Source organism: uncultured Psychromonas sp. (assembly GCF_947489755.1).
Taxonomy (GTDB): domain Bacteria; phylum Pseudomonadota; class Gammaproteobacteria; order Enterobacterales; family Psychromonadaceae; genus Psychromonas.
The window spans coordinates 1-57671 of record NZ_CANLFB010000011.1 but is presented as its reverse complement, the minus strand read 5'-3'; the positions used below and the strand labels follow the sequence as shown (position 1 = coordinate 57671).

Here is a 57671-nt window from a genome sequence, read left to right as displayed (position 1 = left end):
CTTATCATTACGGCTGAGGCCAATCAGCATTGGTTTTAATAAATACATAGTTGCTCAATAAATATATTAGTGCCTCACACATGTTTAGTGCATAAATGATCCGGTTAAAAAACTAACTCATTTATGTACTAATAGTTCAAATACTCTTATCCAATATGTTTCTGTTTAAACTTCCTTCATTATTTATTGTCTTTCAGTGACTCTTCTATTAAACGATTTTATGAATAGCTTAAAACCACAATAAAAGTTAAAAATATAACAATAATTTACGTCATTAGTACCTTAATAAGTTATATTAACGACGATAGAATTTTTCTTTTTTAAGTTTGATTAATGAACTTAAAAAGCACAAAGGTTAACTTTAGTGACTAGTTAGTACAGAAAAATGTCTGTGAATAATGAGAACAATGATGGAAGTTTATAAATGTTAGATTCGTTTGCATTAAAATTTATTAACTGTGTCTTATTAATAAAGCTTAATCAATATATCTTCACCAACGGAATGCATTTATAGTCGAAAAGTGGCGCTAATGAACGATAGGTTATTAGGCTCTTTTTAAAAGAACTTTTTAGAAGAATCCTTTCAAGGAATTATTTACAAGAATAAAATATTCGTCACTGGCATAAAGCAGCTGGTGGATAGTTATACCCAAGGTATTAATCTCAATTATGTAAGTAGGTATTATGAATTTATCATTAATTAAAGATGAGTTATTAGAAGCACAAACGGTCTTAACTGCATTCTTATCAGATCAACAAAATTTACAGCATATCGAAGATGCGGCTTCGTTATTAGCTGAGTCTTTCAAAAATGAAGGCAAAGTATTAGCGTGTGGTAATGGCGGTTCTCATTGTGATGCAATGCATTTCGCTGAAGAGTTAACGGGTCGTTATCGTGAACATCGTCCTTCGTACCCAGCGATTGCTATTTCAGATGCTAGCCATATCTCTTGTGTCGGTAATGATTATGGTTTTGAGTACATCTTTGCTCGTTACCTTGAAGGTGTTGGCCGTAGTGGTGATGTATTGTTTTGCTTATCAACCAGTGGTAACTCAGGCAATATTTTAAAAGCGATTGATGTTGCAAAAGCTAAAGGTATCAAAGTCATTGCGTTGACCGGTAAAGATGGCGGCAAAATGGCAGGGTTAGCGGATGTTGAAATTCGTGTACCACATTTCGGTTTTGCCGATCGCATCCAAGAAGTACATATTAAGATCATTCATATATTGATCTATTTAATTGAAAAAAAGATGGCTTAGGTTTAAACAATGTGTGAATTATTAGGCATGAGTGCCAATGTCCCAACTGATATCTGTTTTAGTTTCAGTGGATTAGTAAAACGCGGTGGTGGTACTGGCCCTCATAAAGATGGTTGGGGGATTACTTTTTACGAAGGTAAAGGCTGCCGTAGTTTTAAAGATCCTAGCCCAAGCTGTGATTCTAAAATTGCGGAGTTAGTGAAAAGTTACCCGATTAAAAGTAAATCCGTTATTAGCCATATTCGACAAGCTAATCGTGGTGGCGTTAATTTAGAGAACACGCACCCTTTTATCAGAGAGTTGTGGGGACGCAATTGGACTTATGCTCATAATGGCCAGCTAACAGGTTATGAAGATCTAGAAATGGGTTACGCTAATCCAGTGGGACAAACTGATAGCGAACGCGCATTTTGTTGGATCATTGATAAGTTACACAAAGAGTTTAAACAGCAACCAGAAGATATGTTAGACATGTTTAAGCTGGTTGCTCGCTATGCCGACCAATTAAAAGCACTAGGTGTATTTAACATGCTATTAAGCGATGGTGAATATGTGATGTGCTACTGCACGAACAATTTACACTGGATAACCCGTCGAGCACCTTTTGGTAAAGCCCAGTTAATCGATGAAGATATGACGGTTGATTTCCAAGAAGAAACCTCAACGACTGATGTAGTGACTGTGATTGCCACTCGTCCCTTAACCAAAGATGAAGCGTGGACAAAAATGGAAGAAGGGCAGTTTTGTGTTTTCCATTTTGGTGAACGAGTATTGTAATTAGTTAATTAGTTAATTAGTTAATTAGTTAATTTGTTATTGGCCGTTTCTATTGCTCGTTTTTATACACTATTGAACGGCTTGGTTAATGCTTTATTCAACAAGCGGTTCAATAGCGATGCTAAATATAAAGAAGGTAGTGCCTAGATGGCTGATTTATTAAAAGATGTATATAACCATGACTACCTTACTGATGTCGCAAACGCGGTCGCTGAGTGTTACCCAAGCTTTCATAAAAACGAGTTCATTACCACAGTTTTTAATGATGATTGGAAAAATAAAGAGCTAAAAGCGCGGACAGAACATATCGCAGATCAGCTAAATACGTTTATTGAACTCGATTACTTACCAACACTCGCCGTGATTAAACAAGTTTCATTGCATTTTACTAGCTACAAAGGCATGTTTATCCCTGCTTTTGTTGAGTTATTTGGCTTAGATGAGTTAACCGCTTCGATTGACGCTCTGGCTTATATTACACAGTTTGCTAGTGCAGAGTTTGCTGTTAGACCTTTTATCGAAAAATATCCTGAACAGATGCATTGTATATTGTTAGCTTGGACAGAAAGTGATAATCATCATATACGTCGTTTAGCTTCAGAAGGGGCGCGTCCTCGATTACCGTGGGCGATGGCATTGCCTGCATTCAAAAAAGATCCAACTTACTTACTGCCTATTCTAGAATCCTTAAAAAATGACGAGAGTGAATACGTTCGTCGTAGCGTTGCAAATAACCTCAATGATATTGCCAAGGATCATCCTGATGTTGTGATTGATATGACTCGACGTTGGTTAACAGAAAGTAATTCTATACACACTAAACGTCTTGTTAAACATGCTTGCCGAAGCTTATTAAAACAAGCCCATCCTGATGCGCTAAGTTTATTTGGATTTTTACCGCCAAAAGATATAAATGTGATTGATTTAATGGCCGATTCAAGCGTACAACTTGGTGAGGTTTTACATTTTTCTTGTCTACTACAAAATCAAAAAGGTTTACCTCTTAATCAATGTCGCATTGAATTCGCCATTGATTTTATGAAAAAAAATGGCAAACAAGCACGCAAAATATTCCAACTTTCTGAAGCTATTATCCCTCAACATAATAAAATAATTTCAAAATCATTTAGCTTCAAAAAAATATCCACAAGACAATATTATTGTGGCCAACATACTGTTGCGATCCTTGTTAATGGCGTGCAATTAGCCTCTGCCGACTTTTTTTTGATAAATTAATATTTTCTTCTCTGTCTATTATTATGCTATAGATACTGCCGTTTTAAGCACCAGCCCCTTTATTTTTATAAATATGCCGCACTAATTCAGATATTAGCATTAAGAAAACACGAGAAATTCGACTTGTTTGTAATGGATTACGAGAAAGGTTTAATACTCATATTCCTAGTGCGTTATCGTCGTATTTTTAAAAATTTAAAGGGTAATTTTATGAAATATAAGGAATTATTATGACAACAGTAAAAAATGAAATGTCATTAACCAAGAAAGTCTTAATTGGCATGGGGATTGGTATATTCACAGGTTTCTTAATTAGAACAATGTTTGCCGATGTTGCGTTTGTTCAAGATTACATCGTTAACGGATTATTTTATGTTGGCGGTAAAATCTTTATTGCTACACTTAAAATGTTAGTGGTCCCACTTATTTTTGTTTCTTTAGTGTGTGGTACAAGCAGTTTAAAAGATATGTCGACATTAGGGCGTTTAGGCGGGAAAACCCTGTCTTTTTATATGGTAACAACGGCAATCGCTATTTCACTTGCTATCTTAATGGCTAATATTTTTGAACCTGGTGTTGGTGTTGATTTAGCACAAGCCACTACTTTTTCGGCTAAAGAAGCACCATCGTTAGGTGATGTTATTATTAACATGTTCCCAACAAATCCAATTAGCTCAATGGCTGAAGGTAATACCTTACAAATTATTGTGTTTGCAATATTGTTTGGTGTCGCTATTAGTTCGTCTGGTAGTGCGGGTGAGCGTGTTGCGGCAATGTTCTTTGACTTTAACAAAGTGATCATGAAATTAGTGGTTATGTTAATGAATATTGCGCCTTACGGTGTGTTCTTCTTAATGGCTAAGCTTTTTAGTGAAATTGGTTTAGAGGCGATTATTAATCTGATCAATTACTTCTTAGTATTAAGCGCGACTTTGATTTTACATGCATTAATTACGTACAGTACCTTCTTGAAAGTGTTTACAGGATTAAGTCCTATTAAATTCTTCAAAAAGATGGAAACAGCCATCTCTTTTGCTTTTTCAACTGCTTCGTCAAATGCAACGATTCCAGTGACATTAGAAACAGCGACTAAATACCTGGGTGTTAATAATAAAGTGGCTTCATTTACTGTGCCATTAGGTGCAACCATCAACATGGATGGTACTGCCATCATGCAGGGCGTTGCGACGGTGTTCATTGCACAAGCGTTTAATATTGACTTAACCTTATCTGATTATGCTGCTGTGATAATGACGGCGACATTAGCTTCTGTCGGGACTGCTGGTGTACCGGGTGTTGGTTTAATCATGTTAGCGATGGTATTGAACCAAGTTGGGTTACCGGTTGAAGGTATCGCGATGATCATTGGTGTTGATAGATTGCTTGATATGATCCGTACTGCCGTTAATATTACTGGAGATAGTGTGGTGACTTGTATCGTGGCTAAATCTGAAGGTGAGATGGATGTTGATGTATTTAATGACCCTAATGCGGGCAGAAACGAAGAACGTGTTTCATTAAAAGGCACGAAAAGTTAAATTTGTTTGATTCTATTCAATCGACGTTTATTTAATCAAATAACTTGGACTCAAATAATAAGTACATCTTTAGTATAATAAAAACCCAGTCGATGACTGGGTTTTTTATGTGTCAGCTTTTTGGTTATCAACTGCTAATGCTGAATAGTTTGTTGCTTAAGTGCGACTAAAGGCATCAATAATACTACATTGTGACTGCTCATCGCCCGGACATCGTTGAGTGATTTTAGTTAATTGGTCTACTATTGCTTGTTGTTGCTTAATACGTTCTTCAATTTCTTTAATTTTCTCTAACGCTATCTTTTTAACATCGGCGCTGTTTCTATCTTCATTTTCACATAACAATAATAACGCTTTACACTCTTTTAACGTAAAACCTGCTTGTTTGGTTTTATAAATGAAATGTAACTGCTGAATAATTTCTGTTGTGTAAAATCGGTAATCATTCTCTTCTCTTGGTGGAGGGCTAATCAAACCGATAGATTCATAATGTCGAATCGATTTTACTGATAACCCTGTTTCTTGAGCTACTTGGCTGATTGATAACATGTGAATTCTCCAATATTAAAATAAGTTCGTTAATCAATTCATTAACGAACTTTGATTTGTTTATTTAAGACGCGTGCGCTTCAATAATAATGAGTTACTTAATACCGTTAAACTCGATATGGTCATTGCTATCGCCGCAATCGTTGGATTGAGATACCCAAATGCTGCTGCTGGAATCGCTAATGTATTAAATATAAATGCCCAAAATAAGTTCTGACGAATCGTTGACCAAGTTGCTCTTGAAAGCTTAATAGCGACCGCTATCAATCGCGGGTCATCGCGCATTAAGGTCATCGCAGCCGTTTGTTTTGCAACATCACTGCCGCCACCCATGGCAATACTCACATCGGCTTTCGCTAACGCGGGCGCATCATTTACCCCATCGCCGACCATTGCAACTAATGAATCCTGCTGTAAGTCTGATAACTGTTGCAGTTTTTGTTCTGGTGTTTGCTCTGCATAAAAGGTGCTAATACCTAATTGTTTGCTCATTGCTTGCACAACACTTTGTTTATCGCCACTGAGTAAAATAGTCGATAGCCCTAGTTTGTGTAGATCTTCTATTGCTTCTTTACTCTCTGGGCGTAATTGATCTGCAATCACAAAGTAACCAATTAAAGTCTGTTGATAACAAACGTAAATAATATTTTGTGCTTGATCAACATTCACCGCATGTATGGCAAGTTGCTCGGTTAAGTTAATATCAAAACGTGCTAATAATTTACTATTACCGGCAATAAGGTCTGCATCATTAAAGCGGCCGTGGATACCTTCGCCATGAATACTTTGTATATCAGTGACCTCTGATGCTTTAGTATCAAGTGACTGAGCGTGTTCAATGACAGCCTTAGCAATAGGGTGCTTACTCGCTTGCTGTAAACCTAATAATAAAGAGAAGAAGTCATGATGAAACGACGTGATATTGTCTAAACTGACTTGACCTTTGGTTAACGTACCTGTTTTATCAAATGCAATATGGTCGAGTTTATGAGCCAGTTGTAGGGTGTTAATATCTTTTATTAAGATACCTTTTTGTGCTGCTAAACCAGTACCGACGACCATTGCAGTGGGTGTTGCTAAACCTAATGCACATGGGCAAGCAATCACTAATACAGCCACACTGTGCATTAAGGCTTGTTCAAAGTCGCCACCTGTAAACCACCAAGCTCCAAATGTAATAACCGCAATCCCTAAAACGATCGGTACAAATATAGAACTTATTTTATCGACCAACTGTAAAATGGGCGCTTTACTCATTTGAGCTGACTCAACGAGTTGTATTATTTGATGTAATTTAGTTTGTTCATTAACCGCCGTACTTTTTATTAACAGTACACCGTCACCATTGAGTGTGCCGGCAAATACATTATCATCAATATCTTTTAAAATAGGGCGGCTTTCACCGGTTAATAATGCTTCATCTAAATAACTGCTACCTTCTACAATCACACCATCAACAGGCACTTTATCACCCGCTGCAATTTGTATTAAGTCATTCACTTGCACGTGTTCAATCAATACACGTTTAAACTCTTTACCTTTTTTAACTAATGCGTCAATGGCTTGTAATTGGCTTAAAGCGCTGACCGCTTTACTACTTGCTTGTTTAGCACGAAACTCTAAATACTTACCTAAGCGAATTAATACAATCACTAATGCACTGGTTTCAAAATAAAGATGAGCAGTACTGCCTTCCAACAACATATAAAGACTGAAGAAGTAAGCTGCTGATGTGCCCAAAATAACTAATACATCCATATTAGCTGAGAAGTTTTTAATGCTATTCCAAGCTCCTTTATAAAAGCGAGCACCAACAATAAATTGCAGTGGGGTGGCTAACGCTAACTCTAACCATGGGGCTAACAGTGGGGTGTCGCTAAATGCCATGTTTATCATTGCTACCCAAAATGGCAAGCTTAATGCGATAGCGAAGCCCAAGCTCAGTTTTTCTTGGCGTTGTTTCTTTTGTTCTTGTTGTTGTTTTTTCTGCAATTGTTGTTGAGAGGTAATCGCCACTTTGTGTGTCAATTTATAAGGACTCAACGCGACCAATTGTTCAATAAATTGGTCATTGATAAAACTTTCTAGTGTTTCAATATGCACCATTTGTGTTGCAAAATTGCCTTTGACATCTAACACTAACGGATGTTTTTTTAATGCATTCAGAGTGGTTTCAACACAACTTGAGCATGACCAATCAGCCTCAAAACTGATTTGTTGATAATCAGTTTGATACCCTTTTTTTTGTAGTACCGATACAACTTCAGTTGCTATCGGCGTGTTTAATGCTTTTTCATCGATAGAGAGTGTTGCTTTTTCTAAAGTGATATTTACGTTGGCTTCAATACCGTCAATCTCATTAAATGCAGTAGTGAGTTTGCTCGCACATGATGCGCAGTTCATTCCATAAACGGGAAATGTTACTTGTTGTAGTGCTGTCATAGAAGTTACCTCCGGCTTAATGTCTACTCAGTAATCACTGAATAGTTATTTGATGGTTAAAGCCTAACCCTTCCCCTAAGGGTAATGTCAAACGTATCATATAATTTTTATTGGTACTTGTAATTTGTTGTTATTCAAAATAATATCGACTGGATATAAAGACAGTTCTTTATTGCTAAGTACTACTAAGCACTATTAAGCAATATTAAACAGTCTAAAACTAAATAAAAGTTGAATGAACTCTATTAACCTATTCTTTATTGAATTGAATAGCCATGTACTTTGTGTATTGAGGCTATCTCAATATGTGTGAGATATGCTCTATTCAGAAGTAAAGCCAGCATTAAAAAGTGATGTTCAACGTAAGATTATTCATGTAGATATGGATTCTTTTTTTGCCTCGGTAGAAATGCGCGATGAACCCAGTTACAGAGGGATCCCGTTGGCAGTAGGTGGTAGCACACTTCAACGTGGTGTTATTAGTACCTGTAACTATGATGCTCGTAAATATGGCGTACATTCTGCAATGCCCACCTCTCAAGCATTAAAGTTATGCCCTCACTTAACCGTAGTGCCAGGGCGTATGCAGGTTTATAAAGATATTTCTAAGCAGATTCGTGCCATTTTCCTACGGTATACACAGATTATCGAACCTTTATCGTTAGATGAAGCTTTTTTAGACGTAACAGATTGCAAGCAATTACATGGTTCAGCGACATTGATTGCAGAAGCCATTAGGAATGATATTCGTCATGAATTAAACCTAACAGCGTCAGCAGGTGTTGCCCCTATTAAGTTCTTGGCAAAAGTCGCATCAGATATGAATAAACCTGATGGGCAATTTGTGATCCCACCTAATGAAGTTCAGGGTGTCATTGATATGCTGCCATTAGAGAAAATTCCAGGGGTGGGTAAAGTGAGTTTAAAGAAGCTTCATCAAGGTAATTTCTATCTTTGTGAAGATATTAAAAATACCGATTATCGTGAATTATTGAGAAAGTACGGTCGAATGGGCTTGTCATTGTGGAACTACAGCCATGGCATTGATAACCGAGCAGTGATCACTGAACGTGAACGTAAATCAGTGGGTGTTGAGCGTACTTTTTCCACGAATATCTCTACTTTCGAACAGTGCTGGGAATTCATTGAACAAAAGCTTTATTATGAATTAGAGAAACGATTAGAACGCGCCTCATTGACTAAAGAGATCACCAAGCAGGGTATCAAAGTAAAGTTTGCTGATTTTCAACTAACGACTATCGAGCATGGACAAACACAGTTAGATCTCGCACATTTTCGTGAACTTTTACATGAAATCCTTCTAAGGCAAAAAGGCAGAGAAATTCGATTGCTTGGGCTCAGTGTCATGCTAAAACCCGACATAAAAGAACAACAATTAAATTTAGACTTTTAATGCTTAATAAAAATAACGATCGAACTTATAGCGTTGTTGATTATGCTAGAGGGCATTTTCAAATAAAAGAGAAAAGTTAAAACAGGCCAGGTTGCTTTTTATAATCAAAATAAAAGCTAACCTAGCCGCATTCATTCAGCATTAACTAATTTAATCTGATCACTAGGGTTGATGCTGGAGATTTTCGTACAATGCGAGATGCATTAGGGCCAATCAATCGATCGATTACGTTAGGTTTATGTGCGCCTAGTACCACTAAATCAATTTTCAATTTTTTAATGTTATTTAATACTTGTTCATATACAACCCCGATTTCAACAATACACTTAACATGCTCTTGATCAGGCAACGTCGCTTTGACTAGTTCACGAAGTTGTTCACTGGCTGCTAATGCAGCTTTTCGCAGTGTCCCTTCTTTAAAAAATGAGCCCACCCAAGACGATCTATAATCAGGAATAACGGTAATGACGGTGAGCTTTGCATTATCTAGACTCGCTTGTTTTTCTGCTTCAACTAATATCGCTGCCGCTTCTTTTATATAAGCTAAATCGATAGAGCAAAGAATGTGTTTTTTCATGTGAAAATCCTTCTAATGTTGAGTCTTATTGTCGGTTTATGTTGCATTGGTAACTGAATTTATTATTTAACTGTTTATGTTTGAAATTGGTTTTAGGTCATGCACTTATGATCTGAGTCCCAGTCTTTTAAACTGAATTTTTAAAGGAAATTTGATAGATCTATTTTGAAGTATCTCACTTACTTTCTTATTGATATTAAGCAATAATTTAGTGTTGAATGATTTATTATTTAAACAGTATATAGAGTATGCATGGTTTAATTCTTTTTACTTTTAAGTTGCTAGAAAAGTTGTAATAAATTCTATGGAAGTGTTGAGATGGAAGACGCATTATATTACGTGTATTTAACCTTTGTTCTGGATAAGCAAAGCAATACAACACTGCTATTTTCGGGGGCTATGTATTAAATTATCTCTCAATACACTGTTATTGCTTTAAAAATTCGCTTTGAACAACGCAAAACTAACTGCACTGACTAGTCAAAAAATATAACCATATGATGTTAAATATAATGCCGCTTTCATTAACCAGAATTGAGGCTATTCAGCAACGCAGCTTATTAACAAACGCAGCTTATTAACAAATAATAAACAACAAAAACGACTGTTAATAAACCGTGTTGTTTCTACTAAAAAAGAACCCCAATAAACAAGCTGTTTATTGGGGTTAAAATCAATGTTCATCCCTCGTTTATTGTCGCTATAAAAGCGATCGACTACATTGAAATATTACGAATACCTTCGTAAATAAACTGAATCGCTAATGCTGCAAGAATAACACCTAAGAAGCGACGTAATATTTCATCGCCCGTTTTACCAATAATTTTCTTTAGATATTTCGAGGCAACCATAGCGACTAAGGTGATCATTAATACACTGACAATTGCAGCACTGACAGAAAGAATTGAATCATGTCCTTCGGTATTTTGTGAGAATAAAAGAATCGCTAACGTTAATGTGCCAGGACCTGCTAATAAAGGTATCGACATAGGGAACACTGAAATATCTGAATTCTTTTCAGTGTTAGCAAACTTCAACTCTTGCGTGATCATAATAAACGCAGTGTAAAATAGTAGCAACCCACCTGAGATACGTAGTGAGTTAATATTAATGCCTAGTTGTGAAAATAGAGCCTCACCGTAATTACCAAACAAAATCAGAGTAATGCCACTGATAATAACCGATTTTATCGCCATTAAATTACGGTGTTTTTGGTCACTACTGGCGGTTAATGAGTTAAAGATTAATGCAGAACCGATAGGGTCGATGATAACTAATAACCCCGTCATTGCGTGAAGATATAATGCAATATCCATGTTACTTCCCTTTGCTTGTGAATCTAAAAATAAGCTCGTTTAACATGATGAATGTTGAGCGATTGAACGTTTACACTCTCGTGTTTAGCGCATCCATTTTATAATAAAAAAGCGAATGATAACTGGCCTGTTATCATTCGCTTTTATCTTTTACTATCAATCTGTTTGAACTGTTTTTACTTTACTGCATATTACGCTAGATAGCAGGAATTTTACGTTCTTATCTTCGCAATTATTTAAAATATAAGATGTGCAATTGCAGTAATAACAGGCAAAGTGACTAGGGTACGTAAAATAAATATAATAAACAGCTCACTAATACTTACTGGAATTTTACTGCCTAATAACAATGCACCCACTTCACTCATATAAATTAACTGTGTTACCGACATCGCAGCAATAATAAAACGTGTCATATCAGATTCGATAGATGCTGCTAAAATTGATGGAAGGAACATATCTGCAAACCCAACCACAATAGTGGTTGATGCTTGTTCTGCTTCCGGTATTTGTAATAATTCAAGTAACGGAATAAAAGGCATACCCAGATAATTAAAGATTGGCGTGTATTCAGCAACGATTAACGCAACAGTACCTATCGCCATGATCACAGGAATAATACCAAATACCATATCAATCACATTTTTTAAGCCATCTTTTAATGTTGATTTTATACCATTAGATTGCTCTGCACGGGTTAATGCTTGATGGAATCCCCATGATAAAACATGATGCCCTTCAGGTGTTTTCTCATCGTTTTCTTGACGAGCTGAACCATCAATATAAAGGTCTTTTTTATTGCGCAGTGGCGGTAGTTTGGGTACGACAATCGCCGCGACAATACCTGCTGCACATACCGCTAAATAGAAGGGTAAAAATAAATACTCTAATTTAACTTGTGAAATGACCACCAGTGAAAAGGTAATTGATACCGCTGAGAAAGTCGTGCCAATAACAGCCGCTTCACGTTGAGTATAAAAGCGTGACTCATATTGTTTGCTAGTCATTAAAATACCGACACTACCGTCACCTAGCCAAGACGCCATACAGTCAATGGCACTACGACCGGGTAAGTTAAAGACAGGGCGCATCACTTTCGTTAATAACGTACCAAATAACTCTAATAAACCAAAGTTCAGTAATAGCGGTAATAACAAACCTGCAAAAATGAACACACAGAGCAATACAGGCAATAAGTCATTTAACACTAATGCGCCTGTATTAGAAGAATAGATCATTTCAGAACCAAAATGCCAATAAGTTGCAGCAATGAAAAAGGCCCCTAACACTCTAATCGCTAACCAAATAGGGCTGACATTTAACAAATCATGTAGAAATTTAGATTGTTGTAAAATCACTGGATTAAATAGCTTACATATCAAACTCAATAGCGCAGTGATTAACACGACTAATGTCACGATTAAGGTAATCGAATCACCTAAAAAAGCTTGTAATGCTTTTGAAATGATAGCAATTGGAATCGTCAGTGCATTATCGTATTGAATTGGCATCATAAATAATATCAACCCAATTAATGATGGGATGATAAAAGTTAATATTGTACCTAGCGTAAATGATTTTCTTTCTGTCACTTTGTTTACCTTCACCTAAAATTAAGCTGCATAATTAGCAGGAATAAGTCGCGCCGTGATGCGCAGGGGCGCAAGAATACTTGCTTTATAATGTCTTGTAAATCGACATGTGATAACTATTATTGAGCCAGATCAGAGAAAACAGTATTTCAATTTATTGTATTTAAAATCAATGGCTTGAAATTAATTTCAACAGGAATAAAAAATAAATATGGAGGCGATTATGTTGAGCAAAGTCTAATTATTAACTTATAACCATTAATATTGATTGCTAATACATTATTTTTATACATATCTACCTCTTTAGGGGCTATAATTTAATGTATTAAATTCATGGATAGATAAGAATCGGCCAATGAGCAAAGAACTAATAGTAGAATCTGCTAATAACTTAAAAAAAGCACTGCCATTAATGATGAAGTACTCAGTACCTACTACACCGAGTAATTATGCACTTTGGTATCATTATGTGGCTGAAAAAAACTTAGCGTTAAAAGAATCCATGGATCACCTTTTAGCCTCCTCTAGTATTTGTCCGCCAATCCAAGCTGAATCATTATATAGAGAGCATGTTAGTTCTCCTTTAGAAGCCGATACTTGGGAGTTTCGTTCAACCATTGAAAAAGTAATGACACAACTTGATCAACTGATTACAGATACTCACACTGACACCAATCAATTCAGTCAATCCTTTGAAAAAAATGTAGCTAATATCAGTAAAGTTGAAGAAGAAGGGTGGTCACTCGACGAAGTGGTTGGTTTACTAAAAAGCTTAGAGAAAGACGCAAAACAAATGCGTGGTGCAACACAGTTTTTTGGTAATAGTTTAGCGTCTGCAACAAAAGAGATAGGTAACTTAAAACTACAATTAGCTGAGAGCAAAAATGCGGCTATGTATGACTCCTTAACCGGGCTATTTAATCGCAATGCCTTTGATACTGAATTATCCGCATACCTACAAGCCGAGACTAAAGGATTATGCCTTATTCTTTGCGATATCGATCACTTCAAAAAATTCAATGATACTTGGGGACATTTATTAGGCGACCAAGTATTAAAAGCAGTAGGTCGAAAAATTAATGAAAGCATGAGAGATGAAAGTACTGCATACCGTTTTGGTGGTGAAGAGTTTGTGATGTTATTACCTAAAACAAACATTCGTATTGCCCGCCATTTTGCAGAAACAATACGTAAAAAACTAGAAAAGCTATCATTAAAAGATAAACGCTCAGGTCAATCCATCAATAATATTACTGCGTCATTTGGTGTTGTTGAAAGTAAACCGAATGAAACGTTGACTGATTTAATTGCCCGTGCGGACGACTATCTTTATAAAGCTAAAAGTCTGGGGCGTAATAGAGTATTGCCTATCTAAATTCACTGGTTAACCTGTTGCTACTGCTAACGGTGAATCTTTAGTTGCGATTAATAGATCTAGCTAGTTGACTAATAATAATTATGCCCATAAAGTAAGTTTCTTTTACAGTGTGGCTCGTTCATACATTGTTGTTTATTATCATAAACTGTCATTTTAAATTTAAGGTCTCCTATGGAATTATACGGTAGCTACACTTCTCCTTTTGTTCGCCATTGTCGTATTGCTTTGTTACAAACAAAACTTGAATGTGATTTTATTGAAATAGATGCAGCGCAAAGTGCTGAATTATCACCGACTAAAAAAGTACCGTTATTAATTGATTGTGAATTAAAACTAACGGACTCAACATCAATCCTAACGCATATTTATGAAGTGGCGGGTGAAGGCTTTTTAACGGACGTTGAAGAAGTTGAGTTATACCACATGACCAACACAGTGCTTGATGCTTGTGTTAACTTAGTCATGTTAGGTAAGTTTGACGGTATCACACCTGAGAAAAGTGTTTACTTAACGCGTCAACAGAAACGAATCGAATCTGGATTAGCGGCAATTAATGACAAAAGCTTCAGTACCGAATTACCACTGACAGATGCAGAAACTAGATTAGCTATTTTTCTAGATTGGGGATTATTTAGAAATCTAATTTCATTAGAAAGCACCCCAGAATTACAGAAAGTGTTAGATCTTGCGAACACAGATCCAATGTTTGCTGAAACAGCCCCTAAAGAATAAGTGTGACGTTATTAATTATATAACGTTATAACAATAAAAAAGCCTCGTTATTAATACTAATAACGGGGCTTTTTTGATGCGTTAGATGATGGTTTATTTAGTCTGTGTGACCCCATAAAAGCTTCTTGCTAGCTGCTTACTGATACCTATTGACTTATTATCTACTTACTCATTGCTAAGCAACTTCTTACCCAGCAAGTCTTTACCAAGTCATTTATTAGTAAGCCGCTTAATTAAATAGTTTTACGCAAATCTAACTTTGGCTAATCGTAGTCTCTTAAATTTTAATGATTTTACAAGTGTTAGTAGAACCTTGCTCATTATCATCACCGTGAGTTAACAATATTAAATCACCTGTTTTAATTAAGTTAGCCGCTTTTAGCGTATCTAATGCGTTAGCAATATACTCAACACTGTTCGATGTTGTCGATTCAAACTTAACCGGTGTTACACCACGATATAATGCACAGTAGTTTAATGTTTGTTGGTGGCTAGATAATGCATAAATAGGTAAGCCAGAACTTAAACGAGACATTAATAATGGCGTAGAACCAGAAGCAGTTAACGCAACAATCGCTGTTACACCATTGGTATGATTAGCTGCATACATTGTTGTCATCGCTAATGCTTCACCTGGATCATCAAAAGTATGATTAATACGGTGGTTTGAAACATTAATACTAGGATGCTTCTCTGCCCCAATACAAACATCACTCATCGCTTTAACGGTTTCAACAGGGTAGTCACCAGCGGCAGTTTCACCTGATAACATCACCGCATCCGTACCATCAAGTACCGCATTTGCAACATCCATCACTTCAGCACGTGTTGGCATTGGTGCACTGATCATTGATTCCATCATTTGTGTTGCCGTAATAACAACACGATTCAAACGACGAGCAGTACGGATCATATCTTTTTGAACACCGACTAAACGCGCATCACCAATTTCAACACCGAGATCACCACGAGCGACCATCACAACGTCAGATGCTAATATAATATCTTCAAGGGCTTCTTTTGTTTCAACCGCTTCAGCACGTTCAACTTTGGCGACTATTTTAGCAAAACAACCTGCTTCTTGAGCTAATTTACGTGCGTAATGAATATCCGCACCGTTGCGTGGGAAGGAAACGGCTAAGTAATCACAACCAATTTCAGCGGCTGTAAAAATGTCTCTTTTATCTTTATCAGTTAATGCCGCAGCAGATAAACCACCGCCTTGTTTATTAATCCCTTTATTATTAGATAAAGGGCCGCCGATAGTGACAACCGTATGAACTTGATTACCATTAACGGATTCAACTTTAAGCTGTACTCGACCATCATCTAGTAATAACACATCGCCAGCTTCAACTTCCTGTGGCAATGTTTTGTAGTCAAGACCCACTGCTTGTTGATTGCCTTGGCCTTTTTCAATATCACTATCCAGTGTGAATTTATCACCGACTGCTAATTGGATTTTATTATTTTCAAAAGTAGATACACGAATTTTTGGGCCTTGTAAGTCACCCATGATCGCCACTTCTTTGCCTAATCGAACCGCAATTTCTCTTACTTGCTGTGCGCGTTTTACATGATCAGCGGCTTCTCCGTGAGAGAAATTCATACGTACCATGTTAGCGCCAGCGGCAATGATTTTTTCTAAATTATTATCGCGATCCGTTGCAGGGCCTAAAGTGGTTACTATTTTCGTACGTCTTGCCATGTTAACTCCTGTTACATATAAAAAAATATAAGGTTAAAGAGGGTTAATTAATTTTGTTAAGTACTCTTATTACTTGCATTCAAGCTATGCACTTACTATTTGAATCAAGCAGTATTACTTTAATACATTATTTATATTACACCGTTAATATTTAAAACATTCATATCGAGAACATTATCATTTATAAACATAACGACTTTAACGTATTAATATTCTAATACATTACTATATTAGTACACCCCTAATTCAACTATTAACGCTTTTGTCTGGTTAGAAATCTTCATCATTGGTTTTTTCAAAACGAGAATCTTGAATATCAACTTTCACCTTCTTTAGATTATCTCTAAATTTTGCGCCACGTCGTAGCGTGAAACCCGTCGTTAACACATCAATCAATACCAGTTGTGCAATACGTGATGACATCGGCATATAGACATCAGTATCTTCTGGAACGCCTAGCGAAAGCACTAAATTACTTTGTTCGGCTAATGGCGAGTTAGCTTCTGTTAACGCAATAACAAAGGCATCATTTTCTCGTGCAAGTTGCGCAACTTCAACCAACAGTTTCGTACGGCCTGTATGAGAAATTAAAACAATCACGTCACCTTCACTGCTATTAATACAGCTCATACGTTGCATTACGATGTCATCAAAACAAGAAACAGGGATATTAAAGCGAAAGAATTTATTAAGCGCGTCATGTGCAACAGAAGAAGAAGCGCCTAAACCGAAAAAAGAGATCTTATTTGCTTGTGTTAACACATCAACAGCACGGTTAATAAGGTTTGTGTCTAGTCCATTTTTAGCGGTATTTAAACAAGCCATTGTCGATTCAAAAATTTTCGACGTATAGGCTTCAGGACCATCATCTTCATTTACATTACGGTTCACATAAGGCGTGCCATTGGCTAAACTTTGTGCTAAATGTAGTTTAAAATCAGGGAAACCCTTAGTATCTAAACGACGACAAAAACGGTTTACCGTCGGTTCACTCACTTCAGCCATTTTAGCTAAATTTGCAATGCTAGAGTGAATAGCGGTTTCAGGAGAAGCCAGAATCGCTTCTGCTACTTTGCGTTCTGATTTACTAAAAGTATCAAGGTTTTTTTTAATTAGCTCTAACGTGTTCATTTTATTTTTCACTCGGTAGTAATAAGTTGGCGGCTAGTAATATTAGAAAATTGTAACTGAAAATTTGTAACTGAAAATGAAATAAAACTACATAAAAGAACATTTTCTACAGCAAAGTATAATAGATTAGTGACTTATTTATGTCATTTTATTACAGGCTAACAATGTTTCAGATCAAAAAATTAAAATTTATCTTAAGGAATTGAGAAATCGATCAGTCTCTTTATCAAACAATACGTTGAACAAGCAGGAGTAATGATATGTTATCAGTGATTGCAGATGTAGGCGGTACCAATATACGGTTAGCAGTTTTGGATATAGCGACAACCGAAATATCCAAATTAAGAGAATACCCATGTGCACAATTCATTACCCTTGAAGCTGCCATTGCCCAATATTTTACGACCTTAACTGAACCTGTTATTAACCTCTGTATTGGCATTGCTTGCCCCGTAGAACATGATCTTGTCACCATGACTAACCTGAATTGGCAGTTTTCAAAAAATGAGTTAAAGCATAAGTTTTCACTACAAGCATTACACGTGATCAATGACTACACGGCGATCTCTCTTGCCGTCCCTTTTGTACCAGATAGCCAAAAAGTTAAAATCGGCACGGGTGAAGAAGTGACTGATGGCGTAAAAGCAATCTTTGGTCCCGGTACTGGCTTAGGTGTTTCACATCTCATCAAACAAGGTGAAAAGTGGGTTAGCTTAGACGGAGAAGGCGGCCATACCAGCTTTGCCCCGAATACCTCACAACAAGCGGATGTTTTACTCTTATTGCAAGCACAGTTTGGGCATGTTTCAGCTGAACGTTTTTTATCAGGGCAGGGATTAGTGAATATTTATCATGCACTTTGTCGATTAGCAGGCAAACAACCCGAGTTTTTTGAAGCAGCAGACATTACACAAGCGGCACTAAAAAGTGAATGTGTATTAGCCACACAAACCTTAACGTTATTCTGCCAAGCAATGGGGGGATTTGCTGGTAACTTAGCACTCAATTTAGATTGTAAAGGGGGAGTCTACATTGCGGGAGGCATCGTGCCGCGTTTTGTCGCGTTTTTTGAAAGTAGTGAGTTCAGACACTTCTTTGAAGCAAAAGGGCGTTTCAAAGAATATTTACAAACTATTCCAACCTATTTAATCACACATGAAAATCCTGGGTTATTAGGCGCATCAGTCTATTTAAGGCAAGAATTGTTATAAATCACTGAATTATGAACGTTAACGGTTGATTTACAGCACTGAGTTAATTATCATGCGTTCGCTTCATTGATACATCTTAAGTGATAGATTAATTAATGAACATTTACGGAGAATTGGCCGAGTGGCTGAAGGCGCACGCCTGGAAAGTGTGTAAGGGGCAACCCTTCGAGAGTTCGAATCTCTTGTTCTCCGCCACATTAAGTACCGAGCAGGTACGAGAAAGACCCGCAACACCTTGTAAAATAAGGTTTGCGGGTTTTTTTATGTCCGATAACATCCGATGAGTTCGCTGATATCCCCAAAAAAATGTAAGATGATTTGTAAGATGATTTCAGTTTATCAACAAGGATCTTACAATCATGGCTAAAGCACCACTTACAAATACACAAGTTAAACAGGCTAAAGGAATTCAAACTTTACGTGATGGTGGCGGATTACAGTTACTAGTTACAGCTGCTGGGACTAAGTTATGGCAATTAAGGTTCACGAATCCATATACAAAGAAAGTCACTGAAATGGGATTAGGTGGCTATCCTGCCATTTCTTTAGCTGAGGCTCGTAAATTAAGAGAATCTTCAAAAGAGCTATTAGCTAAAGGGATTAATCCGAAAGAGGAACGTGACATTCAAAGAATGGCAATAGATGAGGCAAATAACAATACTTTAGAGAATGTTGCTTCAATTTGGTTTGAAGTCAAAAAAAGCAAAATAACTACTGGTTATGCAAAAGATATATGGGGTTCGTTAACTCGACATATATTTCCTTCTCTTGGTGGGTTTCCAATTAGTCAATTAAGTGCTCCTAAAGTCATTCAGGTTCTTCGTCCACTCGAAGCAGAAGGTAAATACGATTCAATTAAACGAATATGCCAACGTATTAATGAAATTATGACATATTCTGTAAATACTGGTTTGATAATGGAAAATCCTTTAACAGGAATCGGTAAAGCATTTGGAACAGTTAAAACTACTAATAACCCTGCCATAGAGCCCAATGAACTCCCTGAATTAATGAATGCTATCGATATGGCGAGTATAAAAATTACAACTCGATGTTTAATTGAATGGCAATTACACACAATGACAAGACCCAATGAGGCTGCCAGCGCGAAGTGGGAAGATATAGATTTAGATAAGAAGCTCTGGGTGATACCAGCTGAAGTAATGAAAACAAGAATAGAACATAAAATTCCATTAACTCAACAAATGCTTAATTTACTTGATTTACTAAAACCCTTAAATGGTCGGCGTAAATACCTATTTCCGTCAGATTACAAACCTAATGAGCATGCGAATGCATCTACTGTTAATGTTGCGCTTAAAAGAATGGGATTTCAGGGAAGACAAACTGCTCATGGAATGCGTAGGCTTGCCCGCACTACTCTTGCAGAGGAAGGGTTTAATTTCGAGGCTTTAGAAGCTTGCTTATCACATAAAGTAGGTTCTCAAGTGAGCCAAGCATATAATCATGCAACCTATATGAATCAACGTATTAAAATAATGACCTGGTGGAGTGAACATATCGAAAATGCATCTGCAGGTAATATTAGCTTATCAGGTAGGAAAGGCCTTAAAGCGATAAATTATTAAAATAATAAAAAAACTATACCAGCTATACCACTCTAGATTAAATTCAATAAAATCAATAGGTTTAGTTGGTATTGCTATTTTATTTTAAATCATTTTTTGATGTGTAAGCATCCCAGAATATCGAAAATGTATTTTAAGTTTTGATAACCGCAGAAAATCAATCTTAATATCTCTCATATTTTCTTCGCCTAACTTGGTATTTTCAACAACAGAAAAATAAATTTCTAGTATTCCTCATTCTTTATAGAACCTCCTCGAACAAGCTTACTTTTAAAGATATGCTTATCACTTTTAGCTTATTTGGAATGTATGATGATTAGTAACAAAAATACTGAACCACAAGGTTTATCTGAGATTCACTCTGAAATGAATGAGCCTACTGTTAATGAGCGTTTGATTAAAGCAAGTAACAACTATGAAAATATTATTAACACATTACAAATAAGAGTTAATTTATTAAAAAAAGAAGAAAATAAAGCTCATGATATAAATATTATAGCCAGAGCAATGCTAAAGTTTTCGAGATTAAAAGATGAAATTAATACTAAGTTAATTAAAAACTTGTTAAATGAACGATCATGCAAAAATACAATTCTAATGGATGAATTTTCAATACTTGTAGAGATGAGTGAAAAAATAATAAACCAAAATGATGAGTTAAATGAAAACGTGGAGGAGTTAATGAAGTTTGTTATTACATTAAATAATAACATAAAAAAACGCATTGAAAACAACAGCTCTAAAGGGGATGTAAATAAAAATAAATATTCTTATTTAACAAAGGTTGCACAAAATATTGTAAAGAATTACTCCAGAGTTCACTCATTAAAGCTTAATGAAACAACGTGTGAATATGGCGTGACAGCAGAGCTGATAAAACGATTTTTTGAACATTTTGAGGATGAAGTAGAAAGAATAAAAGCCAATATTACAGATTATCCTGATAAAAATACTGCAACACGCCATATTCATTCTGTATTTGATAATTTAGGGCTACCAACATATAAAAAATCACAAGACATGAAGAAGCATCTCAACTTACCTAAGACTTAAGTCTTGGGTATCTAATGTTTTATCTCTCATTAATATCCCTCTTGTTAAATCAACAAGCCCAAGGGGATACAATATGAACGAGAAAATACTAAACGATAATCAATGCCACCCACTTAATATTATACGCATGCTAGAACTTGCAGAGCGATTCAGCATGGCCAAATCTAGCGCCTATGACAGAATTGCAAATGGGTTGATAGCACCAGGAATTAGTTTAGGTGGGCGCAGTAAAGGGTATCTAGAAAGTGAAGTTAATGCCGTTTTAAAAGCTATGATCGCTGGTAAAAGCGAAGCTGAAATTAAAGCACTTGTTTGCGAGCTTGTTAAACAAAGACAAGATTTGGTTTAGGGAGCAAATATGAATTTAATTAATGCTAGATTTATAGTTAAAGATGCATTTGTCGAAACAATGGAAGAACAAGGCATTAAACCTCATAATCCTTTAAATATAGAAGCAGACGGTAAAATAAAGCGTTTTAGAGTGCAAGGAGATAAGTCTGGGACAAAGAACGGCTGGTATGTGTTATTTGATGATGGTTTACTTGCTGGTTCATTTGGGAACTGGAAAACAGGCTTCACATGTAACTGGTGTAGTAAAAATAAAAATAAATTAAGTAAGCGAGAGGAGTATAACCTAAAGCTACAGCGTAAAAGGGCATCTCAAATACGAGATAAACAACATTATTTAAATCAGCAACAGACAGCAGTAAAGTGCGGAAATCTATGGGAGTCTGCAATACCAGTACTCGAATCAAAGCATCCATATTTACTCAGTAAACAGATCTCTCCCTATGGTATTCGTTCATTAAATGAAAGCTTATTGATACCTCTTCAAAACACACAAAATCAACTTGTAAACATACAATTTATTATGCCGGATGGTCGTAAGGTTTTTAAAACAGGAGGGCGAGTAAAAGGGTGCTTTAATGTGATTGGCGAGTTAAAAGGTGATGTATTTATTTGTGAAGGTTATGCAACAGGATCAACTATCCATCAAGCAACAGGTAAAAGCGTTATTGTGGCTTTAAATGCAGGTAATTTAGATCATGTCATTTTTTCAATTAAAACTGCATTTGATTTGAAAATAACCATAGCTGCAGATAATGACCATCAAAAGCCAGTAAATACAGGCTTAGATAAAGGCTTTGCTTGTGCAAATAAATATAATCTTACACTTATTTACCCTAAATTCTCTAAGGATCAAATAGGTTCGGATTTTAATGATTTAATGAAATTAGTCGGTTATCAAGTACTTTCTACATACTTTAATGCGGCAAGGGAGGAGGTAATTAATGAGTAATTCATTACAAATCATCAAAAATGCTGATATAGCTCCTCCTACGCAAATAAACGGAAGGTTAATTACTTCAGAAGAGTTATCTATTTTACGGGATATAAACAAAGTTTATGCTCACGTTGTGATCGGTGGAAAGCATCAGATTGTGAGCCAAATTGATTGTGCAATTAATGGCGTAAAATTGTCATTTGGTCGAGTTGATAGTTTTCATTATTATTTTTCCCATTTATCAAATGTGGCTGGGCTAAATAGAGGAAAGGCTTGGATAATATGGGTAGGTAAAGCATTTTTTAATAATGGTATCGGTTTCTATCCGGCAACAAGATTCTTACCTAAAGGTTGTTATAACTTATTTAATGGTTGGCATTGTAAAGCACAAGAAGGAGAGTGTTTTTTTATTATTAAGCACATAACTGAAATTTTATGTAATGGTAATCAAGAGGCTGCTAGATATTTTATTCAATGGCTTGCACATATGTTTCAGTATCCTGAAGTCAAACCCACTGTTGCCATTTTTCTTAAGTCCGTCGAAGGGACGGGTAAAGGAACTCTTTTTAGGTTATTGCAAAAAATGTTAGGTATACATACTAGTCAAATCAATGGTTCAGAACTGGTAACACGTAATTTTAATGGAATATTAACAGCAAAATTATTAATTTTTGCAGATGAGGTTAATTTAATTGATAGGGACGTCTTCGATAAAATGAAGGGATTAATTTCAGAGCCAACTTGTCAATTGGAGAAGAAAGGTCTAGAGGCTGAGCCTATGAAAAATCTATCAAGGTTTATGTTTGCTAGCAATCATGATCAAGTCATTCCAGCAGGAAAGAGAGAAAGGCGATTTCTATTAATTGAGGCGAGTTCAGAGAAAGCCAGTGATAAAAACTATTGGATAGAATTTAATAGTTTAATCAATACTACTTATGCTGGTTTCTTTTTAAATTATTTGTTAACGCTAGATATTAGTGACTTTGACCCATTTAATGCGCCGCTTACAAAAGAGTTAATAGAGCAAAAAATATTAAATTTTGAGCACATTGATCTTTATTTTCATGAAAAGCTAAATTTGTTTTCTCCTTTCAATGGTGAAAGGAGAATATCTTCAACAGGTGCTATGAATGAGTTTATTCAGTGGATTAAAGATAAAGAAATACAAGATTCTAAATATAGGAATATAAATGTTAGCAGTTCTAGAAGTCTATTATCAAAAAAATTAAAAAGGCTTGGTTTTAACAGAATAGGCCAAAGAACCGACCGTAATGGAGGTGTTTTTTATGATGTTCCTGATATTCAAAAGCTAAAAGAAAGTTTTGCGAATGAACATGGGTTAACGGCCTACGATTTATTTTACAGTATTAACGGTACGGTTAAGTAATAAATTATCAGGAAATCTTAAGAACAGCTCTTTTTGAAGCAATATGATAGTTACACTTACTTATCCAATTGTAAATATTATGAATAAAATAATTGGGCTGTTCTTTTAGTTACACATATCAAAGGTAAGCTAAAATGCGAACAAAAGTCGTAAAATTTTCAACTAGTACAATTAAAAAAATACAGTGGGACACTGAATTTGGTGAGTTCCGAGATCCTAGATATCCGCTTCGATTAAGATTTCATAAAAATAGACTTAAAGCGACGTGGTACTTCGTAGATCGTTCAAATGTAAAGGCAAAAAATGGTTATAGGAAGATTGCGATTTGGCCTACATTAAGCTTTGATGATTTGAAAGACAACTTAAGTGCTATTCAAACAAAGTTAATTTTAAATCCAGACGACGTATTGCAGGACTCATTCTCAAATGTTGGTTTGTTAGCTGAGTGGTATTTACAAAGAAGCCAAACGGACAGTTCTACAACTAAACTTCGTAAAGCGACTATTAAGTGGGCCATTAAACGTCATATAACACCGCTATTAGGTCATGTAGACATTATGGAACTAACTAGAGACTTATTAGAGTCAAAATTTTTCTGGCCATTACAATTAACCATGAAAAAATCAACAATACGTTCAATTTGGAACGTACTTAAGCAAATGTTTACTAAGGCAATGTTTCTAAAGTTGATTAACACTCATGAGCTTGTCGCACTAAAATTTACTCATTTTATACGTGATAAAATTATTCCAGAAGCTACGAAATTACGGTCAAATCAACTTAAAGAAGTCGAAAAGCCACTGAAGAAAAGCGATATTCCTACTCAACTATTAATTATTTTGATGCTTTCTCACGGCACTCGAATTGGTGAGACAAGACAATTGAAATGGCGTTATTTTTGTTTTAAATCTAATTTGCTTATTATACCTGGCAGTATCACTAAAAATGGTGATGAATTAACAATCCCGTTGACGGCATACATCATTCAAATACTTAAGACATATCGACGTTACCAGATAAATAAACACTATAAAGGCGTTTATGTGTTTCCAGCTTCTCGTAGTAAAGACTCCATTAGCTCATATACAGCTAATACAATGGTGCAAAATGTGAGTTTAAATCAATGGACAAGTCGTTCACTAAGAAAAATATTCAGAAGCACTTTATTAGAATTAGGCGTGGACTCTGAAATTGCAGAAATGATGATCAACCATCGAAGAGGGACTTTAAGTGAAACTTATATACATACAACTGTACCAAAATTGAAAAGAGAAGCGTTGCAAAAATACCATAAATGGCTGCTAGAAATAAATCCATTTATGCTGCATTTATCTAAAAATTAATACGGGAAATACAGAGTGTATAAAACAGGTCTTTTATACGAAACTTTACTTCATTTTTGATCACTTTATTGTGTAACTGCACTTTTACAGGTTTAAAGGTAAAATGTTGTCAATAGCTTTAAATTTATGATTTTAAATTGGTTTTTTTTGGCCTGTTTTCTGAAGATAAGTTGTTTATTTAAGGTATGCGCACTTATTGAGTTCAGTTTCCTTTTTTGTGACCAAATTTTAAGAGGTAGTAATGACTTCCATTGCTTTTTTGTATTTTAAGGTGCTGATTTTAAAGCTTAATGTTTTTGCATAAATTAATTTTTCACTCTTTTTATCATTTTGCTTTGCACACTTTTGTGCATCAGGTTTAAACCTCTAACAACAGAATTTACCCCTTTTCATAGTGTTGAGGTTTATTTTTATTGTAGTGTTAGTTTTGTGTGTGTTTAGTGCTTGATTTTAGTTCCCGCTTCGATATTGTCTTAGATGATAAATTGGCGAATCATAGTTAAATTCATATGATTCAAGCCTTGGCGCCTGTTCAGGTAAATTATCAATGTTGCCTCTGTGTGAAATCTTTATAATATACTTCCGTCTTTAATAGACTTTATAGTGACTTACCGTGTTTTAAATATAAAAAAGAACTCAACTGTGGCACAATTAAAATAATTACCATATTAGTTATAGGCCGATTTTCTCATGGAAGAGTACCCAGTCAATAAAGCAAAACTTAGTGAAGCTGATATCATCACAAAATTCCTGATGCCAAGTATAAAAAAAGCAGGTTGGGACGATATGGCTCAAATACGCCAAGAGGTTAAACTGCGCGCCGGTAAAGTAATTGTCCGTGGGCAACTTGGTGTACGTAAAACGGTTAAATCGGCTGATATAGTGCTTTACCATAAACCTAGTATGCCGCTTGCTGTCATTGAAGCTAAAGCCAATAAGCACGAAGTAGGAAAAGGCATGCAACAAGCGCTCGATTATGCCAATTTACTCGATGTGCCGTTTATATTCGCCTCTAATGGTGATGGCTTTATATTTCATGATAAGACCAAGCTAGGCACGCCTGATGCGCATAACCTTGAAACCGAAATACGTTTAGAAGACTTCCCATCACCACAAGAGCTTTGGGCTAAGTATTGCGCTTACAAAGGCTATACCGAATCGCAGTTACCTATAATAAACCAAGCCTATTACGAGGGTGGTAGTGACAAGCATCCCCGTTACTATCAGCTCCAAGCGATTAATAAAACAGTAGAGGCTATATCGTCAGGTAAAGACCGCGTACTCCTTGTTATGGCAACAGGAACCGGTAAAACTTATACCGCGTTTCAAATTATTTGGCGCTTATGGAAGTCACGCGCTAAAAAGCGTATTTTATTCCTAGCTGACCGTACAGCTTTAATAGATCAAACTCAAAGTGGTGATTTTGCGCCGTTCGACACAGCAATGACCAAAATTACTGGCAGAACAATTGATCCGGCTTACGAAATACATTTAGCACTTTATCAAGGTTTGACAGGACCAGAAGAACATCAAAAAACATTTAAAAATGTAGACCCTGACTTTTTTGACCTTATTGTTATTGACGAGTGCCATCGGGGTAGCGCAAGCGAAGAAAGTGCCTGGCGTGAAATACTTACTTATTTTAAAAGTGCTGCTCAAATTGGATTAACAGCTACACCCAAAGAAACTGAGGAAGTATCAAACTCTGACTATTTTGGCGACCCTGCCTATACCTACTCTCTTAAAGAGGGCATAGAAGACGGCTTTTTATCTCCATACAAAGTGGTACGTGTCGATCTTGATGTAGACCTACAAGGTTGGCGGCCAACTAAAGGCCAGGTTGATAATAACGGTGAAGTAATACAAGACCGAATATACAACCAAAAAGACTTTGATCGCACAATGGTGATTGATGAGCGGACCATGCTGGTGGCCGAAACCATTACTAACTATTTAAAGCGTACAGACCCGATGGCTAAAACCATAGTATTTTGTAACGACATCGATCACGCCGAACGTATGCGTCGTGCCATTGCCAACCTAAATCCAGAGCAAATGGCTAAAAACGATAAATATGTGATGAAGATCACCGGCGATGATGAATTAGGTAAAGCTCAACTTTATAATTTTTGTAGTCCTAAGCGTGCTTATCCTGTAATTGCCACTACCTCAGAACTGATGACGACAGGGGTAGACGCTAAAACCTGTAAGCTAGTGGTGCTCGATCAAAACATTCAATCAATGACCAAGTTCAAACAAATTATTGGTCGTGGTACCCGTATTGACGATCGTTACGGCAAGCTGTGGTTCACCATACTCGACTTTAAAAAAGCCACCGAGTTGTTTGCCGATGAACGCTTTGATGGCACACCAGAAAAAATAATAAAAGTAACGCCCACCGACATTGAAGACGAAGACGTTGATCTTGAATCACAAGATGATACAACCGGCGTAGAGCAGCCTGATAGCGTATTCGATGATCAATCAACCGCTGACGATACAACAGATACTATAAATGACCCTAAAGGCGATGGTTCGCTTGATGGTAAGTGGGACGACGAAACCAATAAAGTGGCTAAGTACCGCGTATCAGGCGTAACTGTTAATAAAGTCGCAGAGCGAGTACAGTATTACGATACCGACGGCAAACTTGTTACCGAATCATTTATAGATTACACCCGTAAAACTATGAGCAAGCAATACCGCTCACTCGACGACTTTGTAAAACGCTGGAACGAATCTGATCGTAAAAAAGCGGTAATAGATGAGCTTGCCGAAGAAGGCATTATTTGGTCAGCACTTGAGGAAGAAATCGGCAAAGATATGGACCCCTTCGATATGATCTGCCATGTCGTTTACGACCAACCGCCACTTACCCGTAAAGAGCGCGCAGATAACGTACAAAAGCGTAACTATTTCACTAAATATTCTGGTACCGCACATACTGTACTCGAGAACCTTCTGTTAAAATACGCCGATGTCGGCGTGCAAGAAATAGAATCTATGCAAGCACTTAAAGTCGCGCCATTTAACCAAATTGGCAGCCTAGGTGAAATTATTAAAAAAGGCTTTGGCGGCAAACCACAATACGAGCAAGCACTCAAAGAACTCGAGGCCGAAATTTACCAAATGCCAACGCCTAAAACAGCTTAAATTATCATTGTTATGGCTATATATTAGCCATAGCAAAGCATCAAATAAATCAAAATAAACAGCTTTCATACTCGCTTTTAGTCGCTGTTTATAAAAGTAATCAAACAAGAGAATATTATGTCTATCAGTTCAGCTATTAAATCCATTCAAGATATTATGCGTAAAGATGCCGGTGTCGATGGCGACGCACAACGCCTTGGTCAAATGTCGTGGTTACTATTTTTAAAAGTATTCGACGCGCAAGAAGAAGAGCTAGAACTAGAATTAGACGATTACCGCGAGCCAATTCCTGAGCAATTTTTATGGCGCAATTGGGCGGCCGATAACGAAGGCATAACCGGCGATGAGCTGTTAGAGTTTGTAAACGATAAGCTATTCCCAGAGCTTAAAAACCTAACCGCACCCATAGATAAAAACCCTCGCGGCTATGTAGTCACCCAAGCCTTTAGCGATGCCTTTAACTACATGAAAAACGGCACGCTACTACGCCAGGTAATCAATAAGCTAAACGAAATAGACTTTACCGACTCAAAAGAGCGCCACTTATTTGGCGACCTTTACGAGCAAATACTAAAAGACTTACAAAGCGCAGGCAACGCGGGCGAATTTTATACCCCGCGCGCCATTACTAAATTTATAGTGGCGGTAACCGACCCAAAACTAGGCGAGTCAATCATGGATCCGGCTTGTGGTACCGGTGGCTTTTTAGCGTGTGCGTTCGACCATGTAAAAGCTAACTATGTAAAATCGGGCGACGACCACCAAATATTGCAAAAGCAAATACACGGCGTAGAGAAAAAACAACTCCCGCATTTACTGTGTACTACCAACATGATGCTTCACGGCATTGAGGTACCGGTACAAGTTAAACACGGCAATACGTTAAATAAACCGCTTTCAAGCTGGGACGACCAAGTAGATGTCATCATCACTAACCCTCCATTTGGCGGCACTGAAGAAGACGGCATAGAAAAAAACTTCCCAAGCGACATGCAAACACGCGAAACCGCCGATTTGTTTTTACAGCTCATTATAGAAGTGCTTAATATCAAAGGGCGCGCCGCAGTGGTATTGCCCGATGGCACCTTATTTGGTGAAGGCGTAAAAACCAAAATTAAAAAGCTATTAGTAGAAGAATGTAACTTACACACCATAGTACGCTTACCCAATGGCGTGTTTAACCCGTACACCAGTATTAAAACTAATATTCTGTTTTTTACCAAAGGCACGCCAACAAAAGACGTGTGGTTTTACGAGCACCCTTACCCAGCAGGGGTTAAAAACTACAACAAAACCAAACCCATGAAGTTTGAAGAGTTCAAAACGGAGCTCGAATGGTGGGGTAACGAGGCAGACGGCTTTGCCAGCCGAACTGAAACTGAGCATGCATGGAAGGTATCAATCGACGAGATTATTGCCCGTAACTACAATCTCGACATTAAAAACCCGCATGTAGGCGAGGTAATCAGCCACGACCCAGAAGAGCTATTAGCCGACTACTCAAAGCAGCAAGCTGATATACAAGCACTGCGCGATCAGCTTAAAGGTATATTATCAGCAGCGCTGTCTAAAGATGATGAGGGCAAGTAATGGCTGATACTAAAGCAAACGCAAACGAAGAAAACCTTAGCCCTGAGCAGTTAATAACAGAGCACCTTGATATTTGGACGACTGCCATTGAGCAAAAATCGTCAGCAGGGCGTGGCTCATCAAAAAAGTTTTCACTTCATGGCATTAAAAAGCTCCGCGAACTGATTTTAGAACTCGCAGTGCGTGGCAAGTTAGTGCCGCAAGATCCAAACGACGAACCCGCTTCAGTGTTACTAGAACGAATAGCCGCTGAAAAAGCACAATTGGTAAAAGATAAAAACTTTACTAATAAAAAGCAAAAGCCAAAAGTACTGCCGGAAATTAATGAGGATGAAAAACCGTTTGAATTGCTGAAAGGGTGGGCGTGGAGTTCTAACGCTCTGCTTTTTAATTTAATTAAAGGCAAGAAGCCTAAAGTGCTCTCAGAAAAAAATATAGGTTACCCATACTTAGATATTGAAGCGTTAGACCGCAATAATATACTCAGATATACAGACGATGAAAAATGCCCTAGATCTACAGAAAAAGATATCCTTGTTGTATGTGATGGCTCTAGAAGCGGTCTAATTTTAGATGGGAAAGATGGCGTAATAGGGTCGACTTTAGCATTAATCAATACACCTTATTATCTTCAAGAGTATATTAAGCTTTTCTTCAAACAAGCTTTTCATCGCCTTAATTCTTCAATGAAAGGTGCGGCAATACCGCATTTAGATACCAAATCTCTGAGGGAAGGCTTTATGGCTACCCCCCCCTTAAAAGAACAGCATCGTATCGTTGCTAAAGTCGATGAGCTAATGAACTTGTGTGATGCGCTTGAGGCGCAAACTGAAAATAGTATTGCGGCACATCAAACATTAGTGGAAGTGCTGTTAGAGGCATTGCTGAAAGCAGCAGAGCAAACCGCAACACCAGAACAAGCCACAGCACAGTTCCAACAAAACTGGCAACGTTTAAGCGAGCACTTCGACACGCTATTTACCACCACCGCCAGCATCGATACGCTAAAGCAAACCATTTTACAACTAGCAGTAATGGGCAAACTCGTCCCTTGGGACAAAGGGGCATGCAAAGGCGAGTTGAAAGAATATTTATCTTTTGGTCCTAGAAATGGCTTCTCTCCTAAAGAGGCTGCAGTAATAACTGATGTCCGCGTTTTAAAGTTGGGAGCTACCTCATATGGTTCCCTTAATTTAGATCAAACAAAACATGTAGATGTAAATATAGAGTTCAACTCACATCTTTGGCTAAGTGAAGGGGATATTCTAATTCAGCGAGGAAACTCGGCCAGTTATGTTGGTTGTAATTGCTTGATCAAAAAAGATATATCAGGAGTTATTTATCCAGATTTGATGATGAAGTTGAGGGCTGCGGATGGTTTAAATCCTAAGTATTTATCAATATGGCTATCGGCGCCGAAATCAAGGCGGTTTATGTGGGATCGTATGACAGGTACTTCAGGAACAATGCCCAAAATAAGCAAAAAAATAGTGGAAAAAATTCCAATCGTTGTCCCATCTATTTCGGTTCAAGAGGTTATTATAACTAAAGTAGATGAACTCATGACACTTTGCGACCAACTGAAAGCCCGCTTAACCGACGAACAAACCACTAAACTCCAACTCACAGACGCCATTGTTGAGCAGGCTGTAAATTAATCTATAACGGAATATAGAGAACAATAATAATGAGATTAAAATCACTATATATTAACGAGTACAAAAATTTAAAAAATTTAAATTTAACGTTGACTGATAATTTTTTAGAAGTGTTTGTAGGCAAAAATGGCTCAGGAAAATCAAATTTATTTGAAGCATTAATTGAGATTTTTAGACATATCTATGAATCTGAGATTAAGTATAGAGACAGTAATAGAAAAGAGATTATACCCGCACCCTTTAAATATAAAGTTGAATACGAAATTGATAAGTCTACAGTGTCAATTGAATATATTGGAGAGTTATTAACAACAAATTATGTTATTCCTCCTGAGAGCGACTACATACCATTCCCTGAGCATATACTTATGTATTACTCTGGCAAAAACAATAACATAGTTAAAATTTTAGAAAAGTATGAAAGCCGTTTTAGACGAGCAATAGGTAATGAAGATGATAATGACAGTAGCCGCATTTTTATTGGTATTGGATCAGAGTACAAGCACTTGTTACTTGCAACGATGCTGGTTTTACCGGAAGAAAATAAAGCTAGGCAATTTATATTTGATAAACTCGGTCTAGCTACTCAACAAACGTCTATTCAACTGACACTTACTCGCCCAAGTAAAACTTACGCAAAAGGCGCTCAGATTGATGACTTTGATCCAAGAACTCATTATTGGGGTTTAAAAGGGCGCTCTTTAGAATTTGTAAAAAGGCTTGAAAAATGTATTAAGGGTGAGTTTCAGCATCGAGAAATATATTTCAGAACACCACAACAATATGTTTTGAATATAGATATTGAACTATTCAGGAATGAATTTGAGAATGATGATGCAGGTCGCTTATTTAGTTATTTTGATAATTTAAAAGCGTTAGATATGTTGGCTGACATCAAAGCTGATATAACCCTCACTTGTGGTACTCAAGCAAGCTTAGACTTTTTTAGTGACGGGCAAATTCAGTCTGTTTATATTTACGGCATCAGCGAAATATTTAAAAATTATAATTGTTTAACTCTTCTTGATGAGCCTGACTCTTTTTTACATCCTGAATGGCAGTTTGAATTTTTAAGCCAAGTTAACGAAATTTCAGATACCGCATTAAAAACGAATCAAGTATTAATGACAAGCCATAGCGCTGTTACTTTAATTCCACATGAAACTAAAAAGATACGTTATATGGAGTTGAAGAATGAAAACTCGCTTTGCTTTGAACTACCAAAGCACGTTGTAGTACAGCGACTCAGTTCAAATTTAATCAGTTACTCTGAACATGAAAACTTACTATCTATCATACAAACCATTCAAACTACAAATAAGCCAATATTATTCACTGAAGGTAGTTCGGACCCCTATATTATTAATGAGGCATGGAGAAAGTTATATCAAGATGAAATGCCTTTCATTCCTTATTATGCCTTTAGCTGTACTTATATAAATCAATTAATTACAGATAATAGAATACATGGAGAGATGCAAGGTAAGCCCATTTTTAGCTTGTTTGATTTTGATAAAGCGTTTAATCAGTGGAATTCTTTGAACGGTTATACTTTAGAGTCAGATGTAAATAAGGGTTTGATAAAAAAGTGGGCTGAAGGAAACTCTTTTGCGATTATGCTACCGGTTCCTGTAAACCCAGATATCAGATCCCTTGTTATTAAAGACGAAGAAAAAGGAACAACTTGGGGCGGAGAGTCGAGTTGTGCGATAGAGCATTTATTTTATGGTTTAGATGCAACCAATCAGTATTTCAAAATTGAACGCTCTAGGGGAGATGGCCAAAATATTGCGTTTAACTACGATAAGATTAAATTTGCTAAGAATATAGTCCCTCAATTAGGCCCTGAATGCTTTGAGGTATTTAGGCCTATGTTTGATTTTATTAAGCAACAATGCGCTCAATAAACAATATAGATAAATATTAAGGGACAATATGAAAACCATAAAAAAGTACGATTTTGACGACCAGCAATTGGGAGTAGGGCGTCTTATTTTAGCTATAATGAAAAAGTATGTTGAAGAGAATAATCCTACATATGAGCAGTTACGGCAAGACTTTAAAGAGGTAGAGGAATACAGAACTAAAAGTAAACCCTTATATATAACTCTACAAGACTTAGAGCAAAAGAAAAAGCAAACTAATTATAATAAAAAACGCTTTTTTGAGTTAGATGATGAGTCTTTAAAGCTTTCAGATAACACCATTATTTACGTTAGCAATCAATGGAGTGGTAATGGAGACAAATCAAGTAGCACCAACAAGTTTATTAACTTTGTTAATTCTAAGTTCAATTATAAAATTACAGACGTTGTAGAACATAAGTCTATTAATGATTTATATAACGATTACCTTAAAAAGCCTAGCAATGGTTGGATCTCTGATTATGAGCGTTTTAGCGCAGAAGTGAAGCAAAGTTTAGGTGCTACTGCCTCCCGTTATGAAACTGATTTTATAGAAAAGCTATGGAAGTCTGAATCCAATGGAATTGCTAGTGTTAAGCCTGGGACTCTGAGTAATGATGAATACAAAAACCTTTTAGACGACTTGCCTGAAATTACGGCTTTGATATTCAAAGACCCTACTCCAAACACTTTAGGGGAAATATATAAATGGGCTGATGAAGCTAAAAAAGAGGGAAAGTTTAACACCATCAAGCGTGGTGTAATTCACAGAGTTTTTGCTGCTGCTGACCCAAAAAAATACAATACAATTTTGAATGTTGATGGTTTAAGAGCTTTTACGAAATACTTAAATGATGCTTTTAATTTAGGAATTAATGTTAGTTGGAATTGGGCTGAGTTAAATCAGGTTGTTACCGAAAAAATTAAAAGTAAGGTAAATAAACTTGAAAATGAGCTAGTTTTTAATACATTTATTTGGTGGCTGTTTGAAAAGCTAAGAACAGAAAGTGACGATGAAAGGTTATATATAGACGAAGATGAAATGGATTCTTCAATGGTCACTGAACGAAACCAAGCTAAACAAAAAGCGATAAACCTTATTTACTACGGCCCACCTGGTACTGGTAAAACTTTTACCCTTCAAAAGCTTTTAAAAGAAGAATACACAGAAATAGGAACTTCTGAAGAGCCTGAAGTTTGGCTTAACAATAAGTTGGGTGATTTAAGTTGGTTTGAAATCATGACACTTATTTTGCTTGATATAGATGAAGAAGTTTCAGTGACAGAAATTGTGAACCATGAGTATTTTACAAAGAAGTTAGCGCTTAATGGTAGAACTGCCAACATACGTCAGACAGCTTGGGCTGCCTTGCAAACTCATACAATTCAAGACTCAAAAACAGTTAAGTATGCCAAGCGCATTGAACCACTAATTTTTGATAAAAATACAGATAGCAAGTGGACTATTGTTGATAAAGAACATGAATTAATCGTTGGTTTTAGAGAGCAACTAAATGAGCTTAAAGCAGGGCCACTTGTTGAAGAAGAAATAAAGCGTTTTGAGTTTGTTACCTTTCATCAATCTTATGGTTATGAGGAGTTTATTGAGGGTTTAAGGCCAGTTACTAACGACGATGGCGATATAAGCTACGTTGTAAAACCTGGTATTTTAAAGCGCCTGTGTATGCGTGCTGAAGCTGATCCTAATCATCAATATGCATTAGTGATTGATGAAATTAACCGAGGCAATATTAGTAAGATATTTGGTGAGTTGATAAGCCTTATTGAAATAGATAAACGATCAGATAAAGTAGACAAACTTACAGTTACTTTGCCGTACTCAAACTTACCTTTTTCGGTACCTGGTAACCTCGATATTATTGGTACAATGAACACGGCTGACCGTTCTTTAACTCATATAGATATAGCGTTAAGACGCCGTTTTGAATTTAAAGAGCTAAGAACTGACTACGCATTAATAAGCGATAATGTAGATGGTATTAACTTAAGAAAGCTTTTATTTACTATTAACAAACGGATAGAGCTTTTATTAGATAGAGAGCATATTATTGGGCATGCTTTATTAATGAAAATAAAGAATTTAGCAGGTCTTAAAAAAGTATTTATCGCTAATATCATGCCGCTAATGGAAGAGTACTTTTTTGATGATTGGGATAAAATTAATAAGGTATTTAATGGCAACGGATTTGTTTCAGAGTTAAAAGATGCTCATACAACTTGGCTTGGTGACTCTGATGAGTATGTAGCCAAGTCTTACTATGTAGACCGTAAAGCCTTTAGCAAGATTGAAAATTATACAGCGGTTTATCAACATATTGATGACAAAAATTTTGCCGCGATTTTTTATGGACAAAAGCAAAACTAAGGAAGGTTTATGCGTACATGGTCTGTTTATGAATTTTCTCGCTTGTATAAAAGTAATATAACTAAATATGAGGGTGATCATTTAAACCTAGAACACTCTCAATTTGAAGCGCTCAAACAGTTATTAATTTGCAGTGAGGCAGACCATGATAAGTTATTTAGGTATGGATTTGAAAAGCGCCAAGAGGTATTGGTTTGTCAAAACTACGTTGGTGTAATTTGTTTACCTTGTGGTGATCAAATTGAAATATTGCCTAAAACACATCGAAAAAGCGTATATGCTGAGAGTGATGAAAGTATTAGCAGGAACCGCTCTAACCTCATTAAAATGTTAAAGGCAACGCGTTATTTACCAGGTAAGGTTGCCGAGAATGCATCGTTAGATATGACGAAAATGCCATTACTTGATGTATTTATTCAATTGTTTTTGCAAGAAGTAAGCTTATTAATTAAGCGTGGTGTTGCAAGGCAATATGAAACGCATGAAAGTAATGAGCCTTTTATTAAAGGTAGAATATTGGTTAGTCAGCAAATCAGGCATAACTTAGTTAATAAACACCATCACTTTATAGCCTTTGACGAGCTGACAACTAATCGCCCTGAAAACCGATTAATTAAAAGTGCATTGTTCTGGTCGCTCAAGCGCGTGACAGCAAAAACGCAACACCTTTGCAGAGAGTTACTATTTCACTTTGAAGAAGTAACAAGCTCAAAAGCTATTTGGCAGGATCTCAATGCTTGGCAACGGGGCAGACATTTGTCTCACTATGAAGCGATTAGGCCGTGGATAGAGATGATTTTTAAAGATCAAAGCCCTACATCGGTAAACGGTTCAAAAAGCATGTTGTCTATATTATTTCCTATGGAACGCGTATTTGAGGATTACGTACCAATTTGTCTGAAAAAACAATTCCAAAAATATGACATAAAAACACAAACCAGCAGTCAATACTTAATAAGCCATACGCCTAGCGACAGTAAAAAATGCACTAATGATGGCAAGCTTTTCCAATTAAAGCCTGACTTACATATTCAAGCAGAAAATAAATTAATTATTGGTGATACAAAGTGGAAGGTGATTGATGAAAACTTACCTAACAAAAAGTATGGAATAAGTGAAGGCGACATGTACCAGATGTTGGCCTATAACCAAACTTACCAGAAGGGTGAATTAGAACCCGCAGTGATTTGGCTGATCTACCCTATGACAGCTAAGTTTTTAAAGCCTTTACCTGATTTTATTTTTGATAACGGGCTTACACTCAAAGTATTACCATTTGATATTGATAAGTCGGAGTTATTTACTAAGTAGAAAAAATGATTTTGATAATATTGTTCAAAACATCTGTGCTTTATCAAATCACTTAGTGTTAGTTTCGCTTACATGGCTATCAAGTAAATCCTTGATAGCCGATAAAATTTTTACGATGACAAGTTTATTTTTTAAATTAACTCAAATGCCCTAGCAAAAGGTTGTTGATCTTGATGAAAGCGGACATGGCCTTTAGACTTTAATGGTTTGGTTCGTTGCGTAAATGGCTTTGCGATATACCCCCAATTACCTTTTTTTGAAAAATAGATAACAAAGTCGATATCTGCTTCCCCCCATAGATTTTCAACCACGGTATTTTCATTACTACTTTCTAATGTTTTTATTTGAATACGATAATGTTTTTGTCCATCGGCAATAAGTAGATCGGTTTTCATACCATGGTCAATGAGTGGTTGATAAACTTCCCATCCATCATTAAGTAGCCAACTAGCGGCAAGTGTTTCGTAAGAGATATTTTCGTAGTGCTTTACAGCTGATTTTTTAGGTGCTTGGTTTTTTACTGGCATAGTGATTCCAATTTAAAATTGATGCCGTATGCCAGGTAAGGGCTTCCTGTTTACGGGCCGAACTTGCGTATCGCAAAGTCCCCAATTTCAAATCACTATATAGCGTATGCTTATATCGAATGTTAATGGCGGCCAGCCATGAGATTTCTCGGTATGGAGCTTGTCTCATTAATAACATCTAGGTAGTTCACCTGTGAGATGTATGAACATTTAATGTAATAGATTTTATAAATTAATTCAAATTTAATAGCCATATTATTAATATCAGAAATTTACTTCAAATATGACTATAGATATTTATATTATTATATAAAGTTACACACTATTTTTGCTATTTGCTATTTGCTATTTGCTATTTGCTAAAAGGTTATTAATTTCTGTAATAGTTTGGTTTTTATGCTGTTCTAATTCACTGATAATTATTAACAGTTGGTTCCAATATCGCTTTAAGAAATCCTGTTTATTAAAGTCTATTTTTAGTGCTGAAAATTGTTGAAGAACATCATCCATTGTTATTTTTATTTTACCATTAGTGCATATTTGACAGCCATATCCAACACACTTAGGGCAGATAATTGTATTTTTAGATTTTTCATCCGCATACTTATCAAGCTTCTTCTGTAGGTCAAAAATTATTTGTTTCAATTGTTCAGCTCTGTAGCTATTTTGATCGTAGATCTGTTCAATTTGTAGCTCATAGTTTGTTTGAGCAGCTTTATTTTGCTCTGCGGATACACCATATTTTTTATATAACGACTTAATTTTTTGTTGTTGTATAACAAGTGGTTTATCGATTAGCATTTGCATAATGATTATTGCAAATATATCTGGGTGCCGGAGTCCTGCAGCTCTGCAGTAGTGTTCTATTTGTTGAATTAATTGACATGCACTTATTTCATCATTCTCAGAGTACATTGTTTTAATTATTAATATGCCAAGTTTATGTGTGCTATTAGCAGAATCAAGCAATGCATATAATTCATTACGTTTTAAATTATCAATTCTGGCGCTATAACGATGGTTATTCAACGATACTGATTTTGCAGAATTTAATGTGATAAGCAATTCTATTGGACGACACATAAGCAACCTTAATATTAAGTTAAATAATCTAAAAATGTTATTTCATTAAAGTAGGATGACATAAAATAAACGTTAATTGAAATCGAGTATTTTAAGCAAATGGTATAGGTGTTATTTCATTGGTATAGCTTTAAATTATATCTATACCGGCTGTAGAGCATGGTATTAATAGAGTTATTATTGAAGTGGTATAGGTGGTAGTGCTAGTTTTAAATAAATAAGATTTATCTGATCTTTCTTTTTAATTCGAAAATTAACTGTTTTATGTAATAACAATGATCATTTTTAAATCGATGACTTTTTTAAAATGTAAGATAATTTGTAAGACGTTTATATTTTTACTTTTATTAAGTATATTTAAATCAATAACTTAAAAACTCTGATCTAATGTCTTGTTCGCCACATTAAGTACCGAGCAGGTACGAGGAAGACCCGCAACACCTTGTAAAATAAGGTTTGCGGGTTTTTTTATGTCCGCGAACATCCGAACAGTTCGCTGGAATCTACAAAAAATGTAAGTCCATTTGTAAGACGATGTCAGTTTATTAAAAAGGCTCTTACAATAATGGCTAAAGCATCATTTACCAATACTCAAATCAACCCTGCTAAATGAATTCAGATATTACGTGATGGCTGGGTTTATCGTTAAAAGTTACCTGCTACCAATACTAAATGACCGACGCATTTGTTGTTTCTTACTCGGAAAGGAGAAAGAGAGCTGTTTTCTATCTCGTTCTGGGGCACAAACCGAGATAGGAAATATGGTTTATTTCATTCTAAATTAGTGGCCAAAATCGCTTAGCCACAACAGAATATAAATATGAGCTTATATTCTTTAATGAATGAATTAGAGCTAACAACTTCCTTTTCCAGTCTAACTTTCCAACTTATAGTTTGCTTCGCTAGCAGGTAATGTGATTTTAAATGTGTTGTTATGGTTTACTTGATAAGGCAACAGCTCAATTTTACCTTGGTGTGATTTTATAATATCTAATACAATCGACATGCCAAGCCCTGCGCCATCTCCTTTCCCTGTTTCTCCCCTGAAAAACTTTTCGAACATATTTTCTCGGATATTATCTGAGATACAGCCTCCGTTATCACTTATTTCAACTTCTATCGTCTGTTGTGATGGCGAGTAAGTCTGTTTAATTATGATCTCTGAATGTTGACCGGAATAGCGGATAGCGTTATCAATAATGTTATTAAATAAAATACTGAGGAAGGTCGGTTCTCCTTGTGTAAATAGTTTACTTTCAGACTCAAAAATAAGTTCCTGTTGTTGTTTCAAGGCAATAGGCGCGAGGTTTGCGATCACCTCTTGAATTAAAAGTGTTGAGTCAACAGGATTAAATTGCAACTGTTTTTGCCCTTCAACACGCGACAGCATTAACAGTTGTTGAATAAGCCGGTCAGTTCGATCAATTCCCGCTAATATATGATTTAAGTCGTTATCTAATTGTGCTTTGTTTTGGCTGTTTAATGCATTTTCTGCATTTAACCTTAAAACGGTAAGAGGCGTTTTGAGTTCATGCGCGGCGGTGCGAGTTAAGCGCCTTTCTCGTTGCCAAGCATTATCTAATTCATTGAGTAAGTAGTTTAATTGAGAGACTAAAGGTTGTAGCTCAAGTGTTGGGGTGATGACCGAAATCTCATCTAAATGATTTACACTACGTTGTGAGATGGAGAGGCGCAATTCATCAATCGGCTTGAGCAGTTTATTAATCAGCCAAGTAAGTATTATTGCGAGTGTCGGAATTAAAAAAAGTAACGGTAGGGCGGTCGACATAGCAATTTCATTGACCAACTCTTCTCGAATGGATTGTCGCTCTGCAACAATCAAATAAATGGTTTTATTTTGCTTGGTTAAAGTCAGTTGAAAATAGCGCCAAGTTTTCTGATTAACCGTGGTAAATGCAAAACCATCTTTTCCTTCTTTTCCTAAAAACTGGGCTGGCGCCCCTTGTGATTTTAACACTATTTTATCATCGATATAAAATTGAAAGAGAATATTTTGTTCGTAAGGGTGCCCGTAGGGAGTTACCGAATCGTCATCGCTTGCAAAGCGTAAAATATCGCTGATACGATCATCATAATGTAGCGTTTTATCATTATTTAACGCCTCTATTAAAGTCGGTGCACTGAGTGCAAGTATCTTGGAAGATTGTCCAAGACGAGCATCATAAACTTCATCGATTTCAAGGCTAGTTTCATAGAAAATGAATGACCAAGAAAGCAGGATTAGTAGCGAAACAGAGAGTATGCTTGAAGCGATTAAACGCTTCTTGATGGAGAAAGGAAAGTTCTGATTATTTTTCAATGATATACCCTACACCACGAATGTTTTTAATAAAGCTATTGTCGATTTTCTTCCGTAAATTATGAATATGGACTTCAATGGTATTATCACTCGGTATCTCATCCCATCCATGTAAACTTTGTTGTAATTGCTCTTTGCTGAGCACTCTGCCTGCTTTGGTTAATAATGTGGATAAGAGTTTAAATTCATTTTTAGTGAGCTTAACCGGTTGCCCCAGATATTGTACATCATTATTTACTAAGGATATTTGTAGGCCATTGAGTTCGATGGTGGACTCTACGTTACCTGAGACACGGCGAATTAATACACGAAGTCGCGCTAAAAACTCACGTAATGAAAAAGGCTTAACTAAGTAATCATCAGCCCCTCCATCAAGCCCCTTAACGCGGTCATCGATATCATCGCGAGCAGTAAGTATCAAAACCGGTAATTCATGCCCAGCATGTCGAAGTTGGCGTAAAACGTCTAAACCATCAATATCGGGTAACGTTAAATCAAGAATAACGGCCAAAAATTCTTCAGTGCGTAACGTTAACTCAACTGGTTTTCCTAGCTGTAACCAATCGACGGTATATCCATGTCGAGATAAGGATTCCAGTATCGATTCGCCAAGCATTAGATCATCTTCGACCAATAATAACCGCATTGTTACATTAACTCCTCTAGCTTGCCTTGTATCTCTTGTTGGCGACCTTTATCTGCAAGGGGACGGTTTGGTCGTGGAATCGCTTGTTGTGCTTTTTTAAAGTATTTTATCGCTTCGGTTTTTCGACCATCTTCACGTAAAAAATCAGCATAAAAGTAGTTGCTATCAATACCATCGGGATTAACGGCTAATGCTTTTTGTAACATTATTTCTGCTTTATCATCACTACCAAAACCTATTGGCCAGCCTGGTACTTGGTAGTATAAAGAGCCCAAACTAGTATACGCGGAACCATTAAGTGTAGTTGGCTCATCGGCAATGACTTCTTCAAATAAAAGCTTTGCTTGTTTCACTAATGATAAGGCACCTAGGCCTCCTTTCGCACCTGCTAAAGAGCTTTTATTGATCGCAAGCCACACTTTGAGTTCATTATTTTTTGGATTAACTGACAGAGCTTGTTCATTATCTTCGATAAGATGCTGGAAGCAATTTTCTTTACTCTCTGTGTTTATTATTTCATATTGGCAAGCTGCCCACTGATGCTGGATATTCAACAAACTCTGATTAGACGCATTGGCCACAAAAGGAATGCTTAAAAAGGTGATAGTAATACCCAAAATGCCTGTTTTCATCACATTAATGGTTTTTATAAACTTAAATGCTTTCATGTTGATCTCCTTGAGTAACTGCACTGTGGGCTTGTGTTTTATTTAAAAAAGTATTAATCGTAGCTTGTTGCTTATAAATCGCAGAAGAAACCAAACTTGGAAAAATCTGATTTATTCTTGCAAATAACTTTTCTGGCCAGCCAATCCAGCGTGTTTTTATTTCTTTGTGCAGCACTTCTAATACATTTTTAGCAACAACTTCTGGTGTATCAGTCTGGTTTCCAAGTTGTTTGTTGAGTTTGTTTACTTGTGAATCATTTAATGTTGTTTGAGTGGCTCTTGGCGCTAAATAAAATACATTAATACCTGTGCCTTTTAGCTCGCGTTGCAATGCTTCACTAAAACGGTGTAACCCTGATTTAGCCGCGCAATAACTGCTATAACCCGGATAACCGATGGAGCCAAAGGTCGACCCTATGTTGAGGATAAAACCGGGACGATTTAGCCAACCTAATGCCAATTTACTGAGGATAATTGGGCTTGTTAAGTTAATCGTTAGCTCGTCAACGATGGATTGTGTATCACGATCAGAGAGCCGCGAAAATTGATTGCAACCTGCATTATTTATGATCCCATCAATATGAATACCTTGTTGAAACCATGTGTCACATTGCTTATTAATAGAATCTAAGCCAGCCGATTTACTGATATCACAAACAATCATGCGATGTTTACTTGCGTTGTCTAAGCTCGCTTTAAGTTGTTCAAGTTTAGAATAGTCACGACCGATTAAAACCAAGTAGCAACCTGCTTGTGCAAGTTCTTCTGCAATTGCATTCCCTATTCCACCTGAAGCACCAGTCAACATGATGACTTTTTGTTGTAGCTGCATAAGTGATCCTTAAGCGACTTGCATATTATGAATTGGCGCAGATATGGTAAGTTGTGCCAGCATTTTTCCATATAAGTTAAACACCATATTGGCCCCCTCTATTACGGCTTGTTGATCATCGATATCAGTGATGTTGTTCATCAACGACTCAAATAATTTGATATGCTCTTGGTCTAGTGTGCTGTGAGAGGTTAAATAACTCATTGCTGAATCAGGTAAGCCAAGGGTTTCTTGTACTAGTGATGCGATATTTCCACCTACACTGACGCTGGTACCTTCTAATACCCAGACCATGCCAAAAAATGCCATTGGATTACAACGATCAATTTGGTGATAAAGGTAAGCCACCATCAATTCGATAGCCTCACATACTTTACCTTGTTGCTGGTTGTTACGAACAAGCTCAGCATTTTCTCCACAGGCATTTATGTCATTTAATATCCACTCGTGATGACCTTTTTCCTCTTCGATATATTCGCCAAGTGCGCTTCGTAACCATTCATAATGTTCGGGTAATCTTCCTCCGCAAGCCATCAATAGCGGTACAGTGTGTTTCACATGGTGGTAAGCCTGGGTTAAAAAGCTCGTATATAAGGGTAATGAAATTTGTTTTTGTTGGCAGGCTGCAAAAATAGGTGCTTGATACATTGTTTGTTGTGCATCAAGTGTTGCGCTTTTAAGTTTTTCAAAAAAAGGTGTTGGTTGGTTCATGGCTTTTTCCTTTAAATTACAGTTCTGTAAATTGTTGTCTGCATGACGTATATCAATAATGGTTAACTCATTTTTCACCTGTGGACTTAACTGATTTTCTTTACTTAATTGTTCGGTTTTGTTTAAAAGTCCGTTAAATTCAGAACGTCGAGGTCGACCGTTACTGGTTAATAAATTGAGGTAAGTGACAAAGTCGTTACAGACAATTATTTTTTTAATGGATGCGTAATCTGGATTTTGTTGATTGAATATCTGAACCGTTTTAATAAGGTCACTTTGTGGAATCTCTGCATTTGCAATAAAGGCTGTTAATTGGTCATTTTTATCACCCAGTACCACTATTTTTTGCAGTTCAGGATAAGCCTGTGCTTCTGACTCTATCCATTCTGGGGAAATGTTTCGTCCAAAAGGGGTGATCACGACATTCTTTTTACGCCCATTGATATGTAGGAAGTCATCTTTATCTAAATAACCAAGATCGCCGGTGTGAATAGATTTCTCTGTTAACGGTTGCCCAAGGTAACCAAGCATATTTGCACCACTAACCAATATTTCCCCATCAGGGGCAATGCTGACTGTACAATGAGCCAATACTTTTCCACAACTGCCTATTTTATTTGAATGTGGGCTATTCAAACTTACTACTGAACCACATTCTGACAAGCCATAACCTTCATAAACAGGGATGCGCTGACTACGCGCTTTCTTTATTAATGCGCTGGCGACACGTGCACCGCCCACCGCCACAAAGCGTAATGCTTTAATCAACTCAGGGTTAATTACTGAAATATGAATAAGTGCCATCAGTAAAGCAGGCGTCAACACTAAACTCTGTGGATGAAATTGCTTCAGAGCTTGCATAAATAGTGCAATATCAAACTGGCTTGAACCTATTAAACCAACCGATTTACCCTCTTTAATGATGCAAGTTACACCGAGTAATAGTGGGACATATAATCCGGTTATATTTTCTAGCAAAGTAGACAAAGGTAACAAGACTAAATGACGAGAAGGTAGAGTGCTTTCAGAGAGGGTATCCGCTAATGTTTGTGTCACTTGTTGCAAGTGTAGCTGGCTTAAACAAACGCCTTTGGGTTGACCCGTAGAGCCTGAAGTAAAAGTGATTTTTGCGGTTTTATTTAATATCGTTTCATTTAATGGTGATGTCTCTATAGATTGCGGAGTAACAACGATAACAGGCATTCCAGAGAGCATTGATTGTTGCTGCTGATGGTGTTCAGGCCAATCACCAATTAGTAGGTCGATATTAGCTGAACTTAAAATATGGGTTACTTGCTGTTGAGTAAAAAACAGCGGTACGGGGACAATAGCTATCTTTGCGAGTAAACAAGCAAGGTCAATAATAGCCCAGTCAATGCTATTTTCAGCGCGTAGTGCAATACACTTTACATCAAGGGCTAATAAAGCATGTTTAGTCGCTATTATTTCTGACCAGAGTTGGTGATAATTGATCTGTTCGTTAGTTTTTCCATTAACTATTTTATCATCCGCTTCATGATAGCGATCACCTATCAAAGCTATTTTTCTGGGGGATTGCTCGGCAAGTTTTTGTATGGTCTCAAATAACGTTTTCATGCTTGTGCTACCCACTTTGAATTATTGCTTCTGTGCAGTGGACGCTGTAATAATTTCTGTAGCCCTTCCTTGAGGTTTCCTGCTGAAACTTTAGGGCGGTGGTGGTAATAGGTTCCCCATTTATCTTGAGTATCTGAAATTTGACCTGAGTTTGCATGTGCTAATATAGTTGGCTCTAAACCCAAGCGACACATCATCGCGTATAATGGATCGGTTGCGGTAAAAATGCACCATTCATAACCTAATGCGACAAGGTGCTCTGCCATCAGCATAAAATGCATGGGTGACATGCCACGAGAAAAAGAAGCTAACTGCCCAAACTCAATTAACTTCTGACGTTCGATAGTTTGACCAAATTCTTCGCCCATCAGTTGCTCTGCTGGTGCATCTAAATATTGCTCTAAAAATAGGGGGGCATCACTAGCTACTCGATAACCACATGTTGATAGTAATTGTTGGTGTTGGTCATAAATAGCAACAAACATTGGCATAAACTCATCGATATGAGCATTAAATGCCTGCTCATAACGTGATTTTATATAAGATTCAACATCACTTCTGCAAGCATGATCTTTATCTATAATCTGTAACTTAACCTGCTTTCTTGAATTAATTGCTGTCATCATCTTGTTCCTATTTTTATCTGTTGAAATAACAATAGGAAATGAAACTTAATGGAAACTTAAGAAAGTCTGTGTATTTTTAGTTTTGGGGAAGATTGTGCTGGGGTATTGGCATTATTTGGACGAGCTAACGCCTGTTTTTACTTCGGTGAGGTTTTATAATATCTAACGTAATCGACATGCCAAGCCCTGCACCATTTCCTTTCCCTGTTTCTCCTCTGAAAAAATTATCGATCATTTTTCTCGGATATTATCTGAGATGCTGTATCCATTATCACTTATTTCAACTTCTATCGTTTGCTTGATTGGACTGATTTTTTAATCAGCATAAGGATTTGTGATTGTCGAGGCGCACTATTGTTTTATGTTTTTAAATCAAAAGGCGTACCGAACTAATCACTACTTAAATTCTTAACTATCTCATCCTTTTGACACTATTTATCGGTCTGGTTTAGGTGTAGATATGTGAATATAATTGGCATATTAGCGGAGCGTTCTATCTCACTTTGGGGGCGAAAGTGAGATACAAATATTAAATCAGATCGTCCAATAAATAAGTTAACTCCAAGTGCTAGGATTCTCTGTAAACAAATTTATCACTCAATATAAAATTACTGATTGTTCCTGCAATTACTCCTCCTATAAATGCTATATGAATAAAATGAGGCTGTGGTAAAACGGAAGTTAAAAGGTAAAAAAACGCTATATTGGGTAATAGTGAGCAAAGAGAGCTAACAAAAGCTCTTCTAAGTTGTTTATATATTGGTAATTGCTTCCGCTCTTGAAAAGTAAAGGTGCGATTTCCATACCAAGTAACTAACACTGCAAAAGTAAATGCTGTCATTCTAGCGCAATACATTTCGATACTCATTACGTCAAATAAGAACCAAAAAACACTGGCGTCAATGCAGAATGCAATTGCGCCAATGGTTAAAAAGCAGAATTTTTTATTCATTGTGACTATTCATTGTGACTATTCGAACAAAAATACAGAGAGCGCTTTTTATTTTTAGCTTCGAAGCGACAGTCATTTAATATTTTCATATTGTTTTTGATTTGATTATTAGCGGTCACAATGTAGAAGGGTGCCGTTGTTGGTTGATTTTCTTCCGTCCATATTTTAGCTTGCCCCTGGGTGTAAAATCGTCCCGAAAAGCTGTATTTATCAAGATAATATATTGGAAATTTCTTGTTGGTTGCTTCTATTAAGCCAACATCACTTTTTGCTTCAAATATTGGTTTTCCAAAGACTAATAAGCCAATAACAGCAACAGGCACAAAACAACTGATGATTATTTCGCTTCTACTTAATGATTGCTTCCCCGATGCTAATAACAGAGCCATTGCTGGCAAACCGGGTAATACATACATAGGTAAAATATTACCCGACAATGTAAATAATAACATGGGTGAAACTAACCAACAGATCAAAAAAGTATGCCAGCTTTTACTTTCACTATTTGCAAACAACATTTTCTGATTTGACCTTTTGATTAACCGATACAAGAGAACCAAAGACCAAGGAAATGCGGTATATAGCCAAAACAACCAAATCATACCTCTAGGTTCATCATGTGCATTACCGTAAAGATCTCCATTCCACCCACTAACAGTGAACCGAGACCAATGCTCACCAACTAAGAAATAATGAAGAAAACCTGGCGTAGTGTGTTCGGCAATTACGTACCAAGGACCAGCAATCATTAACGATAATAATAGCCCTGAAACAATCGGGATACGTAACCAAAATTGTTTTGCTCCTTCTACTATTCCATAATTAATAATGATCCAAGGAAGAATCGATAAGCCAATCAAAACAATAATAAGTGGCCCTTTAATGAGGAGCCCTAGGCCTATTCCAATAAACCCTAAGTAAGCATGTTTTTTACTATGACTTTGCCATCCGACATAAAAACCAAACATGGATAAAGTCATTGAAAGAGTTAACAATGAATCAGTCATAATCGTACCGCTTGCAATATAAAAACCGGTACAAGTCAGTAAAATTAACACACTCAGTAATGGCGACATGCGTTTTCTATCAGCAAAATAACCGACAATGACGAGTGTCAACATGCCACTGATAAAATGAGGAAGACGTAATGAAAATTCATTTATTCCCAACATTTTTCCGGATAATGCACTTACCCAGGTCTGCATAGGGGGCTTACCCCAAAAAGGCACATCATAATTAAATAGAGGTGTGATCCAATTATTGGTTTCCACCATCAAACGGGCCATTTCTCCATACCTTGCCTCTGTAGTATCCATTAAAGGATATAACTGGAGTGAGGCTAATCGAATGAGCATGATAATGGAGATAAAAAGGGTAATGCGAATGGACAATTTCTGCATTATATTACCTCCTTTCGAGAGGATGAAATTGAAACGACCTTACTCGTTTCTGCTGCTGCTTTATTCATTTCAGACGCTACAATAAATCGAGGTCGGTTTTTAACCTCGTTATAAATTCTTCCTACATAAGCACCTATTAAGCCAATCGAAAGTAGTTGTACCCCTCCTAACCCTGTAATAGCCACGATGATGGTAGGGAACCCCGTCACCGTTTCACCTAAAATGAATGTTTTTAAAATAGTAAAGAGAGCGTAAAAGAATGATCCACTAGCAATTGCTGCTCCAAGGTAGGTTGCTATTTGTAATGGTTTTGTACTAAACGACGTTATACCATCCATTGCTAAGGCGAGTAATTTTTGTAACGGCCATTTTGACTCTCCGCTAAATCGTTGGTCTCTATCAAAACGTAAAATAACTTGATTAAATCCAGGCCAAGCTAATAAACCTTTCATATATATATTTTTTTCGCGTAGCTGAATTAACTCGTGCACGACTTTTTTATCTAATAACCTAAAATCACCCACATTTTCAGGAATATCACAATCTGCCAAACGGTTAATCGTTTTATAAAATAAAAACGCAGAAACCTTCTTAAACAATGATTCTCCATGTCTTTTATTACGCTGCATGCAAACAACATCGGCTCCTTCTTTCCATTTATCAATCATAGAAGGGATCAATTCTGGTGGATCTTGCAAATCTACATCAATGATAATAGTGAAATCGCCATCAGCTTTACTTAACCCTGCCGACATAGCGGCTTCTTTACCAAAATTTCGACTTAAATTAATTAACGTAAAGTCATATTCTAAATTAGTTAAGTTCTCAATCATTTGAATTGTTTTATCATGGCTGCCGTCATTCACATAAATGACGTGAACTTGAAAATCTAATAATTTTACAACTTGATTTAACCTAGAGTGGAACTGGGTAATTACATTTTCTTCGTTATAAATTGGCACAACAATAGAGCAAGACCCTGCACTTTTCTGTTTGGTACCTGTAGAGGTATATAAGATCATAGAAATTTTCCTAAGTTAAGATAGGAAATACTATTTCATGGAAGACTTAAGGTTCACTTAATATAAACTGAAGGTTTAATATAGATAATCTTAGTTCCGGATAAAAACGATACAACACCGCTATTTAAGCGAATTTATGCATTAAATTATTTCCCAATAACCCGTTATTACTTCAATAATTCGCTGACCTAGGCAAAGCTAACGGCAGTGGCTAATCAAAAAATATAGCCTTATGATGTGAAATATAAACCCGCTTTCATTAACCAGAATTGAGGTTAAGTAAATAGCACATCAAAAGTAATCGTTTTTTGGGCTAATGTAACTTTAATATCTGCATCAATCGCATTACAAAGAGACGCTACAATAGCCAAACCTAAACCAAAACTTTCACTAGAACTACGTGAAATATCTTTTTGCCACATAGGTTCAAACATATTTTCTAAATCTTCAACAGACAATGCTTCAGATACTTCATTAGAGATTGATACGCGAGGTAATTGTCCCACTGATGCTAAAGTAAATAATACTGTAGAGTTTTCAGGGCTGTATTGGATAGCATTGTTAATTAAGTTTTTTAAAATGGTTTCAACTGCAAATAAATTATTTTCTAAAGGGGGGAGATCTGTTTGCAAATCTAAAGTTATGCGACTTTCATAAGGTACATATAGTGAATGGATAATTTGTTGATAATCAAAAATATCATCCTTAGGGAGTCCATTACCGGATAACTTATTGAGTAATAAAAGATTTGATATCACATCTTTTAAACGCCAAGAAATACCTAACACTTGTTGTGGGTAATCAATTTTAGCTATTTTATCTTGAGGAAATTTAATAACCACTTCAGTCAGGTTAATCAATTCGGTAATAGGGGTTTTTAATTCATGTGCGATGTCTGACGTTAACCGTTTTTCTTTTTCATATAAGGTTTTATTCTTATCAATAAAACTATTAATACTATCTATAAACGGTACTAATTCTATCGACAAATTTTTATTTGATAACTTTAAATTATCATCGCTTATTTTGATTTTTTTAAGCTCACTATTTAGTTCATTTAATGGAATTAAACCTCGATCTACCTTATTTCGCACCACATTTACCACTAAAAAAACAACAACAAATGTCGCCAGAACAAACAAAATATCTAGAAAAGTTAATATACTTTCTGTTTCTTCTGTAGAAGCCGCATAAGCTAAGACTATGGTAGGTTGGGTAGCACCCGTTTCTTTTAAATGGGCATAAAATGCATCTCTTTTGGCAGTATCGATTTGTGCTTTAAAAGCATAATAAATAATTAACCCGTCACGCCCATCAGGTAACTGGGCCTCAATAATTTTCTTTTTACCTTCCAATAAAGGCACAAAAGGTAAACTACTATTTAATTGAAAACCTAATGAGTTTGATTTTTCAAAAACGTCATTACCTCTCCATAACTGAAAATATTCGGCGTTATTTTGTGTTTCAAACTCAGGCATGAATTCACCAGAGAATTCAAATTCAACACCTTTCTCATCTTCTGAGACTAACGCAACAAGTAATGAAGCTTTACTCGTAAGTGATTGTTCAAACTCTTTATCTACCCAATTATCGAGTACTACATCTATAATTAGCATCACTAAAGCAAAAACAACAGAAAGTGAAATCGATAGACTTTTAACTAAATTATTTCTGATAGACATCATAACGTTTGATCAACCATGTAGCCAAAGCCACGCTTATTAATAATTGGTAATATTCCACCGGCTGCTTTTGCTTTTTTCCTTGCTGAGGATAAATGAGCCTCTATTGTATTTTTAGACATAGAATCATATTGCCCTACGACATATTCACTCAATTTCTCTGGTGAAAAAACGAGTTTTTTTTGCTTAAAAATACATTCAATTAGCTTATATTCATTTGGTGTTAAATTAATATTTTTCCCATGGAATGACAGCGTAAATAATTGAGTATTTAAAATAAAATCATTAACCTTAATAATATTTTCATCTATTACCAAAGCTCCTCTTCTAGATAGGGTTTGTAAACGGGCGTGTAATTCATCAAAAGAGAACGGTTTCGCTAGATAATCATCGGCTCCCGAGATTAAACCTTCAATTCGGTCTTCAGTCTCTCCCCTAGCTGAGAGAATCAGCACTTTTAATTCACTCTTTTTACGCCTAATTGTTTTTAATAAGGTTAAACCATCAACACTAGGTAACATAAGGTCTAAAATCATAAGATCATAATCTCCCATTGTCGCCATTGTTAACCCTTCAGCGCCATCACCTGTTGTATCTACAGTAAACCCTAAATTCCCCAATCCCATTTTTAGACTATTTCTAAGTGATTCAGAGTCTTCAACTAAGAGTAATTTCATGCAAATAGCCTCGTGATTTTTTGTAAAATTCAATTATGCACTACAAGTCTTAAGTTTTACTTAGGAGTCACATTCTTTTTCTTTGCCATTCTCATTATTTTTAGGCTTATAATGAGTTGTCGAGTTGCTAAACAGTAAATCATACTATCTATTAAGCACAATTAAATGAAAGGCCACTAAATCCTACCTTTGTTATGTTCATTTCCCTACAATGCAGCCAGAAGTCTTATTTACTTTATGAAGCTGTCGTAAGTAGCTTGTGGTGCTCAAAGCGATTTAAGTTTTTATGTTATTTTGAACGTTCTGCTACCTACATTATCATCAAAATAGCACTTAACATTTTAACGAAACGATACATGTTTCATCTTTTATTTTGGTGTCCTTATAAGCAGTGTCTTATTTTGATGTATTTCCACCGTAATTATTGCAAACTGCCGTGTTTTATCATGATGTAAACTTCATTTATCACTTGTAATTTATTGTTTTACTGTAGAAGTGGCGTAATATAAATCTATTTTTAATATGTTAGCTACTGCGGTCTTTCATCCTGAAAGGCGACATTTTGTAAGCTAACATGCTGTTATAACACACGAGGTAACTATGGAACTAATTAGCTCTTTTGCAACGCTTATTGGTTTAATTTGTAATTTTAAGTCTGAAAGGCGTACAGCATCAGATGATGAATATAAAGAATTCATGGAATGGTTAGAGACTAAAAGGCATAAAGATGTAATTAATGAAATACATTCTAACCATTTGCTAGGGATAAGTATCAAAAGCTTGTTAGCGAGAAACCACGATGCAATTTTGCAAAAGTTAAATCAGCTTGATAGCTCTTTAATCGAATTAGCTTCACAAATTGAGGGGTTTACAGATGTCGCAGCTGCGATATCTCCACATGCAGGTTTATCTGAGCAAGCTTTTTCAATACTGAAACAATTTGATCTTTCTGGTGGGAGTGTGTTCCTAGAAATCAAAGATTCGTCTGGGAATTGTTATCAAGTAATGGATGCTCAAGGTAGTATTGAAATCACCGATGCTCGATTTATTGATGACGACTTAGATAAATTATGCCGTTTAGGTTTATTAATCCCTGATCGTAATAAAAGTGGTGGTAGGTTGTTTAGGCTTACAAGAGCAGCCGTAAAACTGGTAGAGCAAGCAAATATGTAAGTTATAACAAGACAAATTAATTAGACGCATAAACGGTTGTCATCGTTTTTGCTAGAACAAAAAAGAACAAAAAAGAGCAAAAACAACGCCAACCTATTCGCTGTTGTTTGTGGCGTTATATCTCAGGAGTACTTTTGTGAAAAAGGATATTTTAGTTAACGAAGTCTTTGAGAATATAGATCAAGAGCTAATAAAGAAAGGGATCCCTATTACATCTAGATATATGGAGGCTATAGGCGATGTAAGCCGATATTTTAATAATGAACGGATTCCTATTTCACCTAACTCTTTATTACCGGAAAATGATTTCGGGAATCAACTATGTATATGGCTACATCAATGGTATGACCATAAATATGGTGATAATCAAAAATACAACTCTGATTTGGGATTCTTGTATCATAAAATACGAGGTGATTTATGGTTCTATCGAGTTCCTGAGTTTTATGGGTGTTGCAATTTTTTTATAAGTAAAAAATTAGAGGACACAGGTTGTGATAATGAAACGAATATCCTCAGAATGTCACCTAAGATGACACAAGTATATATTGACTCTTTGAATGAAACTGAGTGCATTGAAATTTCTATTTCTTTCCAATCCGCTCTTGATGCTTTCCAAATATTAAATGGTTGGAGGCTTGTTAAAATTCCCTATTATCAAGCTATTCGAGCTGATTTGAAAACTATAACAATACAGCTTGATGTTCATATATCAAACTTTGGCCAAGTAAGGTGGGCATATATGCAATGTGCAGAGAAAATATTGAAGTCATGGTTGCTAAAAGCTGGCTTAACTGAGAAAGAGCTAAGAAATCAAAAGAAATTTGGGCATAAAATAGATAACCTTGTAAATGCATTTAACGAATACTATGTGGAAAAGGTGTCTACTCAAAACTTGGACTATATAACTTGTGGTGCTAATGCTAGGTATGATGATAATAGCTACGAAAGTGAAGATATCGTCAAGGCTCAAAAGTGGTTATTTGATATGGTCAAGGCAATTGATTTTAAGCCGTCTTTAGCGACGAGATAACAAGAGCTTTAAACGGAACTAAAACAGTTGGTTAGGTTTCGCTTCGCTCCACATTATAACCAACTATTTTAGTCCGCTTAAGCTGGCGTTATTTTCTCATTGGTACAATTAAGTATGAAGAGTTCAATAAAAGAAGACTGGAAGATTTTTGAGGAAACAGTTGCTCAAATTGAGAAAGTACTGTCTCCGAAAGGAGCTGTTGTTAAATCCCCAGATCGAATTACTGATCTAGTAACTAATCGGCAACGTGAAGTCGATGCTTCAATTCGTTATTTCGATAAAAATACGCCAGTGCTAATTACTGTTGAGTGTAGAGATAGAAAAAAAGTCCAAGATGATATGTGGATTGAGCAATTAGTTACTAAACAACGGAAAATTGGAGCAATCAAAACAATTGCTGTCTCATCTAAAGGCTTTACTAAACCCGCGCAGATAACTGCGAAAGAGTTTGGGATCGAGTTAAGAACCTGTGAAAAAGTTAAAGATGAGCAAATTTTGGCTATGCTCGATGGTTTAAGTTTTTCAGTTATTTCTACATTCAGGCATATTGATGAGTTACATCTTCAAGTTGAAAATGAAAATAAGCCAAGTGGTTTGGTGAAGCCTCATATGGATGCTGAAATGGATAAATATCAACATGACGCAGTGATAGCATATACCGGTGCTGCTGATAAGGAAATTAAGCTTAAAGATTTACTGGACCTCATGGATGATTCAACAGTTTCTGAAGAAGATAAAGCCCGAAAGGTAAAAGGTGATACTTTAACTCTTAACATAGAGATGGATCCTGGCTATTGGTATTATCCTGTGGGAGAGTTGAGATACGGAATAAAAAAAATTCGTCTGAAGCTCCGTTTTGAAAGTAATACAGATACTATACCAATAATTAGTGTCTCTAATTATAACAAAGGAAAAACTACTGTAGCTCAAATGGTTAAAGCTAGTTTGCGGTTAGATAATGAGACTAGTGCACATATTTCATTAGTTAGGTAGTTGTTGTAAGTACTAATATATAATCGGGTAGCCGGAGGTATCTAACCCAGCCCCCACACCACCCTGAATGCGGCTCCGCACAGGGCGGTTCATCTTATGATGAATAGTGAATATTAATCCACAAGTCCTTTAATGACATCAAACCTTGTCTGGCTAAAAACTCATTACTGATCGTTATATTGATCACTTTAGTTTTCGAACTACAATAAGGTCCTTTGCTGGTGATCCCAAAGGAAATAGCTAAACGTTCACTGACACCTAGTTTGATCAATTAACTCGTTCCCACGCTCTGCGTGGTAATGCATGAGGAATGATAAAGTATTGGGTATCTACTAGTTAATCGAAATTAAATCAAAGGTTTAGGATGTAAAGTCGTTGGGTGTCCAGCAACTTTCACAGCAACTTTCATTACTCTAAATCAGTAGCGAAATACTTTCGAGCGAGTAGAAATCTTAGCTTCTACTCGTATTTATTTGTTTTACTGTAATGAATAATATATGTAATCCGTGCACGAATTAGGTCATAACACCAATTAAAAATGATGGCGTATATTAAGAAGAAAAGTACAAGCCCTATATCCATAATAAATACTGTCCAGAAATCTAACTGTAGCACCCACATCATAAGCGGAAGAGTGATAATCGTTAAGCCTAATTCAAAAATTAATCCATGGAATATTCGCATTTTAAAAGAACGGTTAATACGCTCACTGCCAAATTTATGGTCAAAACCTAAGTTGTATATATAATTCCAGCACATAGCAATTAATGACAAGCTAATTGCTAAACCTGTCGCTGAAGAAAATTCCACATCGGTGAATAATCTAGTAGCAGAAATCATAAAGCATAAAGCAATCACTTCAAATAATATGCTGTGGATAATACGTTCTTTCGTATTCATGTTTAATTTCATTTTTTGTTTTGTGGGTGTTGAGATGTATAGTAATCATTTATTATGAAAGAATGTAGTTAGTTACTATCAGGAAAAGTGATATGTATAATTTAGAACAACTGAGAATGTTTGTAGAAACTGAAAAATCAGGTTCATTTTCGGCATGCGCTCGCAAGTTGGGTAAAGTCCAATCTGCTGTCAGCCAGGGCATAGGAAATCTTGAAATAGAGCTTAATACGACATTATTTGATCGTACTAGTCGTAAGCCTTCTTTAACCCCTCATGGGAAAAGATTATTGCCATTTGCCGAGTCCATCCTACAGCAAACTTATGAACTTAATTCTGTGAATGATTCATTAAATCTATCTCATGAAACTCAGATAAGAATTGCCGTCGATGATGCATTACTCCCTTTAATCACGGATCTGATGAATACCTTTGTAATGCACTTTCCTAGTACTTTATTAGATCTTTTAACCGTTTCAGCATCCGATGTATTAACAATGATTCATTCTGGTCAAGCCGATTTAGGGTTAATGTTTTCGAATGGTGATTTTCCACAAGAAGTCGATTTATGTTATGTCGGCAGCTTACCTTTTAATGGTGTTGTAAATCCAAATCATCCATTGGCAAGCTTAGATAAAGTCACGGTTTCTGATTTGATGCCTTACCGTCAATTATTGATTAAAGGGCTTGATGGAAAAAGTTCAATGCACTCGCCTATGATATCTTCACATATATGGTGGGGAAGTTCATTTCATGCAATAAACACTATGGTGAAAGAAGGTTTAGGGTGGAGTTACATACCTGCCTTTATCGCAGAAAAATATGAAAAGAATGGCGATATGGTACGTATGAACCTAAGTTTTGACCATAAGCCTTGCCCAGTTCAAGTTGAACGTGTCATGGCAAAACAAAAAACGATGGGGCCTGCATTAACATGGTGGGCTGATGCTGTCACTCATTTACTCGATAAGTAACACTTAATGAAAGTTTCTTGTTTACCACTTTTTAAGCACCCAAGTCTAATGATTATGTAATCTAAATATTTTGGTAAACTGATATGGCTACTCTCGAGGGTATTGAGTAATAAACCATACCTTTTTAAGTCGCTTCGGGGCACAAACCGAGGCAGGAGTGTCTAACAAGTTCTCGTAAAATATAGCCAAATAGACTAATCCTCGATAACATAAAAAGCTGAGGATAACGTGATGATCTATAATAAAAAGCGACCCAAATGGATAATGCCGATCAGTTAAGAAAATTAGTTGATTTTTAGCTGAAGAAGATCAAAATCCTATGACTCAAAAGGTCATGGG

The 57671-nt window shown here is 36.2% G+C and carries 46 protein-coding genes and 1 tRNA gene; 25 read left to right on the top strand and 22 right to left on the bottom strand.

The features are described 5' to 3' along the window. The first annotated feature begins 684 nt into the window (after positions 1 to 684). From lpcA to Q0794_RS08110, 4 genes are all read left to right on the top strand, one after another. A complete protein-coding gene (gene lpcA / locus Q0794_RS08125; RefSeq protein WP_298941234.1) occupies positions 685 to 1260 on the top strand; it encodes a D-sedoheptulose 7-phosphate isomerase in 576 nt (191 codons plus the stop codon). Positions 1261 to 1269: 9 nt separating this feature from the next. Then, positions 1270 to 2037, top strand: coding sequence for a class II glutamine amidotransferase (locus Q0794_RS08120; protein WP_298941233.1), 768 nt, complete (start codon positions 1270 to 1272; stop codon positions 2035 to 2037). Positions 2038 to 2184: 147 nt separating this feature from the next. Further along, complete coding sequence (locus tag Q0794_RS08115; RefSeq protein WP_298941232.1) at positions 2185 to 3273, top strand: DNA alkylation repair protein; 1089 nt, start codon at positions 2185 to 2187, stop codon at positions 3271 to 3273. A 230-nt stretch (positions 3274 to 3503) separates the two neighbouring features. After that, positions 3504 to 4811, top strand: coding sequence for a dicarboxylate/amino acid:cation symporter (locus Q0794_RS08110; protein WP_298941231.1), 1308 nt, complete (start codon positions 3504 to 3506; stop codon positions 4809 to 4811). Between the two features lie 156 nt (positions 4812 to 4967). Here the strand turns inward: Q0794_RS08110 and cueR are convergent, their stop codons facing one another. Both cueR and Q0794_RS08100 read right to left on the bottom strand, forming a co-directional pair. Further along, positions 4968 to 5360, bottom strand: coding sequence for a Cu(I)-responsive transcriptional regulator (gene cueR, locus Q0794_RS08105; protein ID WP_298941230.1), 393 nt, complete (start codon positions 5358 to 5360; stop codon positions 4968 to 4970). A 60-nt stretch (positions 5361 to 5420) separates the two neighbouring features. Continuing rightward, positions 5421 to 7802: a heavy metal translocating P-type ATPase gene (locus tag Q0794_RS08100; RefSeq protein WP_298941229.1), complete on the bottom strand. Its 2382-nt coding sequence runs from the start codon at positions 7800 to 7802 to the stop codon at positions 5421 to 5423. 316 nt (positions 7803 to 8118) lie between these two features. On the opposite strand from Q0794_RS08100, the gene dinB reads away from it, so the two are divergent. Continuing rightward, positions 8119 to 9216 (top strand): DNA polymerase IV, encoded by a 1098-nt coding sequence (dinB, locus tag Q0794_RS08095; RefSeq protein ID WP_298941228.1) that lies wholly within the window; start codon positions 8119 to 8121, stop codon positions 9214 to 9216. A gap of 145 nt (positions 9217 to 9361) precedes the next feature. Here the strand turns inward: dinB and Q0794_RS08090 are convergent, their stop codons facing one another. The 3 genes from Q0794_RS08090 to Q0794_RS08080 all read right to left on the bottom strand — a co-directional run bounded on the left by Q0794_RS08090 (position 9362) and on the right by Q0794_RS08080 (position 12701). Further along, on the bottom strand, positions 9362 to 9793 hold the full coding sequence (locus Q0794_RS08090; RefSeq protein ID WP_298941227.1) for a universal stress protein: 432 nt from the start codon (positions 9791 to 9793) through the stop codon (positions 9362 to 9364). A gap of 716 nt (positions 9794 to 10509) precedes the next feature. Continuing rightward, positions 10510 to 11109, bottom strand: a complete 600-nt coding sequence (locus Q0794_RS08085) for a MarC family protein (RefSeq protein ID WP_298941226.1) — start codon at positions 11107 to 11109, stop codon at positions 10510 to 10512. 236 nt (positions 11110 to 11345) lie between these two features. Beyond that, the gene (locus Q0794_RS08080; protein ID WP_298941225.1) at positions 11346 to 12701 is read right to left on the bottom strand and encodes a YjiH family protein; all 1356 of its coding nucleotides are present in this window, start codon (positions 12699 to 12701) and stop codon (positions 11346 to 11348) included. Positions 12702 to 13056: 355 nt separating this feature from the next. Here Q0794_RS08080 and Q0794_RS08075 point away from each other — a divergent pair, with 355 nt between their 5' ends. Next, positions 13057 to 14076, top strand: coding sequence for a GGDEF domain-containing protein (locus Q0794_RS08075; protein ID WP_298941224.1), 1020 nt, complete (start codon positions 13057 to 13059; stop codon positions 14074 to 14076). A 174-nt stretch (positions 14077 to 14250) separates the two neighbouring features. Next, entirely contained in the window at positions 14251 to 14811 is a 561-nt protein-coding gene (locus Q0794_RS08070; protein ID WP_298941223.1) for a glutathione S-transferase family protein, read from the top strand. Positions 14812 to 15088: 277 nt separating this feature from the next. Here the strand turns inward: Q0794_RS08070 and pyk are convergent, their stop codons facing one another. Continuing rightward, entirely contained in the window at positions 15089 to 16519 is a 1431-nt protein-coding gene (gene pyk, locus Q0794_RS08065; protein WP_298941222.1) for a pyruvate kinase, read from the bottom strand. Between the two features lie 270 nt (positions 16520 to 16789). Then, entirely contained in the window at positions 16790 to 17650 is an 861-nt protein-coding gene (locus Q0794_RS08060; RefSeq protein WP_025565546.1) for a MurR/RpiR family transcriptional regulator, read from the bottom strand. A 260-nt stretch (positions 17651 to 17910) separates the two neighbouring features. On the opposite strand from Q0794_RS08060, the gene Q0794_RS08055 reads away from it, so the two are divergent. The 14 genes from Q0794_RS08055 (at position 17911) to Q0794_RS07990 (ending at position 37520) form a co-directional block, all read left to right on the top strand. After that, entirely contained in the window at positions 17911 to 18861 is a 951-nt protein-coding gene (locus Q0794_RS08055) for a glucokinase (protein ID WP_298941221.1), read from the top strand. Positions 18862 to 18968: 107 nt separating this feature from the next. Further along, positions 18969 to 19056 (top strand) — tRNA-Ser (locus Q0794_RS08050). A gap of 164 nt (positions 19057 to 19220) precedes the next feature. Further along, positions 19221 to 20450, top strand: coding sequence for a tyrosine-type recombinase/integrase (locus Q0794_RS08045; RefSeq protein ID WP_298941220.1), 1230 nt, complete (start codon positions 19221 to 19223; stop codon positions 20448 to 20450). A 312-nt stretch (positions 20451 to 20762) separates the two neighbouring features. Then, positions 20763 to 21503, top strand: coding sequence for a hypothetical protein (locus tag Q0794_RS08040; protein WP_298941219.1), 741 nt, complete (start codon positions 20763 to 20765; stop codon positions 21501 to 21503). A 73-nt stretch (positions 21504 to 21576) separates the two neighbouring features. Further along, on the top strand, positions 21577 to 21852 hold the full coding sequence (locus tag Q0794_RS08035; protein WP_298941218.1) for an AlpA family phage regulatory protein: 276 nt from the start codon (positions 21577 to 21579) through the stop codon (positions 21850 to 21852). Between the two features lie 9 nt (positions 21853 to 21861). After that, positions 21862 to 22803, top strand: coding sequence for a toprim domain-containing protein (locus tag Q0794_RS08030; RefSeq protein ID WP_298941217.1), 942 nt, complete (start codon positions 21862 to 21864; stop codon positions 22801 to 22803). Beyond that, complete coding sequence (locus Q0794_RS08025; RefSeq protein WP_298941216.1) at positions 22796 to 24175, top strand: primase-helicase family protein; 1380 nt, start codon at positions 22796 to 22798, stop codon at positions 24173 to 24175. The genes Q0794_RS08030 and Q0794_RS08025 overlap by 8 nt, the downstream gene beginning before the upstream one ends. Before the next feature lie 134 nt (positions 24176 to 24309). After that, the gene (locus tag Q0794_RS08020) at positions 24310 to 25518 is read left to right on the top strand and encodes a tyrosine-type recombinase/integrase (RefSeq protein WP_298941215.1); all 1209 of its coding nucleotides are present in this window, start codon (positions 24310 to 24312) and stop codon (positions 25516 to 25518) included. A gap of 690 nt (positions 25519 to 26208) precedes the next feature. Further along, positions 26209 to 28671, top strand: a complete 2463-nt coding sequence (gene hsdR / locus Q0794_RS08015) for an EcoAI/FtnUII family type I restriction enzme subunit R (protein ID WP_298941214.1) — start codon at positions 26209 to 26211, stop codon at positions 28669 to 28671. A 117-nt stretch (positions 28672 to 28788) separates the two neighbouring features. Further along, a complete protein-coding gene (locus Q0794_RS08010) occupies positions 28789 to 30261 on the top strand; it encodes an N-6 DNA methylase (protein WP_298941213.1) in 1473 nt (490 codons plus the stop codon). Beyond that, on the top strand, positions 30261 to 31919 hold the full coding sequence (locus Q0794_RS08005) for a restriction endonuclease subunit S (protein ID WP_298941212.1): 1659 nt from the start codon (positions 30261 to 30263) through the stop codon (positions 31917 to 31919). The genes Q0794_RS08010 and Q0794_RS08005 overlap by 1 nt, the downstream gene beginning before the upstream one ends. Positions 31920 to 31948: 29 nt before the next feature. After that, entirely contained in the window at positions 31949 to 33826 is a 1878-nt protein-coding gene (locus Q0794_RS08000) for an AAA family ATPase (protein ID WP_298941211.1), read from the top strand. A gap of 28 nt (positions 33827 to 33854) precedes the next feature. Then, positions 33855 to 36209: an AAA family ATPase gene (locus Q0794_RS07995; protein ID WP_298941210.1), complete on the top strand. Its 2355-nt coding sequence runs from the start codon at positions 33855 to 33857 to the stop codon at positions 36207 to 36209. 9 nt (positions 36210 to 36218) lie between these two features. Next, the gene (locus Q0794_RS07990) at positions 36219 to 37520 is read left to right on the top strand and encodes an McrC family protein (RefSeq protein WP_298941209.1); all 1302 of its coding nucleotides are present in this window, start codon (positions 36219 to 36221) and stop codon (positions 37518 to 37520) included. 131 nt (positions 37521 to 37651) lie between these two features. Here the strand turns inward: Q0794_RS07990 and Q0794_RS07985 are convergent, their stop codons facing one another. From Q0794_RS07985 to Q0794_RS07925, 13 genes are all read right to left on the bottom strand, one after another. After that, complete coding sequence (locus Q0794_RS07985; RefSeq protein WP_298941208.1) at positions 37652 to 38047, bottom strand: hypothetical protein; 396 nt, start codon at positions 38045 to 38047, stop codon at positions 37652 to 37654. 345 nt (positions 38048 to 38392) lie between these two features. Then, complete coding sequence (locus Q0794_RS07980) at positions 38393 to 39130, bottom strand: hypothetical protein (RefSeq protein WP_298941207.1); 738 nt, start codon at positions 39128 to 39130, stop codon at positions 38393 to 38395. Positions 39131 to 40004: 874 nt separating this feature from the next. Further along, a complete protein-coding gene (locus tag Q0794_RS07975) occupies positions 40005 to 41450 on the bottom strand; it encodes an ATP-binding protein (protein WP_298941206.1) in 1446 nt (481 codons plus the stop codon). Then, positions 41440 to 42096, bottom strand: coding sequence for a response regulator (locus Q0794_RS07970; RefSeq protein WP_298941205.1), 657 nt, complete (start codon positions 42094 to 42096; stop codon positions 41440 to 41442). The genes Q0794_RS07975 and Q0794_RS07970 overlap by 11 nt, the downstream gene beginning before the upstream one ends. 2 nt (positions 42097 to 42098) lie before the next feature. Further along, positions 42099 to 42764 (bottom strand): hypothetical protein, encoded by a 666-nt coding sequence (locus tag Q0794_RS07965; protein WP_298941204.1) that lies wholly within the window; start codon positions 42762 to 42764, stop codon positions 42099 to 42101. After that, a complete protein-coding gene (locus Q0794_RS07960; RefSeq protein WP_298941203.1) occupies positions 42751 to 43596 on the bottom strand; it encodes an SDR family oxidoreductase in 846 nt (281 codons plus the stop codon). The genes Q0794_RS07965 and Q0794_RS07960 overlap by 14 nt, the downstream gene beginning before the upstream one ends. 9 nt (positions 43597 to 43605) lie before the next feature. Continuing rightward, the gene (locus Q0794_RS07955) at positions 43606 to 45903 is read right to left on the bottom strand and encodes an AMP-binding protein (RefSeq protein ID WP_298941202.1); all 2298 of its coding nucleotides are present in this window, start codon (positions 45901 to 45903) and stop codon (positions 43606 to 43608) included. Continuing rightward, complete coding sequence (locus Q0794_RS07950; protein ID WP_298941201.1) at positions 45900 to 46529, bottom strand: thermostable hemolysin; 630 nt, start codon at positions 46527 to 46529, stop codon at positions 45900 to 45902. The genes Q0794_RS07955 and Q0794_RS07950 overlap by 4 nt, the downstream gene beginning before the upstream one ends. Before the next feature lie 568 nt (positions 46530 to 47097). After that, positions 47098 to 47481, bottom strand: a complete 384-nt coding sequence (locus Q0794_RS07945) for a GtrA family protein (protein WP_298941200.1) — start codon at positions 47479 to 47481, stop codon at positions 47098 to 47100. Positions 47482 to 47486: 5 nt separating this feature from the next. After that, on the bottom strand, positions 47487 to 48881 hold the full coding sequence (locus Q0794_RS07940; RefSeq protein ID WP_298941199.1) for a glycosyltransferase family 39 protein: 1395 nt from the start codon (positions 48879 to 48881) through the stop codon (positions 47487 to 47489). After that, the gene (locus Q0794_RS07935; RefSeq protein WP_298941198.1) at positions 48881 to 49903 is read right to left on the bottom strand and encodes a glycosyltransferase family 2 protein; all 1023 of its coding nucleotides are present in this window, start codon (positions 49901 to 49903) and stop codon (positions 48881 to 48883) included. Before Q0794_RS07935 ends, Q0794_RS07940 begins: the two co-directional genes overlap by 1 nt. A gap of 275 nt (positions 49904 to 50178) precedes the next feature. Continuing rightward, on the bottom strand, positions 50179 to 51588 hold the full coding sequence (locus tag Q0794_RS07930; RefSeq protein WP_298941197.1) for an ATP-binding protein: 1410 nt from the start codon (positions 51586 to 51588) through the stop codon (positions 50179 to 50181). Beyond that, positions 51585 to 52262, bottom strand: a complete 678-nt coding sequence (locus tag Q0794_RS07925; protein WP_298941196.1) for a response regulator transcription factor — start codon at positions 52260 to 52262, stop codon at positions 51585 to 51587. Before Q0794_RS07925 ends, Q0794_RS07930 begins: the two co-directional genes overlap by 4 nt. 600 nt (positions 52263 to 52862) lie before the next feature. On the opposite strand from Q0794_RS07925, the gene Q0794_RS07920 reads away from it, so the two are divergent. The 3 genes from Q0794_RS07920 to Q0794_RS07910 all read left to right on the top strand — a co-directional run bounded on the left by Q0794_RS07920 (position 52863) and on the right by Q0794_RS07910 (position 55461). Further along, positions 52863 to 53435, top strand: coding sequence for a hypothetical protein (locus tag Q0794_RS07920; RefSeq protein ID WP_298941195.1), 573 nt, complete (start codon positions 52863 to 52865; stop codon positions 53433 to 53435). Between the two features lie 136 nt (positions 53436 to 53571). After that, on the top strand, positions 53572 to 54468 hold the full coding sequence (locus tag Q0794_RS07915; protein WP_298941194.1) for a hypothetical protein: 897 nt from the start codon (positions 53572 to 53574) through the stop codon (positions 54466 to 54468). Positions 54469 to 54582: 114 nt separating this feature from the next. Continuing rightward, the gene (locus Q0794_RS07910; RefSeq protein WP_298941193.1) at positions 54583 to 55461 is read left to right on the top strand and encodes a hypothetical protein; all 879 of its coding nucleotides are present in this window, start codon (positions 54583 to 54585) and stop codon (positions 55459 to 55461) included. Between the two features lie 94 nt (positions 55462 to 55555). On the opposite strand, the gene Q0794_RS07905 is transcribed toward Q0794_RS07910, so the two are convergent. Both Q0794_RS07905 and Q0794_RS07900 read right to left on the bottom strand, forming a co-directional pair. After that, the gene (locus tag Q0794_RS07905) at positions 55556 to 55732 is read right to left on the bottom strand and encodes a Retron-type RNA-directed DNA polymerase (protein ID WP_298941192.1); all 177 of its coding nucleotides are present in this window, start codon (positions 55730 to 55732) and stop codon (positions 55556 to 55558) included. Between the two features lie 188 nt (positions 55733 to 55920). After that, positions 55921 to 56361 (bottom strand): PACE efflux transporter, encoded by a 441-nt coding sequence (locus Q0794_RS07900; RefSeq protein WP_298941191.1) that lies wholly within the window; start codon positions 56359 to 56361, stop codon positions 55921 to 55923. A gap of 92 nt (positions 56362 to 56453) precedes the next feature. Between Q0794_RS07900 and Q0794_RS07895 the strand changes: the two genes are divergently transcribed. Next, positions 56454 to 57332: a LysR family transcriptional regulator gene (locus tag Q0794_RS07895; RefSeq protein ID WP_298941190.1), complete on the top strand. Its 879-nt coding sequence runs from the start codon at positions 56454 to 56456 to the stop codon at positions 57330 to 57332. Positions 57333 to 57671 lie beyond the last annotated feature (339 nt).

Bases quoted from the DNA above. Each gene is read 5' to 3' on its own strand.
- lpcA (WP_298941234.1), top strand. From the start codon at position 685: ATGAATTTATCATTAATTAAAGATGAGTTATTAGAAGCACAAACGGTC.
- Q0794_RS08120 (WP_298941233.1), top strand. From the start codon at position 1,270: ATGTGTGAATTATTAGGCATGAGTGCCAATGTCCCAACTGATATCTGT.
- Q0794_RS08115 (WP_298941232.1), top strand. From the start codon at position 2,185: ATGGCTGATTTATTAAAAGATGTATATAACCATGACTACCTTACTGAT.
- Q0794_RS08110 (WP_298941231.1), top strand. From the start codon at position 3,504: ATGACAACAGTAAAAAATGAAATGTCATTAACCAAGAAAGTCTTAATT.
- cueR (WP_298941230.1), bottom strand. From the start codon at position 5,360: ATGTTATCAATCAGCCAAGTAGCTCAAGAAACAGGGTTATCAGTAAAA.
- Q0794_RS08100 (WP_298941229.1), bottom strand. From the start codon at position 7,802: ATGACAGCACTACAACAAGTAACATTTCCCGTTTATGGAATGAACTGC.
- dinB (WP_298941228.1), top strand. From the start codon at position 8,119: ATGCTCTATTCAGAAGTAAAGCCAGCATTAAAAAGTGATGTTCAACGT.
- Q0794_RS08090 (WP_298941227.1), bottom strand. From the start codon at position 9,793: ATGAAAAAACACATTCTTTGCTCTATCGATTTAGCTTATATAAAAGAA.
- Q0794_RS08085 (WP_298941226.1), bottom strand. From the start codon at position 11,109: ATGGATATTGCATTATATCTTCACGCAATGACGGGGTTATTAGTTATC.
- Q0794_RS08075 (WP_298941224.1), top strand. From the start codon at position 13,057: ATGAGCAAAGAACTAATAGTAGAATCTGCTAATAACTTAAAAAAAGCA.
- Q0794_RS08070 (WP_298941223.1), top strand. From the start codon at position 14,251: ATGGAATTATACGGTAGCTACACTTCTCCTTTTGTTCGCCATTGTCGT.
- pyk (WP_298941222.1), bottom strand. From the start codon at position 16,519: ATGGCAAGACGTACGAAAATAGTAACCACTTTAGGCCCTGCAACGGAT.
- Q0794_RS08060 (WP_025565546.1), bottom strand. From the start codon at position 17,650: ATGAACACGTTAGAGCTAATTAAAAAAAACCTTGATACTTTTAGTAAA.
- Q0794_RS08055 (WP_298941221.1), top strand. From the start codon at position 17,911: ATGTTATCAGTGATTGCAGATGTAGGCGGTACCAATATACGGTTAGCA.
- Q0794_RS08045 (WP_298941220.1), top strand. From the start codon at position 19,221: ATGGCTAAAGCACCACTTACAAATACACAAGTTAAACAGGCTAAAGGA.
- Q0794_RS08040 (WP_298941219.1), top strand. From the start codon at position 20,763: ATGATTAGTAACAAAAATACTGAACCACAAGGTTTATCTGAGATTCAC.
- Q0794_RS08035 (WP_298941218.1), top strand. From the start codon at position 21,577: ATGAACGAGAAAATACTAAACGATAATCAATGCCACCCACTTAATATT.
- Q0794_RS08030 (WP_298941217.1), top strand. From the start codon at position 21,862: ATGAATTTAATTAATGCTAGATTTATAGTTAAAGATGCATTTGTCGAA.
- Q0794_RS08025 (WP_298941216.1), top strand. From the start codon at position 22,796: ATGAGTAATTCATTACAAATCATCAAAAATGCTGATATAGCTCCTCCT.
- Q0794_RS08020 (WP_298941215.1), top strand. From the start codon at position 24,310: ATGCGAACAAAAGTCGTAAAATTTTCAACTAGTACAATTAAAAAAATA.
- hsdR (WP_298941214.1), top strand. From the start codon at position 26,209: ATGGAAGAGTACCCAGTCAATAAAGCAAAACTTAGTGAAGCTGATATC.
- Q0794_RS08010 (WP_298941213.1), top strand. From the start codon at position 28,789: ATGTCTATCAGTTCAGCTATTAAATCCATTCAAGATATTATGCGTAAA.
- Q0794_RS08005 (WP_298941212.1), top strand. From the start codon at position 30,261: ATGGCTGATACTAAAGCAAACGCAAACGAAGAAAACCTTAGCCCTGAG.
- Q0794_RS08000 (WP_298941211.1), top strand. From the start codon at position 31,949: ATGAGATTAAAATCACTATATATTAACGAGTACAAAAATTTAAAAAAT.
- Q0794_RS07995 (WP_298941210.1), top strand. From the start codon at position 33,855: ATGAAAACCATAAAAAAGTACGATTTTGACGACCAGCAATTGGGAGTA.
- Q0794_RS07990 (WP_298941209.1), top strand. From the start codon at position 36,219: ATGCGTACATGGTCTGTTTATGAATTTTCTCGCTTGTATAAAAGTAAT.
- Q0794_RS07985 (WP_298941208.1), bottom strand. From the start codon at position 38,047: ATGCCAGTAAAAAACCAAGCACCTAAAAAATCAGCTGTAAAGCACTAC.
- Q0794_RS07980 (WP_298941207.1), bottom strand. From the start codon at position 39,130: ATGTGTCGTCCAATAGAATTGCTTATCACATTAAATTCTGCAAAATCA.
- Q0794_RS07970 (WP_298941205.1), bottom strand. From the start codon at position 42,096: ATGCGGTTATTATTGGTCGAAGATGATCTAATGCTTGGCGAATCGATA.
- Q0794_RS07965 (WP_298941204.1), bottom strand. From the start codon at position 42,764: ATGAAAGCATTTAAGTTTATAAAAACCATTAATGTGATGAAAACAGGC.
- Q0794_RS07960 (WP_298941203.1), bottom strand. From the start codon at position 43,596: ATGCAGCTACAACAAAAAGTCATCATGTTGACTGGTGCTTCAGGTGGA.
- Q0794_RS07955 (WP_298941202.1), bottom strand. From the start codon at position 45,903: ATGAAAACGTTATTTGAGACCATACAAAAACTTGCCGAGCAATCCCCC.
- Q0794_RS07950 (WP_298941201.1), bottom strand. From the start codon at position 46,529: ATGATGACAGCAATTAATTCAAGAAAGCAGGTTAAGTTACAGATTATA.
- Q0794_RS07945 (WP_298941200.1), bottom strand. From the start codon at position 47,481: ATGAATAAAAAATTCTGCTTTTTAACCATTGGCGCAATTGCATTCTGC.
- Q0794_RS07940 (WP_298941199.1), bottom strand. From the start codon at position 48,881: ATGCAGAAATTGTCCATTCGCATTACCCTTTTTATCTCCATTATCATG.
- Q0794_RS07935 (WP_298941198.1), bottom strand. From the start codon at position 49,903: ATGATCTTATATACCTCTACAGGTACCAAACAGAAAAGTGCAGGGTCT.
- Q0794_RS07930 (WP_298941197.1), bottom strand. From the start codon at position 51,588: ATGATGTCTATCAGAAATAATTTAGTTAAAAGTCTATCGATTTCACTT.
- Q0794_RS07925 (WP_298941196.1), bottom strand. From the start codon at position 52,262: ATGAAATTACTCTTAGTTGAAGACTCTGAATCACTTAGAAATAGTCTA.
- Q0794_RS07920 (WP_298941195.1), top strand. From the start codon at position 52,863: ATGGAACTAATTAGCTCTTTTGCAACGCTTATTGGTTTAATTTGTAAT.
- Q0794_RS07910 (WP_298941193.1), top strand. From the start codon at position 54,583: ATGAAGAGTTCAATAAAAGAAGACTGGAAGATTTTTGAGGAAACAGTT.
- Q0794_RS07900 (WP_298941191.1), bottom strand. From the start codon at position 56,361: ATGAATACGAAAGAACGTATTATCCACAGCATATTATTTGAAGTGATT.
- Q0794_RS07895 (WP_298941190.1), top strand. From the start codon at position 56,454: ATGTATAATTTAGAACAACTGAGAATGTTTGTAGAAACTGAAAAATCA.